Genomic DNA, 46,740 nt, shown 5'->3' with positions numbered 1-46,740 from the left:
GGGTCGGCGTCGGGGTGGGGGTCGGCTTCGGCGGGCACGGCGGGGGAGGCGGCGGGCAGTGGTGGCCACCGTGGCCACCGTGCCCGCCGTGGCCACCGTGGCCGTGGTGGCCTCCGGGGCCGTTCCCGCGCTCCGAGCCGTGGCCGCTTCCGTGGCCGTTGCCCCGGCCGTCGGGAGGGCCTTCGCCGTGATGTCCGCCACCCCGCGCGCTCGCGGCCGCGCCGGTTCCGGCGGTCGCGATCAGCCCGACGGCACTCGCGCCGTCCCCGGCGTCGATCGTCGCGTAGGCGCAGCTATCAGCCACGGCCGGCGTGGCGGACAGCGCCGCCCACAGCAGGACCGGGACCGCCAGCAGGCGTCTGGCAGAGGCTCTGTTCACCCGGGGAGCATGGGCTCACGTGCGCTCGCGCACGCGGAGCTCGGCCGTGGTTCGCCTGAACGGGTGGTGCGAAGACCGTAGAGGTTTGAGCCACGGAATGAAGAATTCCGATCATCTACCTGCGCATTCCCAAAAGCGACTTGTCGGTTTCGGTCATTCGCTGCGGGAGAGGCCGTGGAGGCCTTTGGTGTGTGATGAAGAACGGATCACCAATTTCCGCTTTTGCTCGCTCCGTTGGGCAATGATCAGTACATTCGGCTCGGACAGGCGTCCGATCCCGGACGACCGCGCAGGACTACGGCTTGGAGACCCCGATGGAGCGCCCCGCCTGGGCCCCGCCAGGTATCGACATATCGGTGCCGAGCGTGTCCCGCATCTACGACTACTACCTGGGCGGCTCCCACAACTTCGAGGTCGACCGCCAGGCCGCCCGCCGCGCCATGGAGTTCCTGCCGGGCCTGCCCAAGATCATGCAGGCCAACCGGGCGTTCATGCGCCGTGCCGTCCGCTACGCCGTGGCCCAGGGCGTCACCCAGTTCCTCGACATCGGATCCGGCATCCCCACTTTCGGCAACGTCCACGAGATCGCCCAGGCCGCCAGCCCCGACGCCCGCGTGGTCTACGTGGACCACGACCCGGTGGCCGTCGCGCACAGCCGGGCCGTCCTCGCCGGCGAGGAGAGCACCGGCATCGTCGCCGCCGACCTGCGCAAGCCGCAGGACATCCTCGCCGCCCCCGAGGTCTCGCAGCTGCTCGACCTCGAGCGCCCCGTCGCCCTGCTGCTCGTCGCCGTCCTGCATTTCCTGGAGGACTCGGACGACCCGTACGCCGCCGTCGCCGAGCTGCGCGACGCGCTGGCCCCCGGCAGCCTCCTGGTGCTCACGCACGCCTCTTACGAGGGGATCCCGCTCTCCCAGGAGGTCGCGGCCGGGACGGTCGGCGTCTACCGGGACATCCGCAACCCGCTCGTGATGCGCAGCGGCGAGCAGATCGGCCGCTTCTTCGACGGCTTCGAGCTCATCGAACCCGGCGTCGTGTCCATGCCGCTGTGGCAGCCCGAGGGCACCGAGGACCCGGAGGGCGGCGAGACGCCCGAGGACCCGTACGCGTTCTCGGGCTTCGGCGGAGTGGGACGCAAGGCGTGAGATCCACGGCCGCGGTGCCCTCCGGCACACCGACCCCGAAGAACGAGGGGCCCGCGCAGGCAGCGGAGCCCACCGCCCCGCCCACAGGCCCGCCGGCTCCGGCGGGCCTGTCGGCGGGCACGGGCCCGGCCGCGCTGCGGAGCGGGCTGGAGGACCGGATCGGGCGCTTCGCGACCATCTGGGGACGGGCGATCTTCCCCGTCACCGCGACCTCGCTGACCCGCGTCGAGTTCGAACAGCACCTCATACCGCTCGCCCGGACCCTCGCCGAAGCCCTGCACGCCCGGCCCTTCGACGCGGGCGTCGCCCAGCGGGTGGGGGCCGAACTCGTCGCCGTGCACTGCACCGACCCGGAGGCACTGGCCGGCACGCTCGGCGTGGTCGAGTCGTACCTCGTGCTCTACTGCGGCCCCGACGGCGTCGGCGTGGAGGGCACCGAGGAGTACCGCTCGCGCTGCGCCCGGCTCCAGCACGGGATCGCGGCCGGATTCGCCCGCGCCCTGCGCGAACGCACGCTCAAGGAGCAGGAGGCCATCGCCCGCTCCGCACTGACCGCCCGCATCGACGCCCAGCAGGCCCTGCACGCGAGCGAGGAGCGCTTCAAGGCGGTCTTCGAGGGCGCGGCCGTCGGCATCGGCATCGCCGACCTCGAAGGGAACATCCTCGAGGTCAACGACGCGCTGCTCCAGATGTTCGGCGGGATGGGCGGGCACATGCGGGGCCGCAACGTCAGCGAGTGGGGCCATCCCGACGACGCCCCGCACGTCTGGCGGATGTACGGCGAACTCGTACGCGGCGAACGCGAGAGCTACCGCGTGGAGAAGCCGTACTACCGGCACGACGGGACCGTGCTGTGGACCAACCTGACGGTGTCGCTGCTGCGCGACGCCGAGGGCGTTCCCCAGTACCAGCTGGCGCTGATGGAGGACACCACCGAGCGCCGGCTGCTGAACCTGCGCCTGCGCTACGAGGCCACCCACGACGCCCTGACCGGGCTGCCGAACCGGACGCTGTTCTTCGAACGCCTGGAGAAGGCGCTGAGCGGGGCCGGCGGCAGCCGCTTCGGCCTCTGCTACCTGGACCTCGACGGGTTCAAGGCGGTCAACGACAGCCTCGGCCACTCCGCGGGCGACCGGCTCCTGGTGGAGGTGGCCGACCGGCTGCAGAGCTGTGCGACGGGTCCCGGCGAGGTCGTCGCACGCCTCGGCGGCGACGAGTTCGTGGCGCTGACCACCGGCTCGGACACCGAGGAGAAGGTGACCGAACTCGCCGTCCGGATCCTGTCCGCCCTTTCGGTTCCCATCCGGATCGAGGGCCGCGAGCTGTCGGTCCGCGGCAGCATCGGCATCGTGGAGGGCCCGGCCCGCGAGCGCACCGCGGCCGAGGTGCTGCGCAGCGCCGACATCACCATGTACCGGGCCAAGGCGGCCGGCGGCAACCGCTTCGAGTTCGCCGACGCCGAGGCCGACGCCCGCGCCATCACCCGGCACGGACTGACCAACGCCCTCCCGGCGGCGCTGGAACGCGGCGAGTTCTTCATCGAGTACCAGCCGCTGGTCCACCTGCACGACGGCAGCGTCCACGGCGCCGAGGCCCTCGTCCGCTGGTCGCACCCGCAGTACGGGGTACTCGGCCCGGACCGCTTCATCCCGCTCGCCGAACGGACCGGGCTGATCGTGCCGCTCGGCCGCTGGGTCCTGGAGGAGGCCGTTCGCCAGGCCCGCAACTGGCAGCGCCAGCACGGCGGCTCGGCCCTGCGGATCAACGTCAACCTCTCGCCGACCCAGCTGCACCACCCCGGCCTGGTCGCCGACACCGTCGCGGTGCTGGAGAACTCCGGCCTCGCCCCGGGCGCCCTGTGCCTGGAGGTCACCGAATCGGCCCTGATCGGCGCCGACGACGAACTCCTGGAACCCCTGCGAAGGCTCGCGGCCCTCGGCGTGGACATCGCGCTCGACGACTTCGGCACGGGCTACTCGAACCTGGCGAACCTGCGCCGCCTCCCGGTCAGCGTCCTGAAGCTGGACCGCTCCTTCACCAAGGGGATGCAGCAGCAGCCCGCCAACCCGGTCGACGTCAAGATCGTGGAAGGCATCGTGGCCCTGGCCCACAGCCTCGAACTCGCCGTCACGGTCGAGGGCGTGGAGACCGGAGCCCAGGCCGCCCAGCTCCGCGACCTCGGCTGCGACACCGCCCAGGGCTGGTACTACGCCCGCCCCGGCGCCCCCGACCGCATCCACACCCTCTCGCTGTCGGACGCCGTGCCCACGCCCTCCTGACGCCCGCCCGGTCAGTCCAGGCCGGCCTCGATCCCCCGGCCGGGCGTCCGGACGGCCTCCACGACCCGCTCGTACCGCCGCGCCGTGTCGGCCACGACCTCGGTGGCCACCGGCAGCCGCTCGGCCTCGTACACGTCGAGCACCTCCTCCCCGCCCTCCCCGGTGAGGGCGGCGGCCAAGGTCCGGCCCAGGGCGGCCGCGTCGCCGATGCCGGTGTTCATGCCCAGCCCGCCGGCTATGGGGTGGACGTGCGCGGAGTCCCCGGCGAGGAAGACCCGGCCCTCGCGCATCCGGGTGGCCACGCGCACGTTGACCCGCCAGGTGGAGAACCAGGTGGGATCCGTGAGCCGGATCCCCGGTATCCGGGCATGCCGGTCGAACAGCCGCTGGAAGCTTTCCAGCGACGGCGGCACCAGTTCGCCGTGCTCGTCCTGCTCGGGTGAGGCCTGCAACTGGAATGAGTCCGTCCCGGGCATCGGGCAGAGCATGATCCCGCCGCCTTCCGAAGTGAACCACTGGTGCCAGAAGTCCCGGCTGAGCCCGGGGGCCCGGACGTCCCCGATGACCATCGCGGGCTCCTCCTCCGTGTTCCCCTCGAAGGGGATGCCGAGGAGCTTGCGGGTGGTGCTGCGCCCGCCGTCGCACCCGGCCAGGTAGCGGGCCTCGATCACGGTGCCGTCCGTCAGCTCCGCCCGGACCCCGGCCGCGTCCTGGGTGATTGCGGCGAGCCCGGCTCCGTACTCGATGGCCACGCCCAGGCCGGCGAGCCGCTCGCGCAGTGCCGCCTCGATCTGCCACTGCCCGATCAGCAGGCCGGTGCCGGCCACGGCGGTGTCGTTGACATGTGCTCCGTCGAAGTACTTGCGCAGGACCACCGCCTCGGTGCCGATGCCGGTCAGGGACTCGGCCACGCCGAGCTCCTCGAAGATCTCCAGACTGCTCGGATTGAGCCCCTTGCCCCGGGACTCGTGGTGCGGCGCGGTGCGCTGGTCGATGACGCGGACGGCGGCTCCGCGCAGGGCGAGGTCGCAGGCCAGGGTCAGTCCCGTGGGGCCGGAGCCCACGATCAGTACGTCAGTCATCGGACGTCCTCTCAGGTCGATGTCCGTCTCGTCGATGTCTCAAGGAAAGCGGCTCCCGCCAGAAAAAGCAACCCGGTTAAGAAATTAACTGAGTCATGGTTCTGTGCTACGCTCGCGGTATGGAGAAGACGACGGGTCTGCGCGAGAACAAGAAGCTCCGTACGCGTCGCCAGCTGGCGGACACGGCGCTGGAACTCTTCCTGGAGCGGGGCTTCGATGCCGTGTCGGTGGCCGATGTCGCCGCCGCGGCCGAGGTCTCCAAGCCCACCCTGTTCCGGTACTTCCCGAGCAAGGAGGATCTGGTGCTCGACCGGTTCGCCGACCACCAGGACGAGGCGGCGCGCATCGTGCGCGACCGGCCCGCCGGCCGGACGCCGGTGGCCGCGGTGCGCGCGCACTTCCTGGCGGCCCTCGCCGATCGGGACCCGATCACCGGGCTCTGCGACCACCCCGAGGTGGTCGCGTTCCAGCGGCTGCTCTACTCCACCGCCAGCCTGGAGAGCCGGATGTCCCACTACAGCGACCGCGAGGTGGAGCTGCTCGCCGCCGTACTCGAATCGGAGTCGGTCCGGCCGTTCGCCGCCCGCCTGGCCGCGATGCACCTGGTGGCGGTCCGCCATGAGCTCGGCCGGGAGAACCACCTCCGCATGGCCGCCGGCCAGAGCGCCGACGAGGCCTACCCTGCGGCCGTGGCCGAAGCCGACCAGGCCTTCGCGATGCTGGCCGACGGGCTCGACAAGGCCCTCCCCATAGCCGGGGCCTGACGGCCCCGCCGCCCCGGAGGAGGCGCGGCGCGGCGCTCAGCCCAGCAGGATGCGCTTCAGCTCGCGGGCCGCGCGCGGGGGAGCGACGTCGGTGCGGTGCGCCAGGGCGATGGTGCGGCGCAGCGGGGAGCCCGCCAGCGGGGTGGCGCGCAGCCCCGGGCCGCCGTGGTCGACGACCATCGCCGGGACCACCGCCACCCCGAGTCCCGCGCGCACGAAGCCCAGCACCGCGTCCATCTCCCCGCCCTCCACCGTGAACACCGGCTCGAAGCCCTCCGCCCGGCAGGCGGCCACCGTCAGGTCCCGCAGGTCGTAGCCGTGGCGGAACATCACCATCGGCTCGTCGCGCAGCGCGGACACCGTGAGCGGCCCGCCGCCCGCCGGCGCCGGCAGCTCTGCCGAGGAGACCACCACCAGGTCCTCCGTCAGCAGCTCCACCGTGGTCAGCGCCGGAGCCGAGGGCGGGAGCGGCAGCGCGATGAGCGCCAGGTCCAGGGCCCCGCGCGCGAGTTCCCGTACGAGGTCCAGCGAACCGCTCTCCTCGATCAGCAGCTCGATCCCCGGATGCGCGGTGTGGAAGGCGCGCAGCACACCGGGCAGCAGCCCCGTGCACACGCTCGGCGTCGCCCCCAGCCGGACCCGCCCCCGCCGCAGCTGCGCCAGCTCCTGCACCTCCAGCCGCGCCGTGTCCGCGTCCGCCAGGATCCGCCGGGCCAGCGGCAGCAGCGCCTCGCCCGCGTCGGTCAGCGCGATGTTCCCCCGCGCCCGGCTGAACAGCTCCGCCCCCAGCTCCCGTTCGAGCGCCTTGATCTGCTGCGAGAGCGACGGCTGGGCGACGTGCACCCGCTCCGCGGCCCGGGTGAAGTGACGGGTTTCGGCGACGGCCACGAAGTACAGGAGCTGCTGGAACTGCATCGCCCCAGCGTACGCCGTACATAGGCATTCCCTATGGAGATCAGCGCCATCATGTCTTGGACCTCTCGGGACTTTGGTCCTTACCGTCGGTGGCATGGCTCTGGCAACGCGGACGGGCCGACGGCCGTCCACCACGCGCACGCTCTGGGACTCCACCGTCGGCAAGAAGTCCGTGATGGCGGTGTCCGGGCTGATCATGCTCGGATACCTGGTCGTCCACATGCTCGGCAACCTCAAGATCTTCTTCGGGTCCGCCGAGTTCAACGGCTACGCCCACTGGCTGCGCACCCTCGGCTCGCCCTTCCTCCACCACGAGTGGGCCCTGTGGATCGTGCGCGTCGTGCTCCTCGCCGCGGTCGTCGGCCACGGCGTGTCCGCGTACCAGCTCAGCCGAAGGGACATCAAGGCCCGCCCGGTCAAGTACGCCCACAAGCGCCGCCGCGCGAGCTACGCCACCCGCACCATGCGCTGGGGCGGCGTCATCCTCGCCCTGTTCATCGTCTGGCACCTGCTCGACCTCACCACGCTCACCGTCAACGAGCGCGCGTGGGCCGGCCACCCCTACGAGAACGTCCTCGCCACCTTCTCCACCTGGTACGGCAACACGATCTACATCGTGGCGATGTCCGCCCTCGCCCTGCACGTCCGGCACGGCTTCTGGAGCGCCGCCCAGACCCTCGGCGCGGGCAACGCCCGCCGCGACCGGGCGCTGAAGTTCCTCGCCGACGCCCTCGCCCTCGTCCTCTTCGCGGGCTTCGTTTCCGTCCCCGTCGCCGTCATGACCGGAGTGGTGAGCTGACATGAGCAACGACTACGCCCACTACGCCACCGGCGAGCCGATCGCCGACACCAAGGCCCCCGAAGGCCCCATCGCCGAACGCTGGGACCGCCGCCGCTTCGAGGCCAAGCTCGTCAACCCGGCCAACCGCCGCAAGCACACCGTCATCGTCGTCGGCACCGGCCTGGCCGGCGGGGCGGCCGGCGCCACCCTGGCCGAACAGGGCTACCACGTCGTCCAGTTCTGCTTCTCCGACTCCCCGCGCCGGGCCCACTCCATCGCCGCGCAGGGCGGCATCAACGCCGCCAAGAACTACCGCAACGACGGCGACTCGGTGCACCGCCTCTTCTACGACACCGTCAAGGGCGGCGACTTCCGCGCCCGCGAGTCCAACGTCCACCGCCTCGCCCAGATCTCCGTCGAGATCATCGACCAGTGCGTGGCCCAGGGCGTCCCCTTCGCCCGCGAGTACGGCGGCCTCCTCGACACCCGCTCCTTCGGCGGCGTCCAGGTCTCCCGCACCTTCTACGCCCGCGGCCAGACGGGCCAGCAGCTCCTCCTCGGCGCCTACCAGGCGCTGTCCCGGCAGATCGCCGCCGGCAACGTGGAGATGCACGCCCGCACCGAGATGCTCGACCTGATCACCGTCGACGGCGTGGCCCGCGGCATCGTCGCCCGCGACCTGATCACCGGCAGGATCTCCACCCACTACGCCGACGCCGTCGTCCTCGCCTCCGGCGGCTACGGCAACGTCTTCTACCTCTCCACCAACGCCATGAACTCCAACGCGACCGCCGTCTGGCGGGCGCACCGGCGCGGCGCGTACTTCGCCAACCCCTGCTTCACCCAGATCCACCCCACCTGCATCCCGCGCACCGGCGACCACCAGTCCAAGCTCACCCTGATGAGCGAGTCCCTGCGCAACGACGGCCGCATCTGGGTCCCCAAGGCCCAGGGCGACACCCGCCCCGCAGCCCAGATCCCCGAGGCGGAGCGCGACTACTACCTGGAGCGGATCTACCCCTCCTTCGGCAACCTCGTGCCCCGCGACATCGCCTCGCGCGCCGCCAAGAACGTCTGCGACGAGGGCCGCGGCGTCGGCCCCGGCGGCCAGGGCGTCTACCTCGACTTCGCCGACGCCATCCGCCGCATGGGCCGGGACAAGGTCGCCGAGAAGTACGGCAACCTCTTCGACATGTACGAGCGGATCACCGCGGAGAACCCGTACGAGGTCCCCATGCGGATCTACCCCGCCGTGCACTACACGATGGGCGGCCTGTGGGTCGACTACGACCTCCAGACCACCGTCCCCGGCCTCTTCGCGATCGGCGAGGCCAACTTCTCCGACCACGGCGCCAACCGCCTCGGCGCCTCCGCCCTCATGCAGGGCCTCGGCGACGGCTACTTCGTGCTGCCCTCCACCATCAACGACTACCTGGCCCGCCATCCGCACCAGGACGCCGTCGACGACGGCCACCCCGAGGCCGCGGCCGCCGTACGGGAGGTCCGCGACTGCCTCGCCAAGCTGCTCGCCGTGGACGGCGACCGCACCCCGGACTCCTTCCACCGCGAGATCGGCGAGCTCATGTGGGAGTACTGCGGCATGTCCCGCACCGAGGAGGGGCTGCGCAAGGCCCTCGCCCGGATCCCGGAGATCCGCGAGGAGTTCTGGCAGCGCATCAAGGTCCCCGGCAGCGGCGACGAGTTCAACCAGTCGCTGGAGAAGGCCAACCGCATCGTCGACTACCTCGAGCTCGCCGAGCTGATGTGCCTCGACGCCCTCCACCGCGCCGAGTCCTGCGGCGGCCACTTCCGCGAGGAGTCCCAGACCCCGGACGGCGAGGCCGCCCGCCGCGACGAGGAGTTCGGCTACGCCGCCGCCTGGGAGTACCAGGGCACCGGCGCGGCCCCCGTCCTGCACAAGGAAGACCTCGTCTTCGAGTACGTCCACCCCACCCAGCGGAGCTACGCATGAGGCTCAACCTGCGCGTCTGGCGCCAGCAGAACCCCGACACCCCCGGCGCCATGGTCACGTACGAGGTCGACGGCATCTCCCGCGACATGTCGTTCCTGGAGATGCTCGACACCCTCAACGAGGACCTCATCCTGCGCGGCGAGGACCCGGTCGCCTTCGACCACGACTGCCGCGAGGGCATATGCGGCGCGTGCAGCCTCGTGATCAACGGCGACGCCCACGGCCCCGAGCGCACCACCACCTGCCAGCTGCACATGCGCTCCTTCGCCGACGGCGACACCATCGACGTCGAGCCCTGGCGCGCCGCCGCCTTCCCGGTGGTCAAGGACCTCGTCGTGGACCGCGGCGCCTTCGACCGGATCATCCAGGCCGGCGGCTACATCACCGCCCCCACCGGTTCCGCCCCCGAGGCGCACGCCACCGCCGTGCCCAAGGCCGACGCCGACTCCGCCTTCGAGCACGCCGAGTGCATCGGCTGCGGGGCCTGCGTGGCGGCCTGCCCCAACGGTTCCGCGATGCTCTTCACCTCCGCCAAGGTCAACCACCTGAACGTGCTGCCGCAGGGCTCGCCGGAGCGCGAGACCCGCGTCCTCGACATGGTGGCCCGGATGGACGACGAGGGCTTCGGCGGCTGCACCCTCACCGGCGAATGCGCCACGGCCTGCCCCAAGGGCATCCCGCTGCCGTCCATCGCCGCCATGAACCGCGAATGGCTGCGGGCGGTCCGCAAGCACGGAGCGTGAGAGGGGATTCTGAGAAGTCGCTGTGAGACGGGAACAAGGGACTCCTGGTACTTGCGTGAAAAATGAACGAAGGGAAAGGTGGAGGTGAACGAGGCATCCGCCCCTGCCTGCCGGACGGCGCCGCACCCCCTCACGCCGGGTGCCGTCCGCATCCTCGGGTGCCGCACACCGGCGCCGTCTCGCGAGGTCGTATATGCAGGGCCGTTCCCGTCTCCCCCTTCCCGTCGGCCTGCGCCGGATCGTACGGACGCTGCGCCGGCCCGGCGGCGTACCGAAGCAGCCCGACGCCGCCGTGCGGGAGAGCACCGGGAGCGGGAGCCCGGCGCCGCCCCCGCCCGGCCGGGCCCGTGAGGACGAGCTGCTGGGGAAGCTGCCGGGCCTGGTCCGCCACCGCGGCCGGCTCTCCCGGGTCCGCGACGACCTGCTGCCCGCCGACGCCCGGAACGCCAACCTGAACGCGGTCGCCGAGGCACTCGAAACGGCCGCCGTCCCGTACGGGCTGGTCCCCGACGGGGAGCTCCGGCACCGGGTGGCCATCGCCCCGGGCGACCGCGCGGCCGCCCTGAAGGCATGCGCGGCGGCCTTCGCCGGGCTCCCGGTGTACGCCCGGCTCCTCGGTGACGGCAGCGAAGCCGGAGAGGTCCTCGCCGAAGCACTCCCCGAAGCGGTCGTGGCCCACGAGGGCTCGCCCGCCGAAACCGACCCCCCGAAGATCAAGGGCATCCGGCTCTTCCAGCCGGTCGTCACCTCCGGCCGGACCGTGGCCTACGGCCCCGAAACCGGCTGTGACCTGGAGTTCTGGGAAGCCGCCGAGTCGGGCATCGGCGCGATCGCCGGGCTGCGCGAGACCCCGTACGGCTGGTGGGTGCCCACCCTCGAAGCCACGTCCACCACCCGCGTCGGCGACCGCGACCACCCCGTCGTCGACGCCTTCGCCGGCCGCTTCCCCGACGACATCGACTTCCCCGTCGACGCCGTGATCACCTGGGTCGACGCCGCCGACCCCGCCTGGCGCCGCCGCCGCGACCGCGCCGCCAGGGCCGCCACGGGATCCGGCGGCGCCGAGCGGGCCCCCGTCGACCACGCCGAGAACCGCTACCGCGACCGCGGGGAGCTGCGCTACTGCCTGCGCTCCATCGCCGCCCACGCCCCCTGGATCCGCCGCGTCTTCATCGTCACCGACGACCAGATCCCGTCCTGGCTGGCCACCGACCACCCGCAGGTCACCGTCGTCGACCACCGCGAGCTGTTCGCCGACCCCGCCGGCCTCCCCGTCTTCAACTCCCACGCCATCGAGAGCCAGCTCCACCGCATCCCGGGCCTCGCCGAGCACTTCCTCTACTTCAACGACGACATCTTCCTCGGCCGCCCGCAGCGCCCCCAGAACTATTTCCTCTCCTCCGGCCTGCCCAAGGTCTTCCACGACCAGCGGGCCGTGGCCCCCAGCGCCCCCGGCGTCGACGACGACGTCTTCACCGCCTCCCAGAAGGCCACCCGCCATGCGGTGGAACGGGCCGTCGGCCGCACCTACCCGCACATCCTGGCCCACACCCCGTACCCGCTCAGCCGCTCCCTCTTCGCCCACGTCGAGGCGCGGCTGCCCGGCCGGCTGACCACCACCAGCCGCTCGGTCTTCCGCAGCGCCGACGACCTCGCCCCGGTCACCCTCGCCTCCCACCTGGCCCTCGCCGACGGCCGTGCCGTGGAGGGCGAACTGCACCACGCGTACGTCAGCACCGGCCGGGCCGAGGAGATCGACCGGCTGCCCGGCCTGGCGGCCGACCGCTGGGCCGACGCGTTCTGCCTCGCCGACGACGACACCCGACCCGGGCTGTCGCCACAGGAGCAGCAGCGCGCGGTCACCGCCTTCCTGGAGGCGTACTTCCCGGTGCCGTCGCCGTACGAGAGGTGCGGGCCGTACGAGAGGTGCGGGCCTCACGAGACGTGCGGGCCGTACGAGACGTACGGGTCGTACGAGAGGCCTCGGCCGATCGGCTGATCCGATCGGCCGACCGGGCGCTCGTGCCGGCGGTACGCCGCGCCGCGCCACGGAGGCGTCCGGCCGGTGGGGGACAGTGGGCCCCATGCCAGAAGCCCCCGCCGGGTCCGGACCGCGCCGCCGCACCCTCCTGGCGGCCGCCGCCCTCGCCCCGCTCGCGATGGCCGGCTGCTCGGCGGAGGATCCGTCCACCGCCGCCCACGGCCCGAAAGCCGCGCCGAAGGACGCCCTGGTCATGCTGGTCCGGCACGCGGAGAAGCCGTACGCGGGGGACCTGGGCGAGGACGAGGACGGCAACGAGGACCCCGGATCCCTCGCCGGGCGCGGCCGCCGCCGGGCCGAGGAACTGCACAGCCTGTTCCCGCCGGCCGGCGGATCGACGCTGCCGCGCCCCGCCGTCGTCTTCGCGGCCGGCGGCCCGTCCGGACCCGGAGGGAAGCCCCCCGCCCGCTGCCGCCAGACGGTCGAGCCGCTGACCGCCGCCCTCCGCGCGCCCCTGCGCACAGAGTTCGCCGTCGGTGCCGAGGAGGCCCTGGCGCGCGCCGCGCTGGCCGCCCCGATGCCCGTACTCGTCTGCTGGGAGCACACCGGCATGCCCCGCCTGATCCACGCCCTCGGCGCCCACCAGGTCCTCGGCGTCCCCGCCGTCTGGCCCGACCGCTACGACCTGGTGTGGATGTTCACCCGCCGCCAGGGCCGGTGGAGCTTCCGCGAACTCGCGCAGCACCTGCTCCCGGGCGACGCGTAGGCCGCCTGCCGCCGGGCCGCTCTCACCTGCGCCAGGACTGGCCGGTGTGGTTTCCGCAGGGGTTGAGCACCAGGTAGAGGTTGAGGGCCGGGGGGCCGTTCGTGTCCAGGCACAGGCCGCTCGCCGGGTTGACGAACCGGCCGGCTCCGGCGTCGTAGTGCCATTGCTGGCCGCTGTAGTAGCCGCACGGATTGAGCACGGCCATGACGCCCGTGGCCGGGGGGCCGTTCGTGTCCAGGCACAGGCCGCTGGGCGGGTTCGTGAGGTGCAGGCTCGTCTCGTCATGGGCCCAGATCTGGCCGCTGTAGTTACCGCACGCGCGGAGCACGACTTCGAGGCCGGGCCGCTGCGGTCCGTTGGTGTCGATGCACAGCCCGCTGTGGGTGTTGGTGAGCGGGCCCGTGGATGCGGGGGGCGAGGACGGGGGTGGTGGCGAGGGGATCAAGGCCGGGGTGGCCGGCGCCGGCGCCGTCGTCCGGGGGCCGGTCGGCCGGGGAGCCGATCCGGTCGGACCGGGGGCCGTGCGCGGCGCCGAGACCGTCGGGGACGAGGAGGGCGCCGCGCTCGCCGGCCGGCCCGCGGGCGCGGTCGTGCCGGAGGCCGTCGAGTCTGCGCCACCGGGCAGTACCCCCCAGACGATCCCGGCGGTCGAGAGCAGGAGCACCGCCGCCGCCGCGGCGACCAGCGCGGTGCGCCGCCTCGGCACGGAGGCCGGCGGCGCCCCGGTTGCCGGCATCCGCCACGCGGTGGCGAGCAGCGTGCTGACGGCCTCGGCGTCGGCGACCGTCCCGGGATCCGTGGCACCGGTCAGTCCGGCGAGCAGGTGCCGGGGGGTGGGACGCCGCTCGGGCGCCCTGTCCAGGGCCGGCGCCAGCAGTGTCCTGAGGTGCGCGGGAACACCGTCGAGGTCGGGTTCCTCGTGCAGGACCCGGTACAGCACCGCCTCGGACGGTCCGGTGCCGAACGGGTGGCGTCCGGTGGCGGCGTAGGCGACGGTCAGCGCCCACGCGAACACGTCGGCCGGAGGCCCCGCCTGCCCGCGCGCCTGTTCCGGCGCCATGTAGCCCACGGTCCCGACCACCACACCGGGGCGGGTCAGCGCCGTGGCGTCGGCGGCCTGCGCGATGCCGAAATCGATGACCTTCGGTCCCTGGTTCGACAGCAGCACGTTGCCGGGCTTGAGATCGCGATGGACGAGGCCGGCCCCGTGGATCGCCACGAGCGCCTCGGCGAGCCCGACGGCGAAGCCGTGCGCCATGTCACCGCGCAACGGCCCGTGTTCGCCGACGTGTTCCGCCAGCGTCGGGCCCTGTACGTACTCCATGACGACGAACGGACTGCTCGCCTCGGTCTCGACCGCCAGCACCCGGGCCGTGCAGGCGCCCTGGACGCGCAGCAGCGCCGCGGCCTCACGCCGGAACCGTGCCCGGAACTCGGAGTCCGAAGCGAACTCCTCGCGCAGCCGCTTGAGGGCGACGAGCCGGCCGTCGGCACCCTGTGCCAGGTAGACGACACCCATGCCGCCCGCACCCAGCCGGCCGACGAGCGTGAAGCCGCCGATCCGCTCCGGGTCCCCCGCCCGCAGCCCACCCAAACCCACTGGCTCCTCCTGAGACGCAGGTCTTCGCGGACCGCGGGGCCCGCAGAACCCCCTGGCCCCGGCAGGACCGCCCCCTCGATCCGGCTCAGGCTCAGCATGCCAGTACGCCAACTCGCTTGGCAGCGGACTTCGTTGAAACCTACGTCCGGCCCAGCGCCCGCGCGAGGTAGCCCGCCGTACGGCCCGCGCCCGCGGCGGCGACCTCCGCCGGCGTGCCCGCCGCGACGATCCTGCCGCCGTCCGTGCCGCCGCCCGGACCCAGGTCGATCACCCAGTCCGCGCCCGCCACCACCTCCATGTCGTGCTCCACGACCACCACCGAGTGCCCGGCGTCCACCAGCCCGTGCAACTGCCGCAGCAGCACCCGTACGTCCGCCGGATGCAGCCCGGTCGTCGGCTCGTCCAGCACGTACAGGGTGTGGTCGCGGCGCAGGCGCTGGAGCTCCGTCGCCAGCTTGATCCGCTGCGCCTCGCCGCCCGACAGCTCCGTGGCCGGCTGGCCCAGCCGCAGATAGCCGAGCCCGATGTCCTCCAGTGCCCGCAGGCTGCGCGCCGCCGCCGGGACCCGCGCGAAGAAGGACGCCGCGGACTCCACCGTCAGGCCCAGCACTTCCGCGATGTTCAGCCCCTCGTACCGCACGTCCAGGGTCTCGGTGTTGTACCGGGCCCCGGCGCACTCCGGGCACGGGGCGTACGTACTCGGCAGGAACAGCAGCTCCACCGAGACGAACCCCTCGCCCTGGCAGGTCTCGCACCGGCCGCCCGGCACGTTGAAGGAGAACCGGCCCGCCTTCCAGCCGCGCGCCCGCGCCTGCGGAGCCTGCGTGAACAGCTTGCGCACCACGTCGAACAGTCCCGTGTACGTGGCCAGGTTGGACCGCGGGGTCCGGCCGATCGGCTTCTGGTCCACCTCCACCAGCCGCCGCACCGGGAACCCCGGGTCCGCGATCCGCTCCCCGACCTCCCGGGCGAGCACCTGGCCCACCAGCGTGGACTTGCCCGACCCCGACACGCCGGTGACCGCGGTGAACACCCCGAGCGGGAACTCGGCGTCCACGCCCCGCAGGTTGTGCCGCTCGACGGCGCTGAGCCGGACCGAACCGCGCGCCGCCCGCGCCGGCCGCAGTCCCGGCTCCGCTTCCGCCTCCGCCTCCGCCTCCGTCTTCGTCACCGCCTCCGCCTCGTCCGACCCGAACAGGTGCCGCGCCGTCGCCGACTCCGCCACACCCGCGAGCCCCTGCGGCGGCCCGCTGTACAGCACCCGCCCGCCGTGCTCCCCGGCCAGCGGACCCACGTCCACCAGCCAGTCCGCGTGCCGCACCACGTCGAGGTGGTGCTCGACCACGAACACCGTGTTCCCCGCGGCCTTGAGCCGGTCCAGTACGCCGAGCAGCGCCTCGGTGTCGGCCGGATGCAGCCCGGCCGACGGCTCGTCCAGCACGTACACCACCCCGAACAGCCCCGACCGCAGCTGCGTCGCCAGCCTCAGCCGCTGCAACTCGCCCGCCGACAGGGTCGGCGCCGTGCGGTCCAGGCTCAGATAGCCGAGCCCGAGCTCCACGACCGGCCCGATCCGGGACCGCAGATCCTCGGCGAGCACCCGCGCCGCCTCCCCGCCCGCGGGCGCGCCCTCCCGTACGGAGTCCGGTACGGAGGCCAGTACGGCGTCCAGGGCGGTCAGCGGCAGCGCCGCCAGCTCCGCGATCGTCCGGCCCGCGAACGTCACGGCCAGCGCCGCGGGTCCCAGCCGCCGGCCCTCGCACACCGGGCACGGGGAATCGGTCAGGAAGCGCTCCGCGCGGGCCCGCAGCGTGGCGCTCTTGCTGTCGGAGAAGGTCCGCATCACATAGCGGTGGGCGCTCATATAGGTGCCCTGGTAGGGCCGTTGGATCCGGTCCGCGTCCCGCACCGGATGCACCGTGACCACCGGCTGCTCCTCGGTGAACAGGATCCACTCGCGGTCCTCGGCCGCCAACTCCCGCCAGGGCGCGTCCACGTCGTACCCGAGCACCTCCAGGACGTCCCGGAGGTTCTTGCCCTGCCAGGCCCCGGGCCAGGCGGCGATGGCGCCCTGACGGATCGACAGCTCCGGATCCGGCACCAGGAGTTCCTCGCTGGTGCGGTGGATGCTGCCGAGTCCGTGGCAGGAAGGGCAGGCCCCGGCGGCGGTGTTGGGGGAGAAGGCGTCCGAGTCGAGCCGCTCGGCGCCCGGCGGATAGGTCCCGGCGCGCGAGTACAGCATCCGCAGGGAGTTGGACAGCAGGGTCACCGTCCCGACCGAGGACCGCGAGCCGGGGGAGGAGCGCCGCTGCTCCAGCGAGACCGCGGGCGGCAGTCCGGTGACGGAGTCCACCTTCGGGGCGCCGATCTGGTGGATGAGGCGGCGGGCGTACGGGGCCACCGACTCGAAGTACCGGCGCTGGGCCTCGGCGTAGAGCGTGCCGAAGGCCAGGGAGCTCTTCCCGGAGCCGGAGACCCCGGTGAACACGGTCAGGGCGTCGCGCGGGATGTCCACGTCGACGCCGCGCAGATTGTGCTCCCGGGCACCCCTTACCCGTACGAAGGGGTCGTGGTGGGTCTCGGGCGAGGGGGAGTGGTGCATTCGCCCCAGTTTACGGGCCGCTTCCGGGGGCTGCGCGCGGTCAGAGCCCGGGTGGCCCGGCGGGCCCGGTCGGTCCGGCCGCCTCCGCCGACCCCGCCAGCCCGGCCACCCGGGCCAGCCGCTCGAAGGACTCCAGCAGCGCCGTGCGGTCGTACGTGGAGGTGGTGACCAGCAGCTCGTCCGCGCCCGTCAGGTCGGCCACCTCGGCCAGCTGCGCCGCCACCTGCTCCTCGGTGCCGTGGACGTGCCCGGCGAGCCCGCCCTCGTACAACTCCCGCTCCTTCGGGGGCATGGCCAACGCCTCGACCTCCTCCGCCGGGCGCAGCGGAGGGAAGCTGCCGCGGGTCCGGGAGTACGCGAGGGACCAGGCCTCCGGGACCAGGATGCGCCGGGCGGCCTCCGGGGTCCGCGCCACGGCCACCGTCCCGGAGACCACGACGTACGGCTCCGAGCCGGCGGCCGAGGGGCGGAACTGCGCGCGGTAGCGGTCGATGACCTCCGTGACCCGGCCCCGGGCCCGCAGGTCGCCCACCACCAGCGGCAGCCCGGCCCGGGCCGCGATCCCGGCGCCCTCGCCGGTGGCCAGCACGTAGGCCGGTATCGACAGCCCCTCCGCCGGGCGGGCGTGCACCTCGGGGTGCGCCCGCTGGCTGCCGTCCAGCCAGCCCAGCAGCTCCGCCAGCTGCTCCTCGAAGCGGTCGGCGTCCCCGGTGTCGCGGCCCAGCGCCCGCCGGATCCCGCCGGTGAAGCCGACCGAGCGGCCGAGCCCCATGTCGATCCGGCCGGGGAACAGCGACTCCAGGACCCCGAACTGCTCCGCGACCACCAGCGGTTGGTGGTTGGGCAGCATCACCCCGCCCGTGCCGACCCGGATCCGCCGGGTGACCGCGGCGACGGCCGCGGCCAGCACGGCGGGCGCGGAGCCCGCGACTCCGGGGACGCTGTGGTGCTCGGACACCCAGAAGCGGTGGTATCCGAGCCGCTCCGCCGCGCGGGCGAGCTCCACGGTGTCGCGAAGGGCCTGCGGGGCCGGGTGCCCCTCGCGGGTGCGGGACCGGTCGAGGATGGAGAGTTTGCGGATCACACAAGGCTGTAACGCACACGCGCCGAAAGGATTCCCTGCCTAGTCTGACCCGTATGAGTGACAGCAACGACCGCCGGCCGCTGGCCGTCTTCGACATCGACAACACCCTGGCCGACACCGACCACCGCCAGCACTTCCTGGAGGGCCGGCCCCGGGACTGGGACGGCTTCTTCGGCGCGGCCCCGGCCGACCCGCCGCTGGCGCGCGGGGTGGCGCTGGCGGTGGAGCAGGCGGCCGACTGCGAGGTCGTGTACCTGACCGGGCGCCCGGAGCGGTGCCGCGCCGACACGGAGGAGTGGCTGACCCGGCACGGACTGCCCGAGGGGCGGCTGTGGATGCGCGGGAACCAGGACCGCAGGCCGGCGCGGACCACCAAGCTGGAGGTGCTGCGGCGGATCGCCCGGGGCCGGGAGGTGCGGATGCTCGTGGACGACGACGAGCTCGTCTGCCAGGCGGCGCGCGCCGCGGGCTTCAAGGTGGTCCTGGCGGACTGGGCGGCGGACGCGCCGGAGCTCAAGTCGGCACAGGAGGGCGAGGGCCGCACCTGAGCCGTACCTGACCCGGAACCGGTCCGTGGCCGCCCCGGATCAGTCCTCGCCGTCGAGACGGAACCCGACCTTGAGCCCCACCTGGTAATGCGCCACCGCGCCGTTCTCGATGTGCCCCCGCACCTGCGTGACCTCGAACCAGTCCAGGTTGCGCAGCGTCTGGCCGGCCCGGGTGATGCCGTTGCGGATGGCCTGATCGATGCTCTCGGGGGAGGTGCCGACGATCTCGGTCACGCGGTAGGTGTGGTTCGACATGGGTTCTCCCGACGGTGGGGGCTTTTGCCTCGTTCCACGGTGCCCCAGTAAGTCCGTCTCCGCGAACTTTGCGTGAACAGTCCCGAGCGGCAGGGCCTTGACCCACCCATTGGTCTATGCCAATTTCAAGCCATCTCCGAGACCGGACTCCAGAAGGTGACCTTCGTGAAGATGCGCTTCCTCGCCGTGTGCACGGCCCTCGCGGCCGCGACCGCCCTCACCGGCTGCAGCCAGCTGGCGGGATCGGCCGGAGGGGCGCAGAAGGTGACCCTCTGGCTGATGAAGGGCAGCGCCTCGGAGGACTTCATCGCGAAGTTCACCACCTCGTTCGAGAAGGAGCACCCCGGCGTCGACCTGGACGTCAAGATCCAGGAGTGGACGGGCATCGGCGAGAAGGTCAACGCCGTCCTCGCGGGCAAGAGCGGCGAGAGCGCCGACGTCATCGAGGTCGGCAACACCCAGGTCGCCCAGTACATCGAGACCGGCGGCCTGTCCGAACTCACCCTCGAGGGCCTGCGCGAGTGGGGCAGCAAGGACTGGCTCAAGGGCCTCTCCGACCCGGCGAGCATCGACGGGGCCCAGTACGGCGTCCCGTGGTACGCCGCCAACCGCGTGGTGATCTACAACAAGGACCTCTTCGCGAACGCCGGCATCAAGACCCCGCCCAGGAACCGGCAGGAGTGGATCCAGGCCACCCAGAAGCTCGACAAGGGCGACCGGCAGGGCATCTACCTGCCCGGCCAGAACTGGTACGTCCTCTCCGGGTTCATCTGGGACGAGGGCGGCGAGCTCGCCGTCGAGACCGGCGGCGAGTGGGTCGGCACCCTCGACGACGACAAGGCCCTGGCCGGCATGGAGTTCTACAAGCAGCTCCAGGCCCTCGGCGACGGCCCCAAGGACGCCGACGAGGAGACGCCCCCGCAGTCCGAGGTCTTCGCCCGCGGCGAGGTCGCCCAGATCATCGCCCCGCCCGGCCAGGCCGCCGCCATCGAGGCCGCCAACCCGGCCCTCAAGGGCAAGCTCGGCTTCTTCCCGGTCCCCGGCAAGACCTCCGACAAGCCCGGCGCCGTCTTCACCGGCGGATCGGACCTGATCATCCCCGAGCGGACGAAGCACCGGCGCCAGGCCGTCGACGTGATCACCGCCCTGGTCAGCGAGACCTGGCAGACCGAACTCGCCCGCACGATGAGCTACGTACCGAACAAGGCCACCCTCGCGCACGTGGTCGACGGCAACGAGGGCGCCGCGAGCATGGCGCCCGGAGCCGCCCAGGGGCGCGCCACGCCGAAGTCCGCCCGCTGGGCCGAGGTCGAGGGCAAGAACCCGATCAAGCCCTACATGACGGCGGTACTCACCGGACAGGACACGAAGCAGGCCGCCAAAGCGGCCTCCGACACGATCAGCAAGGTCCTCAGCTCCGACCGCTGACCGAGCGCCGGGTCCCGGCGCGTCCGCCGAGTTCAGCGTTCGCACATCCAAGTGCCGCTGAGCGGTCATGTCGAATCCAGCCGGTCACGGAAGAAGTAAAGGAGCCAGGCCGCACCACCTGCCGGCCTGGCTCCCGTGCCCGGATCAGGAGCCGCCATGACCATCGCCCCCCTGTCCCCGTCCACCCTTCCCCCCACCGTGACCCCGGCCGTCCCCCCCCTCCTCACCCCCGCGGCCGTCCCCGCGGCCGCACCCGTCGCGGCACCCGCGGCCCTCCCCGCCACCCCCCACTACACCGTCCGCCTCGCCCGCGACGAGGACGAGGTACGCGCTGCCCAGCGCCTGCGCCACCTGGTCTTCGCCGGCGAGCTCGGCGCCCGCCTCGACGGACCCGAGCCGGGCCTCGACTCCGACGCCTTCGACGCGTACTGCGACCACCTCCTCGTCGTCGAGGAGGAGACCGAGCAGGTCGTCGGCACCTACCGGCTGCTGCCCCCGGAGCGCGCCGCCGTCGCCGGCCGCCTCTACTCCGAGGGCGAGTTCGACCTCTCGGCCCTCGCCCCGATCCGCCCGGACCTCGTCGAGGTCGGCCGCTCCTGCGTCCACCCCGACCACCGCAACGGCGCCGTCATCGCGCTGATCTGGGCCGGCCTCGCCCGCTACATGGACCGCTCCGGCCACAACTGGCTCGCCGGCTGCTGCTCGATACCGCTCGCCGACGGCGGGGTCCTGGCCGCCGCCACCCGCGAGAGCGTCCTCACCCGCAACCTCGCCCCCGAGGAGTACCGGGTCACCCCGCACCTGCCCTGGAACCCCGAGGGCATCACCTTCCCGGCCCGTGTGGAGCTGCCCCCGCTGCTCCGCGGCTACCTGCGCCTGGGCGCCTGGGTCTGCGGCGAGCCCGCCCTCGACGCCGAGTTCGGCTGCGCCGACCTGTACGTCCTGCTCTCCCTGCGGCGCACCAACCCGCGCTACCTCAAGCACTTCCTCTCGCTCGTCCCGGGCGCATGAGCGTCTGGCTGCCCACCTCGCCCTGCACCCCCGAGGCCTGCGCCGGCCACGAGGGGGAGCGGGCGAGCGTCGCCCGTGCGGTGCTCCGGCTCACCGCCGCCGTCGCCCTGATCCTCCTCGGGATCCTGGGCTTCCAGCCCGTCCGGCTGCTCCCCACCCGCCCCCGCCAAGCGCTGGTGCGGGCCTGGGCGACCGCCCTGGTCCGGGCCTTCGGCATACGGATCACCGTGCACGGAAGCCCCGGGCCGGGGGGCGGCCGCCTGATCGTCGCCAACCACATTTCCTGGCTCGACATCCCGCTCGTCGCCGCCGCCATGCCCTGCCGGATGCTGGCCAAGAGCGACATCGGCCACTGGCCGGTGCTCGGCCCGCTCTCCCGGCAGAACGGAACCCTGTTCATCGAGCGGGACCGGATCCGCGCCCTCCCCGGCACCGTCGAGACCATCGGCCGCGCCCTGCTGGCCGGCGACCGCGTCACCGTCTTCCCCGAGGGCAGCACCTGGTGCGGGCGCGCCCAGGGGCCCTTCCGGCGGGCCGCCTTCCAGGCCGCCCTGGACGCCCGGGTGCCCGTACAGCCCGTGCGGCTCGCGTACCGGCTGCCGGACGGGAGCCTCGCCGGGGCCCCCGCCTTCGTCGGGGACGATCCGCTGACCGCATCCCTGTGGCGGATCGCGCGGGCCCGCGGGGTGCGGGCCGAGGTCCGGCTGCTGCCGCGGATCCCGCCGGGCCGGTACGCGGACCGGCGGGAGCTCGCGGCCGCGGCTCAGGCGGCCGTCACCGTCGCGTCCACGCCCGTCGCACCCCTCACCTCACTCCCCGCTTCCTCCCTGCTCGCGGGCGTACCGGCCCAGCCGGGCTCGCCGTCGGCCACCGACAGGGACAGGGCGAAGCGGCCCTCCACGTCCGTCCACCACTGAGTCAACTCCAGTCCGGCCGCGGCGAGTTCCTTCCGTACGCCCTCCTGGCGGAACTTCGCGGAGACCTCCGTCAGGATCTCCTCGCCCGCCGCGAACGGCACCACCAGATCCAGCGCCCGGACCTTCACCACCAGCTCCGACCGGGCCCGCAGCCGCATCTCGATCCATTCCTGCTCCCGGTTCCACACCGCGACGTGCGCGAAGTCCCCGGTGTGGAAATCCGCGCCCAACTCCCGGTTGACGACGGCCAGTACGTTCTTGTTGAACTCGGCCGTCACCCCCTGCGCGTCGTCGTACGCGGCCACCAGCACGGCCTCGTCCTTCACCAGGTCCGTCCCCATCAGCAGGGCGTCCCCGGGCGACAGCATCGCCCGTACGGAGGCCAGGAACACGGCGCGCTCCGGCGGCAGCAGGTTGCCGACCGTGCCGCCGAGGAACACCACCAGCCGGGGCCCGGGCGCGTCCGGCAGCCGCAGCGGCTTCGTGAAGTCGGCCACCAGCGCGTGCACCCGCAGCCCCGGGTGCTCCGCCAGCAGCGTCCGCGCCGCCCCCTCCAGGGCGCTCCCGCTCACGTCCACCGGGATGTACGTGTCCAGCGCGGGCATCGCCTCGATCAGGTGCCGGGTCTTCTCCGAGGAACCGGAGCCCAGCTCCACCAGCGTGCGCGCCCCGCTCGCCGAGGCGATCTCCCCGGCCCGCGCCAGCAGGATCTCCCGCTCCGCGCGCGTCGGGTAGTACTCGGGCAACCGGGTGATCTCCTCGAAGAGTTCGCTGCCCCGTGCGTCGTAGAACCACTTGGGCGGCAGCACCTTGGGGGACACCGTCAGTCCGTGCAGGACGTCCGCGCGCAGCGCGGTGTCCGCGGAGTGCTCGTCGAGGGTGCGGGTCAACTGGAAGTCGCTCACGGGGAGGTCTCCTTCAGCGGGGTCAGGTCGACCCGTGTGCCACGGGCGGTCAGCAGGGTCCGGTCGGGTACTTCGCACCAGCGGGAATCGTCGTCGTACGGCTCGGACGCCACCACCGTGCGCTCGGCCGCCGCGTCGGCCAGGTACCAGAGCGAATCGCCCCAGGCCGTAGCGGCGATGCCGGTGCCGTCGGTCAGCAGCAGGTTGAGCCGGGAGCCGGGCGCTGCCGCCGCGAGCTCCCGCACGGGCTCGGCGAGCGCCGAGCCGAGGTCGTCCCCCCGCTGCAGCCGGTGCAGCACCAGCGCCCAGACCAGCGCCGAGTCGGTGCTCGCGGCCAGGGACAGCAGCTCCGCGGGCGGCAGGGTGGCCGCGAGCGGCGCCGCCGCGTCCGGCCAGTCCCGCAGCGCGCCGTTGTGGCTGAACAGCCACGGCCCGGCGGCGAAGGGCGCCGCCGCGGCCTCCCCGTCCGCCCCGAACACGGTGGCGTCCCGTACGGCGGCCAGCGCGGCCCGCGTACGGACGACCCGGGCCAGATCGGCGAAGTTGGCGTCCCCCCAGATCGGCCCGGCCCGCCGGTAGCGCGCGGGGGCCGGGTCGCCCTCGGCGTACCAGCCGACCCCGAAGCCGTCGGCATTGACCGTGCCGTGGCTCTGCCGGCGCGGCTCCCAGGACTGCCGTACGAGGCAGTGCTCGGGCTCGGTCAGCAGCCGTGCCAGGGGTATCTCGGGGCCGATGAAGGCGATGTGACGACACATCAGGCATCCCTCGCGGTCCGGAACCCGGAGAAGATCTGCCGGCGCACCGGCAGGTCCCAGTTGCGGAAGGTGCCCCGGCAGGCCACCGGGTCCACGGCGAACGAGCCGCCGCGCAGCACCTTGTGCTCCGGTCCGAAGAACACCTCCGAGTACTCGCGGTACGGGAAGGCCCGGAACCCCGGGTACGGCAGGAAATCGGAGGCCGTCCACTCCCACACGTCGCCGATCAGCTGGCGCACCCCGAGCGGGGACGCCCCGGCCGGGTAGCTGCCCGCCGGGGCCGGCCGCAGATGGCGCTGGCCGAGGTTGGCGTGCGCCGGGGTCGGGTCCTCATCGCCCCACGGGTAGCGGGTGGAGCGGCCGGTGGCCGGGTCGTGCCGGGCGGCCTTCTCCCATTCCGCCTCCGTGGGCAGCCGGCGCCCCGCCCAGCGGGCGTACGCGTCGGCCTCGTACCAGCTGACGTGCAGTACGGGCTCGTCGGCGGGCACCGGCTCGGTGACGCCGAAGCGGCGGCGCAGCCACTGGCCGGCCTCCCGGTGCCAGAACAGCGGCGCCTCGATCCCGTTCCGGTGTATCTGGTCCCAGCCCTCTGGGGCCCACCAGAGGTCGTCCCGGTAGCCGCCGTCGGCGATGAACGCCTGGTACGCGGAGTTGGTCACCGGCGCCGTGTCGATCCAGAACGCCCCGGTGTCCCGGGTGTGCGCGGGCCGCTCGTTGTCCAGCGACCACGGCTCGGCCGAGGTGCCCATCGTGAACGGACCGCCGGGGACCAGGACTTCGGCGGCCGCGGGCGGCGGGCCCTGTGGGGGATCCGGATCGGGGGCGGTGAGCACCGGCTCGCCCCGGCGCAGCTGATGGGTGATCAGCATGGTCTCGTCGTGCTGCTGTTCGTGCTGGGCGATCATCCCGAACGCGAAACCGTCGTCCAGCAGCGCGGATCCCTCCAGCGCGGTGCGCTCCAGCAGGTCGAAGACCCGGCCGCGCACCTCGGCCGTGTAGCTCCGGGCCTCCGCCGGCCCCAGCAGGGGCAGTTTGCGCCGCTCGGAGCGGGGGTGGCGGAACGCGTCGTAGAGCGGGTCGATCTCGGGGTGCAGGGAGTCGTGTCCGGCCACGTTGCGCAGCAGCCAGAGCTCCTCCTGGTTCCCGATGTGGGCCAGGTCCCAGACGAGCGGGGACATCAGCGGGGAGTGCTGGGCGGTCAGGTCGCGGTCGCTGACGGCGTCGGTGAGCAGGGCCGTACGGGTGCGGGCCGCGGTCAGGGCGGCGAAGGCCCGCTCGCGCAGGTCTGCGGGTGTCCAGCGGGTGGGCGCAAGGTCCGTCGGAGTGTGGTCGGCTGAAGGCGATGCGGTCATGAGCGGGCCCCCGTCCCGGTGAGCTGCAGGTATCCGTCGTCGGCCGGGCAGCGGCCGCGCAGTGTGAAGCGTTCGGTGAAGGCGCCGACCACGTCCTGGACGTGCCGGCTCGCGCCGAGCCGCGGCAGCGCCTCGGCGGCGGCCCGGAAGCAGGTGGCGGCGGCCGAGCGCAGCTCCGGATCGGCCAGGCCGTGCCGGGCGGCGGACTGCCACAGCGGGTTGCGCGGCGCGGGCCGGGGCCCGTGGGTGTCGGCCAGCGCCTTCGCCACCCGGTACGCGCTCTCGGCGGCCTCCGGATCGTCGAACAGCGCGTGGACGACGGCCACCGGCACCAGCCAGCCGTCGTCGCCGGGCTGGGCGTCGATCATCCGGAACTCCAGGTGGCCGCGCGGGCGCACCGGCGGGAACAGCGTGGTCAGGTGGTACTCCAGGTCCTCGGCGGTGGGCGGCCGCAGGCCGTCCCGGCCCGGGGCGCCGTTGCTGCCGGCCCCGGCCCCGGCCCCGTCGGCGCGCAGCCAGTCGCGGAAGGTCATGCCGCGCGGGACCGGCCACGGGCCGTCGCCGGCCGACCGTACGCACATCACCTCGGTGTCCAGCGCGTGCCGGGTCCAGCCGCTGCGGGGTTCGGCGTCCAGCGGCGGGGCGAGCGAGCGCCGGGCGTCGAGATCGTGCCAGATCCCCTGGCGGGAGCACCGCCAGCCGGCGTACGGGCCCTCGTGCGCGGGGGAGTTGGCGAAGGCCGCCACGAACACGGCGCCCAGCAGGTGCGCCAGCCGCCAGCGCCGGCCGTACCCGAGCGGGCCGGGTTCCTCGTACCCGGCGTCCACGCAGACCTGTACGGAGGCGGAGGAACACATCATGGCGCGCCCGGCCGGGCCGGTGCGGTCGAAGTAGGTCTCCATCGCGTCGTAGCGCGGGCTGTACAGCAGGCGGCGCAGGGGCCGGCGCGGATCGCGGCCGGTGCCGCGCAGGGCCAGGCCCCGGGACCGCAGGGCGGCCCGTACGGCGGTGAGGTCGGCCTGAAGGCCGTCCACGCAGCCGGAGAGGGAGGGGGCGGGCGCGGAGCTGAGCTCCAGCTGGCCGCCGGGCTCGACGGTGAGCCGGGAGTGCAGGGGCAGGGCGCGGGCCGCGTCGTGCGCGGCGGTCAGCCGGTCGGGCGGCAGTATCTCGCCGGGCCGCTCGGCGTCCAGTACGAGCCATTCGAGCTCGGCACCGAGGGTGCGGGGCGGGCCCGTCTTGAAACAGATGCCGTGGACCAGGTCCTCGGCGGCGGTTTCGCCGAGAGCGTGTGGGTCGCCCTGGGCCTGCGGGTCTGGTGGTGCGTACGAGTCCTGTGGTGTGTACGAGTCCTGTGGCATGGCAGGGTCTCCTGTCCACGGGTGCGACTTGACCATGCCTACCTACCCGTCCTTGTCGGCCTGAAAAGGGGGGAGCGGGCCACCGCGCGGAAAATCTCTGGCCGCGGGTGGTTCCTGCTGCCGATGATTGCGGTGTGAGCAGCAGATTGCGTGAGATCGCGCGGGAGAACGCGACCATCGTGGCGGCCGGTCGGTACCGGACGCGGTCGGGGCGGCAGGTCTCCCTCGCCGCCGCCCTGGCGGAGTCCAGGGCCGGAACCAGAATATATGGGCCAAACCAGGTCATTCCAGACGAGACACTTCCCGCCGGACGGTACGAGACGGCCGTCGAGGTCACGGGGGAGAGCAGCACGGTCGCAGCCCGTAGGCTCGCCGAGGACGGTCCGGGGCCGGTCTCCGGGGCCTCGGTGGCCGTCCTGAACTTCGCCTCGGCCCGGAATCCCGGGGGCGGATACGTCCGCGGGGCCAAGGCCCAGGAGGAGGCGCTGTGCCGCGCCTCGGCCCTGTACGAGACCCTGCTGGAGGCCCCGGAGTACTACGAGGTCCACCGCGCGGGGCGCAGCACCTTCTACACCGACCGGGTGATTCACTCGCCCGGGGTGCCCGTCTTCCGCGACGACCGGGGCGAGCTGCTGGACACCCCCTTCCGGGCCGGTTTCCTGACCTCCCCGGCACCGAACGCGGGCACCATCCGCCGCCAGGAGCCGGAGCGCGTCGCCGAGATCCCGGCGGTCCTGGCGCGGCGCGCGGAGCGCGTCCTGGAGACGGCGGCACTGCACGGGTACCCGCGGCTGGTGCTGGGGGCGTGGGGGTGCGGGGTCTTCCGCAACGACCCGGCGCAGGTCGCGGAGGCCTTCCGGGCCCTTCTGGCCGGGCGTTTCGCGGGGGTCTTCGAGCGGGTGGTGTTCGGGGTGCTGGACCGCGATCCGGGACCGCGGGAGGCGTTCGAACGGGCTTTCGCCGAATTCGGGGCGTAGGGCGGCCCGGGCCGGCCGGGCAGGGCTTTGCGGATACTCCCTAGCGCCAGCCGTAGCGCTCGCGGAGCCGGTTCACGACCAGCTGGAACCTGCCCCGGTCCAGGGCGCACGCCTCGCGCCGCATGCCGTCCTCGTGCACCCGCAGCACCCGGTCCACGTCCACCCAGGACTCCCGCCCGGCGCCGTCCCACGGCCCGGTCCCGATCGGCACCCACTCCCGGTCGTTGTCGTGCCGCTTGCTGGACAGCTGTACGGCGAGCAGCGTCCGCCCGCCCGCCTCCCGGGCGACGACCAGCACCGGACGGTCCTTGCCTCGGCCGTCGTTCTCCTCGTACGGGACCCAGGTCCACACGATCTCGCCGGGGTCCGGATCGCCGTCCTTGTCGGGCGCGTACTCGGTGCGCACGGGCCCGATGGCGTGCGGATCGGCCTCGGTGGTGGCGGTGGCCCCGCCGCGCCCGGGCTGCTCGATGGGGTCGGAGCTGTGGTGGGAAAGTGCCGTCATGCGGCTGAGGTTAGTGGTTCGGGCGGCCGTCGCGGTGCGGTTCAGCCGGTGACTTTCAGCAGGCTGTGGCGGACACGGCCGAGGCTGCGCGCAGGGATTCCCGGTGCGCCCGGGCCGTGCTCATCCGCGTACTGCTGACCAGCCCCTGCTCCTCGTAGTGGCGCGCCTGCATCGCCAACCCCGACCTGGTCGAGCGGCTGCGCCTCGGGCTGCCCGTAGCCCCGGTGGACGAGGCCACGTTCTACCAGGGCGGCGACGCGGGTTACCTGACCTACCCGGCGTACCGGCACACGGACTGATCCCGCTCCGAAGGCAGACGGGCGAAACGGGCGCGGCGGGGGTTTCCGTCTGGTCGGCCGGTCGTTACGGGGAGCGGAGGAAGGAGGTCCGCCATGCCCGCACACGGACCCGCGAAGCAGCCCACGACCGAGCTCGACCCCCGCTACAGCTCCGCCCTCAACCCCCGCCCGGGCGCCGAGGACGTGACCGCCACCGACTGGGCCGACGCCCAGCGGCAGTTGGAGACCGCCGAGATCTTCTGGCTGTCCACGGCGCGAGCCGACGGACGACAGCACGTCACTCCCGTGATCGCCGCCTGGCACGACGGGGTGCTGTACTTCTCGACTGGCCCGAGCGAGCAGAAGACGAAGAACCTCGCCCACGACGGTCACTGCGCGCTGACCACCGGGGGCAACTCCCTCACCGAAGGGCTCGACCTCGTGGTCGAGGGCACGGCGGAGCAGATCGCCGATCCGGCGCGGCTGGAGGAGGTGATCACGGCGTACGAGACGAAGTACGGCCCCCACATCACCTCCCCCGAGGGCACCTTCCACGGCATCGGGGACGCGTTCCGCAAGGGCGACGTGGTGGTGTTCGCGGTCCCCCCGTCCACGGCCTACGGCTACGGCCGCAACGACGGGGTCTACACCCACACCCGCTGGACGTTCTGAGCCACGGGAATCACGAAGGCGCCGCGTCGTCAGCGCGTCGGCAGCGGGTCCGGTCCCGTTGTGGGGGCGAGGTGGTGCCGGATGTACCACTCGGTGCCCGTGACTCGCCTCTGGACCGCGGGCGCAAGGGCGGCGATGCGGCCGGGGGCGGCTCCCCGGTCCGCCTCGCTGCGGTGGGCGGCAATGGCGGCCAGCTTCTGCTCGGCCCATGGGCTCACGTCGACGGCTGTGACCAACCCGTCCGGGACGGAGTACGCGCCGTCCACGGTTCTGCCGGGTCGCAGGAGATGCCCGCCGAGGGCGTGGGCGGCGGAGTGCGGGTGGGTGGCGAGCCAGAGCGCGGTCGGCTGCCAGGGATCTCCGGCCTCGGGGTGGAGCCGGCCGAAGCCGGCCGCGTGGACGGCCAGGACCGCGAGCCTGTGCGCGTGCATGTGGTCCGGATGCCCCGTCAGACCCCCGTACGCGTCGTTGGTGATGACGACCTCCGGTCGGAACTCCCTGATCCGGGCGACCACGGCCCCCACGGCCTCGTCGAGAGGTGCGTCGCAGAACCGTGGCCGGCCGGGCGCCGAGGACGGGACGCGGGCGTCGGCGTAGCCCAGCAGCCGGGGCGCACCGGCGCCGAGGATCTCCAGCGCATCGGCGAGTTCGGCAGCGCGCCGAGTACCTGCCGTCCATGTCGCGGTCACCACCGCGGTCCGGGCGCCCGCCGCAGCGTGCCGGGCGAGGACACCGCCCGCGAAGAGGGCTTCGTCGTCGGGATGGGCGAAGAAGGCCAGAACGCTCGGCATCGGCATGAGGCACCACCTTCCTGAGTGCTTTCACCGATACCCGCGGTGTCAGCGGCGCACCCTCCTGCCGTCACCCGGGGGGTGTCCGGGGGCGTGTCACGTGGGGGAGAGCCGTCTTCGGCGTGTGGGGCGACGACGGCTCTCCGGGGAGGGGGTCAGGGGCAGCTGGTGCGGGTGTCGCCCGGGTCCGTGGTGCAGGTGTCGGTGCCGGGGCCGCCGTTGGCGGTGTCGTTGGCGGAGACGCCGTCGGTGGTGGTCAGGCGGTCGTTGCCGTAGTCGCCCGTCAGGATGTCGTTGCCCGGGCCGCCGTTCAGGGTGTCGTCGCCGAAGCCGCCGTCGAGGTTGTCGTTGCCGTAGCCGCCGTGGACGGTGTCGTTCCCGTAGCTCGCGCGGACGGTGTCGTTGCCGCCGAGGCCGCAGATCACGTCGGCGAAGTAGCCGCCCGTCAGCGTGTCCGCGCCAGTGGTGCCGATGATCGTGCAGCCGCGGGCGTTGTTCGCCGCGGTGGTGGTCGTGGCCGTGTTGTTGGAGGTCGACGGGTCCTGCTGGGTCGCGCTCGCGACGGCCGTGTTCGTGACCGTACCGGTGCTCCGCGGCTCGCCCGTCACCGTGACCGTCGCGCTCGCGCCCGGGGCCAGGGAGCCGAGGGCGCAGGTGGCCCCCGTCGCCGTGGTCGTACACGTACCCTGCGAGGCGGCGGCCGAGGTGAGGCCCACGCCGGCTCCGGAGAGCGTGTCCGACAGCGTGACGCCGGTCGCGGTCGCGGTGGAGGCCGCGGAGTTGGAGACCGTCACCGTGTACGAGGCGCGGTCGCCGATGCTCACGGTGGCCGTACCGGTCTGCGTCACCGACAGGTCCGCGCTCGGCGGCGGGGGCGGCGGCGTCGTGCCGTCGCCGCCCTGGTAGCGGGCGAGGGCGAAGGCGAAGCCCGCACCGAAGCCCGCCGCGACGATCTTGCCGTCCGGCTGTACGAGCACCCCGCGGGCGCCGTCCCAGTCCTGGAAGCCCGTGACCACGAAGCCGTCGCCGCCGAAGCCGGTGTCCACCGTGCCGTTGGTGGTGAAGCGGGCCAGGCCGAAGTCGTTGGCCTCCTGGCTGTTCGGGTCGTCGGCCTGCCCCGCGATGACGATCTTGCCGTTGGGCTGGAGCGCCAGCGCGTTCGCGCCGCCGCCGTCCCCGGGGAAGTGGACCGACGTGCGCCCGCCGGTGCCGAAGCCGGCGTCGGGGCTGCCGTCGGCGTTGTAGCGCAGCAGGGCGACGCCGACACCGCCGGTTCCGGCGGCGACGATCCTGCCGTCCGGCTGCACCGCCACGGCGTTGCCGAACTCGGTGCCGCCGAAGTCGGCGGTCACCATGCCGTCACCGCTGAAGGAGGGGTCGAGGGTGCCGTTGGGCAGGTAGCGGGCCACGCCGATGTCGAAGGCGGTGTTGCCCACGTACCCGACCGAGACGATCTTGCCGTCCGGCTGGAGGGCCATACCGCGGGCGATGCCGCCGGCGTCCTGGGGCGATGCGGGTGTGAAACCGGCGACGACCGCGCCGTCGCCGCCGAGGCTCGGGTCCAGGTGGCCGGCGGTGTCGAGGCGGACCAGCGCGAAGCCTCCGCCGCCGCCCTTGCCCGCAGCGATGATCTTGCCGTCGGGCTGCACCGCCACGTCGGCGCCGTCCGCGGATCCGCCGAACTCCTCGACCCGTACCAGGCCGCCCTCGCCGAAGCCCGCGTCCGGACTGCCGTCCGTGTTGTAGCGGGCCACGGAGAAGAAGCAGCAGCCGCCGCCCTCCTCCGCGACGACCTCGGTGGTGCCCGCCACGACGATCTTCCCGTCCGAGGGCTGGATCGCCACCGCGTTGGCCGTATGGGCACCGCCGCCGAAGTCGCTGGTCACCGTGCCGTCTCCGGCGAAGCCGGAGTCGAGGCTGCCGTTGGCGTTGTACCGGGCGAGCGCGAAGCCGCCCTCGCTCAGCCCCGCCACGACCAGTTTGCCGTCGGCCTGCCGCGCGATGTCGTGGCCTTCCGCGTACCCGGGGAACGGGGTGACCACCCGGCCGTCGGGACCGAACGACGGATCCAGGTCGCCGGGCGCGGCCAGCGCGGAGCCGGGCAGCGCGAGGACGAGCGCCAGGCCGAGCGCGGCGGCCAGTACCCCGGTCGTCCCGCCGGGCCCGCGGCGCCGCCGCCGCGCGGGTCTCAGGTGTGCGTGGGTCATGGGCGTACGAACCTCCGGCCTCGCGGGGTGCAGGGAGCAGCGCACAGCTTCGTACGGGAGCCCGCCCGCGCCCCGCGAGCCGTGCCGCACCGCGCCCACTGGGCCCCGGGAACCACCCCGGCGGGGGAGCGCGCGGAGGTGATCACGGCGGTGGTCGCGGTTGTGATCGCGGCGGTGATCGCGGCGGTGATCGCGGGGATGGGCCGCGTGCTCAGCCGGCGGCGGCGCCGAACCACTTGGGCAGGTGACCGAGCAGATCGTGCTGCTCCTCACCGACCCACGCCACATGGCCGTCCGGCCGCAGCAGCACCGCCGGCACGTCCAGTTCGTCACTGACGTCGACGACGTGGTCGACCCGGTCCGACCAGCCCGCCACCGAGAGCCGGCCGGTCTGGTCGAGCAGCAGGCCGCGGCCGCCGTGCGTCAGGTCGTACAGGCGGCCCCGCTTCAGCTGTACGTCCCGCATCCGCCGGCCGAGCAGTTCGTGGCGCTGGTTGCTCTGGTCGCCCTGGTCACCCTGGTCACCTTGGCCGCTCCGGTCGCCCTGGTCGCCCTGGTCGTTCTGGTCGCCCTCGCCGAAGTCGTAGCGGACCGAGATCGCGGTGATCTTCTCGATGAGGTACCGGTTCACCTCCTCGAAGTCCATCAGTTCCGCCAGCAGCCGGCGCACCGACTGGGCGCCCGGCTCGGTGGACATCAGCTGGATCTGCGCGCGGGTGTTGTCCAGCACGGCGGCCGCCACCGGGTGCCGTTCCGCGTGGTAGGTGTCCAACAGGCCCTCCGGTGCCCAGCCGGCGACCTCGGCGGCCAGTTTCCAGCCGAGGTTGAACGCGTCCTGGACGCCGAGGTTGAGACCCTGGCCGCCGGTCGGCGGGTGGATGTGCGCCGCGTCGCCGGCCAGCAGCACGCGGTCGACCCGGTAGCGCTCGGCCAGCCGGGTGGCGTCGCCGAAGCGGGAGAGCCAACGCGGCGAGTGCGCGCCGAAGTCGGTGCCGGCGAAGGCGTGCAGCTGCTGCTTGAACTCGTCGAGGGTCGGCGCGGTGGCACGGTCCTCGGCCACTCCCTCGGCGGGCACGACGACGCGGTAGACCCCGTCCCCCATGGGCATGGCGCCGAACCGCAGCTGGGTCTTGCGGACTTCGGCGATCACGGCGGCCACCGTCTCCGCCGGCTCGGCCAGCTCCATCACGCCCAGCAGCGTCTCGACCCGGGACGGCTCGCCGGGGAAGCCGACGCCGAGCAGCTTGCGCACCGTACTGCGACCGCCGTCGCAGCCGACGACGTAGCGGGCGCGCAGCCGCGTGGCGTCGGCCAGCTCGACGGTCACCCCTTCGTCGTCCTGGCTCAGCCCGACCAGCTCACAGCCGCGCCGGATCTCGACGCCGGCCTCGATGGCGTGCTCGGCCAGCAGCCGTTCGGTGATCTCCTGCGGGATGTGGAGGACGTACGAATGCGCCGTGTCCAGCTGCTCCGGCCAGGAGGTACCGAGGCCGGCGAAGAAGCCGCCGACCGTGAACTGCCGGCCGAGCGGGAGGAACCGCTCCAGCAGGCCGCGCTGGTCCATCACCTCGATGCTGCGTACGTGCAGACCTTGGGCGCGGGACTGACGGGTCGGCTCCGCTTCCTTCTCCAGCACGAGCACCCGCACCCCGTGCAGCCGCAGCTCGCCGGCCAGCATCAGGCCGGTCGGTCCGCCGCCGACCACGATCACGTCAATCATCAAAACCCCCAGGTACGTTGACAGAGGCAGGTGTACTGCTCGAATCCCTGATTTCGGCAGGTCCTGGCCTCGGCCGATGATTGTGCGGCATGACGGGGGCCTTGCGGCAAGCCCCCCAGTGCGCTATATGTTGAGAGTGGCAAGGAGTGGGTAACCTCCTTGCCTTTCTTTTTTGTCCGCCGCTCGGTGGCTTCGCGCACAGCGGGAACGTTCCGCCGGGCCGCCTCGTTGGTCCGGGGTCCGCTGCTCTGAACCGCGAACGCCAGGAGTACCGTGCCCGTACCCGAGACCTCGTCCGGCCCCGCCATGCCCTCCCTCCCGCCGCTCGCCGCCCAGGCCGAGCGCCTGATCGAGCTCGGGGTGCACGAGCGCGCGGGGATTCCCGCCGATGAGCTGCGCGCCTTCGCTTCCGCGGAGGACGCCGGCGGCGGGCACGGCGACGACGCCCTGCTCGCCGTCCATCCGGACCGCGCCCCCGCCTCCGCCCTCGCGCCGCTGCTCCGCCGCGACGGCAAGCCCGGCTTCGTCGTCACCGACATGCCCGACGTCGACGGCTTCGCCCCGCTCAACGCCGTCGAGCTGCCCGACGCCCCGCTCTACGTCGTCACCGGCCTCGATCGCGGCGACCACATGGCCAATTGGAGCCCGGAGGAGGCACTGCCGGCCCTCACGAAGGAGGAGCGCACACCGCTGCTGCTCACCGAGGGCATCCACTGGGTGCTCCAGCAGCCGGCCGCCCTGGAACGCAACCGCTGCTTCATGACCATCGGCTCCCGGCTGCGCAAGGCGAACGGCGCCCTGGACGCCCGTACCCCGGCGATCTGGATCAGCAACGGCACGGGGCGGGACGGCCGCGAGCGGCGCAACGCCCCGAAGGTCGGCTGGTGCTGGTGGGGCAACCGCCACACCTGGCTCGGCTTCGCCTCGGCGGCGGGTCGCACAGCCTGACCTCCTATACGGCGAGCCCGGTCCGCTGCTGCCGGGGCAGCTCGGCGCGGCGGACCGGGTCGGAAGCCAGGACGACGATCCCGCCCAGGCCGGCGAAGGCGCCGCAGCCGGCGAACACCGGCGCCGCGCCCCAGGCCCCCATGGCCGCGCCGATCAACGGGTAGCGCAGCCAGCCGGCCATCGCGAGCAGCGCGGCGCTCGTCGCGGCCCCCGCACCGAAGCCGCTGACGATCCAGCCGTAGCCGGAAGGCCCCCAGCCGCGCTCGGCGTTGAGGAGCACCATGCCGACGCCGAGGATGCCGGTGAGGCCGAGTTCGCAGATGGCGCCGGCGGCGACGAGCGGGCCGATGAGGCGGTGGCGGCGGATGTAGCGCAGGCCGTCGATCAGGTCCTTCCGTGCGGTGCCGGGCGCCGACTGCTCCTCGGTACGCCCTCCGACGGCCCCCATCCGTATCCGCAGCGTCAGCAGGAGCGGCAGCGATAGCGCGAAGAACAGGCCGGCGACGGTGAAGGCGGCCGCCACGCCTCCGAGCCCCATGGCCAGGCCGCCGATCGGTGGGCCCGCGATCTGGCTGAGGCGCATCGACAGGGACCGCATTCCGGTGACGCGGGCGAGCTGGTCGGGGCTCGTGATGGGTGGGGTTTTCGGGGTTCGGGTGACCCCGTGGAGGGGGGCGGCCGGGTGGCGGATACGGTCGGGGCGACTACCAGGGTGGGGGAGACGGGTACATGGACGAGCGGCTCGAAGCCGAGGGGGAGGTCGCGGTCGCGCGGCTCGCCATCGGCAGCGGCGACCTGCGGCACGCGGCGGTGCATCTCGGGAACGCCCTGACCGTCGCCCCCCAACTTCCCGACGCGTACGAGGCCCTCGCCGAGCTCGCCGTGGCCGCCGGCGGCAACGCCGCCGCGCTGGAGCTGTTCTCCACGGACGAGCCCTACCTCGGCACGGTCGCCTGCATCGCCCAGCTCCACGCCGCCGCAGGCCAATGGGACTCCGCCCTCCCGGCGCTCGCCTCCGTGATCGGCGCCGATCCCGAGCGCCCCTGGGCCGACGTCGCCTGGCTGGCCGATCCCGCCCTGCCCGGCCGGGTTCCGCCGGACGCCGTCACGCAGGCCGTCGCCGTACTCGTCCGTACCCTGCCCGAGCCGCTGCCGCCGCAGCTCCGCGATGGTGTCGGGCCGTTCTACGCCCTGGTCCGGGCCTGTGTGACCGCCCATCCCGGGCACTCGCTGCTGCACACCATGGCCTCCACCCTGGCCCGCCGCTTCGGCGACACGGCCGAGGCCGTCGCATGGGCAGAGCACGCCCGCAGCCTCGAACCCGGCCACTGGCAGGCGGTCGTCCTCGGCGGCGCCCTGCGCGCCGCCGGACGCCCGGACGAGGCCCTGGCCGTCTGGGAGGCGGAGATCGCCCGCGACCCCTCGGACGTGGACCTGTACGTGGACGTGGCCGAGCTCCACCGGCACGGCGGCCGCCCCGCCGAGGGCCTCGCCTGGCTCGACCGAGCCCTCGCCGTCGAACCGGAGCACCCCAAGGCCCTGCCCGCGGCATTCGCCCTGCGCCACGCCGTCGACGGAGGTACGGCGCACCTGCTGGCCCTCTCCGACCATCTGCGCTCCCACCCCGAACACGGCTACGCCGCCGCCCTCCTGGCGGAGCTGTGCGAGGACGAGCCGTGGCTCGGGCACGTGCACTCCGCGTCGGAAGCGAGCGTCAACGTGCTGCACCAGATGCTCGCCAACCCCGAGAGCGCCCGCGACCACGAGATCGAGCTGCTCAGCTCCGCTCTCGAAGCCCCCAGCACACGGCTCGCCGTACGCATGGGCTTCCCGAACTCGAAGATCGACTACCAGTCGGTGGCCGCGCCCGACCCCCGGGTTCCGCAGTACGAGGTCGGCACACCGCTGTGGCGGTTCGACGGCCCCGAGGGGCTCGACGCCCGTCCCGCCCTCGATCCGCCCTCCGCCGCGTCCGCGGAACTCGTACGCGAAATCACCGCCCTGGCCTGGCCGGCGCCGGTCGCCGCGTACGACCACGCCGTCCGGCTCTCGGGTCTGGACCCCGCGGACCTGCTCGCCGTCTGCGTACACCCGCCGCTTCCCCGGGAGGACGGGCAAGGGGCGTACCTGCTGGGCCGGCAGCCCGAGATGTGGGTCCGTGCCGTACAGGTCTTCGCCTGCCTGGGGCTGGCCCACCACCGGGCGGACGAGCCCTGGGAGGACTCCCGCCGCAGGGCCCTCCTCCTCGACCTGCTCTTCGGCCCCGAGGACTGGACCAACGAGGCGGCCGGCTTCGCGCTCCTCGCCACGGCCTGGTCGGACCCGTCAGCCCGTGAGGACGTCGGGGTACGCCTCGTCGACCGCATGATGGCGGTCGGCAAGGCCTGGCGGGAGCGCGACGCCACGAGTCTGGCCTCGCTGTGCCGACTCGTACTCGCCTGCCCGTGGCTGGACAAGACCTTCCTCGACCTGGCCGGGAAGATGCTGTCGGCGGCGGTGGAGTTCGACGCCCGGTCCCCGGAGGACGAGGCGGAACGCGGCGCCGCCATCACGGCCGAACTGGAAGCACGGCAGTCCCGTGCCGCAGCGCCGCAGGACGCCTCGAAGCCCCGGTCCCTCCTGAGCCGGCTCTTCGGCCGCACCCGCTGAGCCGCAGCGCGTAGGTGCGGCGCCGACCGGGCGGGGCTGCCCGTCCGGCCGGCTCACCAGCCGCCGACGGGCCCGGTCGGCCAGTGGTTCGGCAAGGCTTCGGCTGCTTCCGCCTGGGCCGCCAGGGAGAGGAGGAGGGGTTCCGAATCGGCCGGGCCCAGGAGCTGGGCCCCCAGGGGGAGGCCCTCGGTGGTGAAGCCCGCCGGGATGTTCACGCCCGGCCAGCCCAGGACGTTCCACGTCCATGCGTACGGGCACGCCGCGATCATCGCCCGGTCCGTGGCCATCGCCCCGAGCCCCGCCAGGGCTCCGATCCGCAGCGGGGGAGTGGCCGTCGTCGGGGTCAGGACCACGTCGAACCGGCCGAAGATCTCCCCGACCCGCCGCCGCAGCAGGGTCTCCGCCCGGCGGGACGCCCGCAGCGGCAGCCCGCCCAGGATCCGGCCCGTGCGCATCGCCTCGTGCGTGCGCGGGTCCAGCAGCCCGGGATCCGGCACCCGGGACGCCCAGTCCCGTACGCCCCCGGTCGCGCGGGGGACGAAGGTCAGGCCGATCTGTCCGTAGCGCGGATCCTCCGGGACCACCTCGTGGCCCAGGGCCTCCAGCCGGCCCGCCAGCCGCTCCACCGCCGAACGGACCTCCGGATCAAGGGACTTCGGCGTCGCCGTGAAGGCCATCCCGAACGACAGGGCGATGCGCAGCCGGCGTGGCGTGCGAAGGGTCGCCTCGACCGCGGAGACGGGGGCCGGGTGGTGCCGGTCCCCGGCGTGCGGGCCGCTCGCGGCGTCGAGCAGGAGCGCCGCGTCGCCGACGCTGCGGGCCAGCACTCCGTTGACGGTCAGCCCGTGGAACGACTCCGGCTCCGGCCAGGTGGAGATGCGTCCGCGCTGCGGCTTGACGCCGACCAGGTGGGTCCAGGCCGCGGGGATCCGTACGGACCCGGCCCCGTCGGACCCCAGCGCCGCCGGGACCAGCCCCGCGGCCACGGCGGCCGCCGAGCCGCCGGAGGAACCGCCGGGCGTGTAGGCCGGGTTCCACGGATTGCGGGTCTCGCCGAAGGCAGGGCCCTCGGTGAACGGCCACTGCCCCAGCTCCGGAGTCTGGGTCTTGCCGATGACGACCGCGCCGGCCGCGCGCAGCCTGCGTACGGCCTCGCTGTCGGCGGTCTTCGGCGGGAACTCCCCGGCGCACCCGAACGCGGTCGGCTCCCCGGCCACGTCCATGTCGTCCTTGACGGCTACCGGTACGCCGAGCAGCGGGAGCCGCTCACCGGCGGCCAGGCGCCGGTCCGCCGCGTCCGCCTCGGCGAGGGCGGCCTCGGCGCGCACGATCCGGAAGGCGTTGAGGACGGGCTGCGCGGCGGCGATCCGCTCCAGCGCCTCCTCGGCCAACCGGCGGGCGGAGACGGCCCCTTCGGCGAGCGCCCGCGCCGTGTCCACCAGACCGGCGGAGACGGAAGGGGCGCAAGGGGTAGAAGAGCCGGAAGAGCCGGAAGAGCCGGAAGGGACAGTTGAAGACTTCGTAGCTGACGACGGCACCGACATCGGACCTCCCCGTTACCGCTCGGTAGGACCGAAGGTAACGGGGAGGGCCCTAGGGTGGCTAGAGCGGCTGGATCCAGCCCTCCAGCGAGGCCATGAACCCGTCGAAGTCGTCCCGGTGGATGGTGTGTCCGGCGCCGGCGACGGTCCGTACCTCGAAACCGCGCTCCTCCAGCAGCGCGGCCCGCTCCGGGGAGATGAGGAAGCTCGGGTCGGCGAGCTGGACGAGCGAGGGGACCACCGGCGCCGCCGGCAGCAGGTCGTCCTTACCGAACAGCGCGGAGAGGCCGAGCGCCGTCGCCTCGTCCCAGACGGCCAGGGTCTCGAGCTCCACGTCGATGTCCGCCTCCTCCCAGCGCGGGTTCATCGCCCGGATCTGCTCCTTGGGCGCGGACTTGAACTGAGCGAACAGCTCCGGACCCATCCCCTCGGCCGGGCCGGCCAGGTACCAGGCCGGGTCGGAGAACACCGCCCGCTTCGGCTTCAGCCGGTCCACGGCCAGCGAGAGGGTCAGCCCGCCCAGCGAGTGGCCGATGGCGAGGTCGGCGCCGGCGGGTAGGGTCTCGACCACGTCCTGCGCGAAGAGCTCCGGGCGGTACTCGCCCCGCCCGCTGGCGCCGTGGCCCCGCAGGTCCACGGCGATGACGCGGTAGCCGCGCTCGGCGAGTGCGGGACCCACCCGGCGCCAGGTCCGGTGGTCGGCCATCATGCCGTGGATCAGGAGCGCGACGCGGTCGCCCTCGCCCCAGGTGTGGGTGTGCAGCTGCACGGTGATGCCTTTCTCGGCGGTGGTGGCAGAGGAATCAGCAGTGGTGACAGGGGAATCAGCAGTGGTGACAGAGGAACAGGAGTCGGCGGGAACGCGGGTACCGAACGCGGCGCCGGTGCGCCGCCCTCACCGCACACCGCGGATCGGCTTCACCGCCAGCGCGCCCGCCACCGCCAGGACCGCCGCGGCGACGAACAGCGCGGTGTAGCCGCCGCTCAGCGAGACGATCACCGAGGCGACGAACGGTGCGATGATCTGCGGCCCCGCGTTCGCGATGTTGAGCACGCCCATGTCGCGGGCCGCGTCCTCCGCCTTCGGGAGCACCATCGTCACGAGCGCCGTGTCCACGGCCATGTACGAGCCGAACGCGAGCCCGTTGACGGCCGCGAAGGCCAGCATGGCGGCCCAGCTGTCCGACACGGCCGGGATCACGAGCGCGACGGCCGACAGCAGGGCGGAGGCGCCGACGAACAGCTTGCGGCGGTCGAGCCGGTCGGAGAGGTACCCGCCGAGGACCGTGGAGAGCACCATCGCGACGCTCGTCAGCGGCATCAGCACCGCCACCGCCGCCTCCGGCTTCATGCCGTCGGGCAGCACGGTGTGGTCCTGGAGGATGTACAGCTGGTACCCGCTGACCGCGAAGTACCCCAGCACGAGCAGCGCCCGCCCGATGAAGGCCCAGCGGAAGTCGTGGTCGCGCAGGGCGCCGGTGAACGCGGCGAGCTGCTCCCTGACCGGCAGCGGGGCGCGCGCCGGGAGCCGTTCCTCGCGGGTGCAGGCCGTGAACAGGACCGCGGCGCCCGCCACGATCGCGCCGAAGACGAGGTACCCGGTGCGGTAGTCCTCCGAGAACGCGGCGCCGATCAGCGCGCCGAGGGTGGAGCCGAAGGGCAGGCCGAGTCCGACGGCCGCGGAGGCCTTGCCGCGGGCGGACTTCGGGACCCGGTCGGGGACCACGGAGGTGATGGCGGCCTGGTAGACGTTCATGACGGCCTGGCCGAGGCACCAGGCGATCGTGATCAGCAGGATCGTGTCGGCGGCGCCGAGCAGGAGCATCGCCGGTACGGCGGCGAGTCCGCCGCCCAGGATCCAGGGATTGCGCCGTCCGCTGCGGTCGGAGAGGGCGCCGGCGACGGGGTTGAAGATCGTGGCGAAGATCGCCGAGACCCCCGCGATCAGGCCGAAGTTGGAGACCTTGTTCGCCGGGTCGACGTCCTCGACCTGGAGGGCGAGCAGGACGCCGGCGACGCCGATGTAGAGCGCGTACATCGCGCTGTTCCCGACGAGCAGCAACGGGAACAGGCCGCGTCCCGGAGTGCGCGGGGCGCTGGTGGCGGCGGGTGTGGCGGGTGCGGCGGACGCGTCGTCGGGGGTGGCTCCGGTGGTACCGGTGCCGGAGGAGGAAAGGGCCACGGTGCCCTCCTGGGCGGGTTCTTCGTGCGGATGAGGGTGGGGTGAAGCTGAGGTGGGGGGTACGGGAGGGGGCGTCGGGAGGTGTGGGGAAGCAGTGCAGGGAGGGGCACGGGGAGGGTGCGCGCCGCCCTGTCGCGGCGGCGGGGGTGCGTCGGAACACGACAGGGCGGCGGCACGGCGGGACACGGTCGGACACGTGCTGCGGCGCCCCCGGGGAACGGGATGTGACACCCCGGGTTACACGTGTCAATGAATCGTGTAACCACTGTGTAGCATTCGTTTCCGGCCATCCGCTAGCCCCCGGGCGCAATCGGTCTGGAAAGATGCCACGGCAATGTCACAGTCATCGAAACCGCCGCAGCCGGCCCCCGTGCCGACCAGCGCCGACGTGGCCCGTCTCGCCGGCGTGTCGCGCGCGACCGTCAGCTACGTCCTCAACAACGCCGAAGCCGTACGCATCAGCGAGCCGACCCGCCGCAAGGTCCGCCGGGCCGCCGAGGAGCTCGGGTACGTGCCGCACGCCGCGGCCCGCAGCCTGCGCGCCGGCCATACCCGCATCGTGCTGCTGCCCACCTCGCACGTGCCGATCGGACCGCTCTACAGCGCCTTCCTCAACGAGCTCCAGTGGTCGCTGCGCCGCCTCGACTACACGGTGGTCCAGTACGGCAGCCTCGGCCTCAGCGGCGACGAGGCCGCCCGTGCCTGGGCCGAGCTGCGCCCGGTCGCGGTGATCTCGCTCGGCGAGATCACCCTCTCCGCCCACAACGTGGCCACGCTCAAACGGGCCGGCGCCCGCGCGGTGATAACGATGGGCCCGGTCGGGGTCCCCGGGGCGCACGCCCTGGTCATGGACCAGAGCGAGGTCGGCGCCCGGGCCGTCGCCCACCTCGTGGAGCGGGGCCACCGGCGGATCGGCGTGGTCGTACCGGAGGAGGAGGGGATGGAGCTCTTCTCCACCCCCCGGCTGGAGGGCGCCCGCTCGGTGGCGGGCGCCGAGGTCGAGCCGCTGGCGATGGCCTACTCGGAGGAGTCGGCCGCCGCGCTCGCCGCCCGCTGGCGCTCGCTCGGCCTGGACGCGGTGTTCGCGTACAACGACGAGTACGCGATGCTGCTGATGCGCGCCCTGCTGGACGAGGGGCTGCGGGTCCCCGAGGACGTCGCGGTCATCGGCGCCGACGACCTGCTCATCGGCAGGCTGCTGCGGCCCCGGCTGAGCACGGTGCAGATCGAGCTGCCGACCGGGGACCACCTGGCCGAGCTGGTGGACCGGGCGGTGCGCGAGCCCGGCGAGATCACGCAGCGGCACGACCTGATCTCCGCCGTGGCCATCCGGCGCGAGTCGACCTGACGACCGGCCCGGGCTGACGGCCGGCCCCCGCTGACGACCGGCCCCGGCCCGCGACGGCCGGCCCGCCTGACGACCGGCCCGCCCGGCGACGGTCGGTCGTTGGCCGGCAGAGGGCCGTTGACAGCCGGTGACCTGCGGACGGAGACTGCGGGCGCGCCCCACCGGGCGCGCCCGGCACCGCACCGGGTGCCGACCCCGGCACCGCCCCGGCGCCGCCCGTACGGATCCGCGCAGGAGAGCCCCCATGAGCATCCGCACCGCCCGCGACGGACTCAGCGTCCGCGACGTCTACGTCGTCGACGCCGTCCGCACCCCGATCGGCAAGTTCGGCGGAGCCTACGCCGGGGTCCGCCCCGACGACCTCGCCGCGCACGTCGTACGCGCGCTGGTGGACCGTACGCCCGACCTCGACCCCGCCCGCATCGACGACGTGGTCTTCGGCGATGCCAACGGCGCGGGCGAGGACAACCGGGACGTGGCCCGGATGGCCGTCCTGCTCGCAGGGCTCCCGGTGTCCGTCCCCGGGGTCACCGTCAACCGGCTCTGCGGTTCGGGCCTCGAAGCGGTGATCCAGGCCGCCCGGGCCATCGCCCTGGGCGACGCCTCCGTCGCCATCGCGGGCGGCGTCGAATCGATGAGCCGCGCCCCCTGGGTGGTGCAGAAGCCCGAGCGCGCCTTCCCGGCCGGCCACCAGCAGATGTGGTCCACCACCCTGGGCTGGCGGATGACCAACCCCCGCATGCCCGCGGAGTGGACGGGCTCGCTCGGCGAGGGCGCCGAACTCATCGCGGAGAAGCACGGCATCACCCGCGAGGCCCAGGACCTCTTCGCCCTGGAGAGCCACCGCAAGGCGGCGGCGGCCTGGGCCGCCGGGCAGTACGGGGGCGAGGTCGTCGCGTACCCCGGAGTGGACCTCGTACGCGACGAGTGCATCCGGGAGGGCTCCACCCTCGAGTCGCTGGCCCGCCTGAAGCCCGCCTTCCGGACGGACGGCACGGGTACGGTCACGGCCGCGAACGCCTCCCCGCTCAACGACGGCGCCGCGGCGCTGCTGCTGACCGACGAGGAGGGGCTGGCCGCCACCGGCCGGGAGCCGCTGGCCCGGATCAGCGCCTCCGCGGTGACGGGCATCGAGCCGCAGCTCTTCGGCCTGGGCCCGGTCGACGCCGTGCAGCGCGCGCTCGCCAAGGCGGGCCGGAGCCTGACCGACCTGAGCGTGCTCGAACTCAACGAGGCCTTCGCGGCGCAGGCGTTGGGCTGCCTCGCGGCCTGGCCGGAGCTGGACCCGGCGGTGCTGAACCCGCGCGGCGGCGCCATCGCCATCGGGCACCCGCTCGGCGCCTCCGGGGCCCGGCTGGCCGGTTCGGTGGCGCACCAGCTGGCCGCGGCCGGCTCGGGTACGGGCATGGCGACGCTGTGCATCGGGGTCGGGCAGGGCATCGCGCTCGTCCTGGAGCGCTGAACCCAACCCACCCACTCCGCGGGGCCGTCGATCGTTTCCGGTCACGGTGGCCCGTCAACTGCCCAATAACTGAACAGATGTGGTGCCTCCGGTCTGGCACGATGGCGCGTGCTGCCGCCCCCCGCCCCGCCCCATTCCCACCGGAGGCCCCGCGCCATGCCGCTCCTCGAACCGACGCTCTGGCAGGACGGACCGACCCTCACCGGGGGCGCCGCCCCGGTCGTCGAACCCGCCACCGGCCGCACCCTGGCCACCCTCGCCCTGGCCGCGCCCGCCGATGTCGCCGAGTCCGCCCTGCGGGCCCGGGCCGCCCAGGAGGACTGGGCGCGGGCCTCCCACATGGAGCGGGCCGCCGTCCTGCGCCGCGCCGGGGACCTGTTCGCCGCCCACGCCGACGAGCTGCGGGACTGGCTGGTGCGCGAGTCCGGCTCCATACCCGGCAAGGCCGACTTCGAGCTGCACGTCGCCGCCCAGGAGTGCTACGAGGCGGCCGCGCTGGCCTCCCGCCCGGCCGGGCAGGTGCTGCCGAGCGAGGCGCCGCGGCTCTCCTTCACCCGCCGGGTCCCGGCCGGGGTGGTGGGCGTGGTGGCCCCGTTCAACGCGCCGCTGATCCTGGCGATCCGCTCGGTGGCCCCGGCCCTCGCCCTCGGCAACGCCGTGCTGCTCAAGCCGGACCGGCGGACCGCCGTGTGCGGCGGCCTCGCGCTCGCCGCCGTCTTCGCGGCGGCCGGGCTGCCGGACGGGCTGCTGCACGTACTGCCCGGGGGCGCGGAGACCGGGGCGGCGGTGGTCGCCGATCCGCTGGTCCGGGTGGTGTCGTTCACCGGGTCCACGGCCGCCGGGCGGCTCGTCGGGGAGCTGGCGGGCCGTCATCTCAAGCGGGCCCACCTGGAGTTGGGCGGGAACTCGGCCCTGGTCGTACTCAAGGACGCCGATGTCGAGGCCGCCGTCGCGCAGGCCTCCTGGGGCTCGTTCTTCCACCAGGGCCAGATCTGCATGACGGCCGGCCGGCACCTCGTCCACGCCTCGCTGTACGACGAGTACGTCGAGCGGCTCGCCGCGCGGGCCGAGGCGCTGGCGGTGGGGGACCCGTACCGCGAGCGGGTGCACCTGGGGCCGCTGATCGACCGCGGCCAGCTGGAGCGGGTCCACGCCCTGGTCGCGGCGAGCACGGAGCAGGGGGCGAAGCTCGTCGTCGGAGGCACGCACGAGGGACTCTTCTACCGGCCGACCGTGCTGGCGGGCGTCGCCGAGGACACCCCCGCCTACGCGGAGGAGGTCTTCGGCCCGGTGGCGCCCGTACGGTCCTTCGTGACGGAGGAGGAGGCGGTGGCCTTGGCTTCGGCCGGCCCCTACGGCCTTTCCCTCGGGATCGTGACGCGCGACGCGGCGCGCGGGATGGAGCTGGCCGGGCGGATCCCGACCGGGATCGCGCACGTCAACGACCAGACGGTGAACGACGAGGCGGTGGCCCCGTTCGGCGGGGTCGGCGCCTCCGGCACCGGGGCCCGGTTCGGCGGCGAGGCGAACCTGGACGCCTTCACGGAGCTGCGCTGGACGACGGTCCGCTCGGCTCCGGCGGGGCACCCTTTCTGAGACGGCAGGTACGTGCGGGCCGCCGACGCCGTGCGGCGGCCCGTACGTGCGCCGCGCATCGCGCCGTACGTACGCCGTGGCGGAATGCACGGGGCGAGCCGATCGTTCAAGGTGCATACAAGGCAATCAGGAGGTCTGGAACCGTGGCTACTGTCGAGCTCACCAAGGAGAACTTCGACCAGACGGTCAGCGAGAACCCGTTCGTGCTGATCGATTTCTGGGCGGGCTGGTGCCGGCCCTGCCTCCAGTTCGCCCCGGTCTACGAGAAGGCCTCGGAGGCCCACTCCGACCTGGTCTTCGCCAAGGTGGACACGGAGGCGCAGCAGGAGCTGGCCGCCGCCTTCCAGATCACCTCGATCCCGACGCTGATGATCGTCCGGGACCAGGTGGCGATCTTCGCGCAGCCCGGCGCGCTGCCGGAGGCCGCGCTGACGGACCTGATCGGGCAGGCGCGGGCGCTGGACATGGACGAGGTCCGCGCGAAGATCGCCGCGTCGCAGCAGGACGGGCAGCCCGGCACGTCGGAGGCCTGAGCTCCGACCCGCCGACCGTCCGCGGGACCGCGTACGGCGTGTCTGCCGGGCGGTCGGGGTGCGTCTGCGCGCGGCCGCCGCGCGTCTCCCGCCCGCCCCACGCTCCGCACGTAAGGTGACAGGGAACAAGCGCCCCTGGAACCACGGATGGTGACTGTGTCGGAAGCGGTGGAGTACGACGTCGTGGTGCTCGGCGGGGGACCGGCCGGCGAGAACATCGTGGACCGGACCCGCGCCGCCGGGCTGACCACCGCCCTGGTGGAGGCCGAACTCGTCGGCGGTGAATGCTCGTACTGGGCCTGCGTCCCGAGCAAGGCGCTGCTGCGTCCCGCGCTGGCCAGGGCCGACGCCCGCCGGGTGCCCGGGCTCGCGGGCGCCGTGGAGGGGCCGCTGGACACGGAGGCCGTGTTCGCGCACCGCGACTACTGGACCTCCAGCTGGAAGGACGACGGCCAGGTCGACTGGATCGATTCGATCGGCGCCCACCTCTACCGGGGCCACGGCCGCCTGTACGGGGTCCGCAAGGTCGCCGTCACCAGCCCCGAGGGCGAGCACCACGTGCTCGCGGCCCGGCACGCCGTCGTCGTCGCCACCGGCACCCGCGCCGTGATCCCGGACGTGCCCGGGCTCGCCGGGGCGCGGCCGTGGACCAGCCGGGAGGCCACTTCCGCCCGGCAGGCGCCGGGCCGGCTGCTGATCGTGGGCGGCT

General features: G+C 73.5%; 37 protein-coding genes and 3 pseudogenes (1 of these 40 cut by a window edge). 22 read left to right on the top strand and 18 right to left on the bottom strand.

What is annotated here, in order from left to right:
- Positions 1-693 precede the first annotated feature (693 nt).
- Together IF02_RS0123430 and IF02_RS0123425 are read left to right on the top strand one after the other, a co-directional pair.
- Positions 694-1,524, top strand: coding sequence for an SAM-dependent methyltransferase (locus IF02_RS0123430; protein ID WP_030160014.1), 831 nt, complete (start codon positions 694-696; stop codon positions 1,522-1,524).
- A gap of 107 nt (positions 1,525-1,631) precedes the next feature.
- Positions 1,632-3,803, top strand: coding sequence for a putative bifunctional diguanylate cyclase/phosphodiesterase (locus IF02_RS0123425; RefSeq protein WP_030160012.1), 2,172 nt, complete (start codon positions 1,632-1,634; stop codon positions 3,801-3,803).
- An 11-nt stretch (positions 3,804-3,814) separates the two neighbouring features.
- On the opposite strand, the gene IF02_RS0123420 is transcribed toward IF02_RS0123425, so the two are convergent.
- On the bottom strand, positions 3,815-4,885 hold the full coding sequence (locus IF02_RS0123420) for an FAD-dependent monooxygenase (protein ID WP_030160010.1): 1,071 nt from the start codon (positions 4,883-4,885) through the stop codon (positions 3,815-3,817).
- 119 nt (positions 4,886-5,004) lie between these two features.
- Between IF02_RS0123420 and IF02_RS0123415 the strand changes: the two genes are divergently transcribed.
- The gene (locus IF02_RS0123415; RefSeq protein WP_030160008.1) at positions 5,005-5,649 is read left to right on the top strand and encodes a TetR/AcrR family transcriptional regulator; all 645 of its coding nucleotides are present in this window, start codon (positions 5,005-5,007) and stop codon (positions 5,647-5,649) included.
- A gap of 36 nt (positions 5,650-5,685) precedes the next feature.
- Here IF02_RS0123415 and IF02_RS0123410 read toward each other — a convergent pair whose 3' ends face one another.
- Entirely contained in the window at positions 5,686-6,564 is an 879-nt protein-coding gene (locus IF02_RS0123410) for a LysR family transcriptional regulator (protein ID WP_030160006.1), read from the bottom strand.
- A gap of 94 nt (positions 6,565-6,658) precedes the next feature.
- On the opposite strand from IF02_RS0123410, the gene IF02_RS0123405 reads away from it, so the two are divergent.
- The 5 genes from IF02_RS0123405 to IF02_RS0123385 all read left to right on the top strand — a co-directional run bounded on the left by IF02_RS0123405 (position 6,659) and on the right by IF02_RS0123385 (position 12,807).
- Positions 6,659-7,363: a succinate dehydrogenase gene (locus tag IF02_RS0123405; RefSeq protein ID WP_030160004.1), complete on the top strand. Its 705-nt coding sequence runs from the start codon at positions 6,659-6,661 to the stop codon at positions 7,361-7,363.
- A gap of 1 nt (position 7,364) precedes the next feature.
- A complete protein-coding gene (locus IF02_RS0123400) occupies positions 7,365-9,317 on the top strand; it encodes a fumarate reductase/succinate dehydrogenase flavoprotein subunit (protein ID WP_030160002.1) in 1,953 nt (650 codons plus the stop codon).
- On the top strand, positions 9,314-10,060 hold the full coding sequence (locus IF02_RS0123395) for a succinate dehydrogenase/fumarate reductase iron-sulfur subunit (RefSeq protein ID WP_030159999.1): 747 nt from the start codon (positions 9,314-9,316) through the stop codon (positions 10,058-10,060). Before IF02_RS0123400 ends, IF02_RS0123395 begins: the two co-directional genes overlap by 4 nt.
- 193 nt (positions 10,061-10,253) lie before the next feature.
- Positions 10,254-12,059, top strand: coding sequence for a Stealth CR1 domain-containing protein (locus IF02_RS35965; RefSeq protein WP_051696479.1), 1,806 nt, complete (start codon positions 10,254-10,256; stop codon positions 12,057-12,059).
- An 85-nt stretch (positions 12,060-12,144) separates the two neighbouring features.
- Positions 12,145-12,807 carry a hypothetical protein gene (locus tag IF02_RS0123385; protein WP_234318307.1) on the top strand — a complete coding sequence of 221 codons (663 nt, stop codon included), beginning with the start codon at positions 12,145-12,147 and terminating at the stop codon, positions 12,805-12,807.
- 22 nt (positions 12,808-12,829) lie between these two features.
- Here IF02_RS0123385 and IF02_RS33245 read toward each other — a convergent pair whose 3' ends face one another.
- From IF02_RS33245 to IF02_RS0123370, 3 genes are all read right to left on the bottom strand, one after another.
- Positions 12,830-14,407 (bottom strand): serine/threonine protein kinase, encoded by a 1,578-nt coding sequence (locus IF02_RS33245; RefSeq protein ID WP_158708545.1) that lies wholly within the window; start codon positions 14,405-14,407, stop codon positions 12,830-12,832.
- A 139-nt stretch (positions 14,408-14,546) separates the two neighbouring features.
- A complete protein-coding gene (locus IF02_RS0123375; protein ID WP_030159991.1) occupies positions 14,547-17,009 on the bottom strand; it encodes an excinuclease ABC subunit UvrA in 2,463 nt (820 codons plus the stop codon).
- Between the two features lie 40 nt (positions 17,010-17,049).
- Positions 17,050-18,093 (bottom strand): LLM class flavin-dependent oxidoreductase, encoded by a 1,044-nt coding sequence (locus tag IF02_RS0123370; RefSeq protein WP_030159989.1) that lies wholly within the window; start codon positions 18,091-18,093, stop codon positions 17,050-17,052.
- 53 nt (positions 18,094-18,146) lie between these two features.
- On the opposite strand from IF02_RS0123370, the gene IF02_RS0123365 reads away from it, so the two are divergent.
- A complete protein-coding gene (locus IF02_RS0123365) occupies positions 18,147-18,641 on the top strand; it encodes an HAD family acid phosphatase (RefSeq protein WP_030159987.1) in 495 nt (164 codons plus the stop codon).
- Between the two features lie 39 nt (positions 18,642-18,680).
- Here the strand turns inward: IF02_RS0123365 and IF02_RS0123360 are convergent, their stop codons facing one another.
- Positions 18,681-18,896: a dodecin gene (locus tag IF02_RS0123360; protein ID WP_030159985.1), complete on the bottom strand. Its 216-nt coding sequence runs from the start codon at positions 18,894-18,896 to the stop codon at positions 18,681-18,683.
- A gap of 165 nt (positions 18,897-19,061) precedes the next feature.
- On the opposite strand from IF02_RS0123360, the gene IF02_RS0123355 reads away from it, so the two are divergent.
- From IF02_RS0123355 to IF02_RS0123345, 3 genes and pseudogenes are all read left to right on the top strand, one after another.
- Positions 19,062-20,324: an extracellular solute-binding protein gene (locus IF02_RS0123355; protein WP_030159983.1), complete on the top strand. Its 1,263-nt coding sequence runs from the start codon at positions 19,062-19,064 to the stop codon at positions 20,322-20,324.
- A 156-nt stretch (positions 20,325-20,480) separates the two neighbouring features.
- On the top strand, positions 20,481-21,335 hold the full coding sequence (locus IF02_RS0123350) for a GNAT family N-acetyltransferase (protein ID WP_030159981.1): 855 nt from the start codon (positions 20,481-20,483) through the stop codon (positions 21,333-21,335).
- Positions 21,332-21,907 (top strand): annotated as a pseudogene (locus tag IF02_RS0123345) (lysophospholipid acyltransferase family protein); the annotation flags it as partial. The gene IF02_RS0123350 and the pseudogene IF02_RS0123345, both read left to right, overlap by 4 nt.
- Positions 21,908-22,098: 191 nt before the next feature.
- On the opposite strand, the gene egtD reads toward IF02_RS0123345, so the two are convergent.
- Genes egtD through egtA form a run of 4 tightly spaced genes read right to left on the bottom strand, consistent with a single transcriptional unit; the run spans position 22,099 to position 26,622 of the window.
- Entirely contained in the window at positions 22,099-23,157 is a 1,059-nt protein-coding gene (egtD, locus tag IF02_RS0123340; RefSeq protein WP_078622271.1) for an L-histidine N(alpha)-methyltransferase, read from the bottom strand.
- A complete protein-coding gene (egtC, locus tag IF02_RS0123335) occupies positions 23,154-23,912 on the bottom strand; it encodes an ergothioneine biosynthesis protein EgtC (protein WP_030159975.1) in 759 nt (252 codons plus the stop codon). The genes egtD and egtC overlap by 4 nt, the downstream gene beginning before the upstream one ends.
- Positions 23,912-25,264, bottom strand: coding sequence for an ergothioneine biosynthesis protein EgtB (egtB, locus tag IF02_RS0123330; protein ID WP_030159973.1), 1,353 nt, complete (start codon positions 25,262-25,264; stop codon positions 23,912-23,914). The genes egtC and egtB overlap by 1 nt, the downstream gene beginning before the upstream one ends.
- Complete coding sequence (egtA, locus tag IF02_RS0123325; RefSeq protein ID WP_030159970.1) at positions 25,261-26,622, bottom strand: ergothioneine biosynthesis glutamate--cysteine ligase EgtA; 1,362 nt, start codon at positions 26,620-26,622, stop codon at positions 25,261-25,263. Before egtA ends, egtB begins: the two co-directional genes overlap by 4 nt.
- Positions 26,623-26,756: 134 nt before the next feature.
- Here egtA and IF02_RS0123320 point away from each other — a divergent pair, with 134 nt between their 5' ends.
- Positions 26,757-27,599, top strand: coding sequence for a TIGR02452 family protein (locus IF02_RS0123320; RefSeq protein WP_030159968.1), 843 nt, complete (start codon positions 26,757-26,759; stop codon positions 27,597-27,599).
- 40 nt (positions 27,600-27,639) lie between these two features.
- Here the strand turns inward: IF02_RS0123320 and IF02_RS0123315 are convergent, their stop codons facing one another.
- Complete coding sequence (locus tag IF02_RS0123315; protein WP_030159966.1) at positions 27,640-28,104, bottom strand: type II toxin-antitoxin system PemK/MazF family toxin; 465 nt, start codon at positions 28,102-28,104, stop codon at positions 27,640-27,642.
- A gap of 161 nt (positions 28,105-28,265) precedes the next feature.
- Here IF02_RS0123315 and IF02_RS35660 point away from each other — a divergent pair.
- Positions 28,266-28,403, top strand: a pseudogene (locus IF02_RS35660) (alkene reductase); the annotation flags it as partial.
- A 93-nt stretch (positions 28,404-28,496) separates the two neighbouring features.
- Positions 28,497-29,054: a pyridoxamine 5'-phosphate oxidase family protein gene (locus IF02_RS0123310; protein ID WP_030159964.1), complete on the top strand. Its 558-nt coding sequence runs from the start codon at positions 28,497-28,499 to the stop codon at positions 29,052-29,054.
- Positions 29,055-29,083: 29 nt separating this feature from the next.
- On the opposite strand, the gene IF02_RS0123305 is transcribed toward IF02_RS0123310, so the two are convergent.
- The 3 genes from IF02_RS0123305 to IF02_RS0123295 form a co-directional block, all read right to left on the bottom strand.
- Positions 29,084-29,851, bottom strand: a complete 768-nt coding sequence (locus IF02_RS0123305; protein ID WP_037836962.1) for a PIG-L deacetylase family protein — start codon at positions 29,849-29,851, stop codon at positions 29,084-29,086.
- Between the two features lie 149 nt (positions 29,852-30,000).
- Complete coding sequence (locus IF02_RS0123300; RefSeq protein WP_030159960.1) at positions 30,001-32,052, bottom strand: DUF11 domain-containing protein; 2,052 nt, start codon at positions 32,050-32,052, stop codon at positions 30,001-30,003.
- Between the two features lie 211 nt (positions 32,053-32,263).
- Entirely contained in the window at positions 32,264-33,772 is a 1,509-nt protein-coding gene (locus IF02_RS0123295; protein ID WP_030159958.1) for an FAD-dependent monooxygenase, read from the bottom strand.
- Between the two features lie 306 nt (positions 33,773-34,078).
- Between IF02_RS0123295 and IF02_RS0123290 the strand changes: the two genes are divergently transcribed.
- Positions 34,079-34,720 (top strand): DUF5701 family protein, encoded by a 642-nt coding sequence (locus IF02_RS0123290; RefSeq protein ID WP_030159956.1) that lies wholly within the window; start codon positions 34,079-34,081, stop codon positions 34,718-34,720.
- A 4-nt stretch (positions 34,721-34,724) separates the two neighbouring features.
- Here IF02_RS0123290 and IF02_RS0123285 read toward each other — a convergent pair.
- Positions 34,725-35,360, bottom strand: a pseudogene (locus IF02_RS0123285) (MFS transporter); the annotation flags it as partial.
- A gap of 89 nt (positions 35,361-35,449) precedes the next feature.
- On the opposite strand from IF02_RS0123285, the gene IF02_RS0123280 reads away from it, so the two are divergent.
- The gene (locus tag IF02_RS0123280) at positions 35,450-37,369 is read left to right on the top strand and encodes a tetratricopeptide repeat protein (RefSeq protein WP_051696476.1); all 1,920 of its coding nucleotides are present in this window, start codon (positions 35,450-35,452) and stop codon (positions 37,367-37,369) included.
- A 53-nt stretch (positions 37,370-37,422) separates the two neighbouring features.
- On the opposite strand, the gene IF02_RS0123275 is transcribed toward IF02_RS0123280, so the two are convergent.
- The 3 genes from IF02_RS0123275 to IF02_RS0123265 form a co-directional block, all read right to left on the bottom strand.
- Complete coding sequence (locus tag IF02_RS0123275) at positions 37,423-38,913, bottom strand: amidase (RefSeq protein WP_078622270.1); 1,491 nt, start codon at positions 38,911-38,913, stop codon at positions 37,423-37,425.
- A 58-nt stretch (positions 38,914-38,971) separates the two neighbouring features.
- Positions 38,972-39,679, bottom strand: coding sequence for an alpha/beta fold hydrolase (locus IF02_RS0123270; RefSeq protein ID WP_030159949.1), 708 nt, complete (start codon positions 39,677-39,679; stop codon positions 38,972-38,974).
- Between the two features lie 126 nt (positions 39,680-39,805).
- A complete protein-coding gene (locus tag IF02_RS0123265) occupies positions 39,806-41,092 on the bottom strand; it encodes an MFS transporter (RefSeq protein ID WP_030159947.1) in 1,287 nt (428 codons plus the stop codon).
- 334 nt (positions 41,093-41,426) lie between these two features.
- Here IF02_RS0123265 and IF02_RS0123260 point away from each other — a divergent pair, with 334 nt between their 5' ends.
- From IF02_RS0123260 to IF02_RS0123240, 5 genes are all read left to right on the top strand, one after another.
- Positions 41,427-42,440, top strand: a complete 1,014-nt coding sequence (locus IF02_RS0123260; RefSeq protein ID WP_030159945.1) for a LacI family DNA-binding transcriptional regulator — start codon at positions 41,427-41,429, stop codon at positions 42,438-42,440.
- A 244-nt stretch (positions 42,441-42,684) separates the two neighbouring features.
- On the top strand, positions 42,685-43,902 hold the full coding sequence (locus IF02_RS0123255; protein ID WP_030159943.1) for a thiolase family protein: 1,218 nt from the start codon (positions 42,685-42,687) through the stop codon (positions 43,900-43,902).
- A gap of 156 nt (positions 43,903-44,058) precedes the next feature.
- Positions 44,059-45,498: an aldehyde dehydrogenase family protein gene (locus IF02_RS0123250; protein ID WP_030159941.1), complete on the top strand. Its 1,440-nt coding sequence runs from the start codon at positions 44,059-44,061 to the stop codon at positions 45,496-45,498.
- Positions 45,499-45,641: 143 nt separating this feature from the next.
- On the top strand, positions 45,642-46,031 hold the full coding sequence (locus tag IF02_RS0123245) for a thioredoxin family protein (protein WP_030159939.1): 390 nt from the start codon (positions 45,642-45,644) through the stop codon (positions 46,029-46,031).
- A gap of 147 nt (positions 46,032-46,178) precedes the next feature.
- A protein-coding gene (locus IF02_RS0123240) for a dihydrolipoyl dehydrogenase family protein (RefSeq protein ID WP_030159938.1) crosses the window boundary here: on the top strand, positions 46,179-46,740 show its beginning. It continues 878 nt past the right edge of the window; 562 of the gene's 1,440 nt are visible here — the first part of the coding sequence; it begins with the start codon at positions 46,179-46,181; its stop codon lies beyond the right edge, outside the window.

It is taken from the genome of Streptomyces sp. NRRL S-244 (assembly GCF_000717915.1).
GTDB lineage: Bacteria > Actinomycetota > Actinomycetes > Streptomycetales > Streptomycetaceae > Streptomyces.
The sequence above is the reverse complement of the archived record's forward strand: the minus strand, read 5'-3'. Positions and strand labels throughout refer to the sequence as shown.

Coding starts and splice junctions, on each gene's coding strand:
- IF02_RS0123430 (WP_030160014.1), top strand. CDS start 694: ATGGAGCGCCCCGCCTGGGCCCCGCCAGGTATCGACATATCGGTGCCG.
- IF02_RS0123420 (WP_030160010.1), bottom strand. CDS start 4,885: ATGACTGACGTACTGATCGTGGGCTCCGGCCCCACGGGACTGACCCTG.
- IF02_RS0123415 (WP_030160008.1), top strand. CDS start 5,005: ATGGAGAAGACGACGGGTCTGCGCGAGAACAAGAAGCTCCGTACGCGT.
- IF02_RS0123410 (WP_030160006.1), bottom strand. CDS start 6,564: ATGCAGTTCCAGCAGCTCCTGTACTTCGTGGCCGTCGCCGAAACCCGT.
- IF02_RS0123405 (WP_030160004.1), top strand. CDS start 6,659: ATGGCTCTGGCAACGCGGACGGGCCGACGGCCGTCCACCACGCGCACG.
- IF02_RS0123400 (WP_030160002.1), top strand. CDS start 7,365: ATGAGCAACGACTACGCCCACTACGCCACCGGCGAGCCGATCGCCGAC.
- IF02_RS0123395 (WP_030159999.1), top strand. CDS start 9,314: ATGAGGCTCAACCTGCGCGTCTGGCGCCAGCAGAACCCCGACACCCCC.
- IF02_RS35965 (WP_051696479.1), top strand. CDS start 10,254: ATGCAGGGCCGTTCCCGTCTCCCCCTTCCCGTCGGCCTGCGCCGGATC.
- IF02_RS0123385 (WP_234318307.1), top strand. CDS start 12,145: ATGCCAGAAGCCCCCGCCGGGTCCGGACCGCGCCGCCGCACCCTCCTG.
- IF02_RS0123375 (WP_030159991.1), bottom strand. CDS start 17,009: ATGCACCACTCCCCCTCGCCCGAGACCCACCACGACCCCTTCGTACGG.
- IF02_RS0123365 (WP_030159987.1), top strand. CDS start 18,147: ATGAGTGACAGCAACGACCGCCGGCCGCTGGCCGTCTTCGACATCGAC.
- IF02_RS0123360 (WP_030159985.1), bottom strand. CDS start 18,896: ATGTCGAACCACACCTACCGCGTGACCGAGATCGTCGGCACCTCCCCC.
- IF02_RS0123350 (WP_030159981.1), top strand. CDS start 20,481: ATGACCATCGCCCCCCTGTCCCCGTCCACCCTTCCCCCCACCGTGACC.
- egtC (WP_030159975.1), bottom strand. CDS start 23,912: ATGTGTCGTCACATCGCCTTCATCGGCCCCGAGATACCCCTGGCACGG.
- egtB (WP_030159973.1), bottom strand. CDS start 25,264: ATGACCGCATCGCCTTCAGCCGACCACACTCCGACGGACCTTGCGCCC.
- egtA (WP_030159970.1), bottom strand. CDS start 26,622: ATGCCACAGGACTCGTACACACCACAGGACTCGTACGCACCACCAGAC.
- IF02_RS0123315 (WP_030159966.1), bottom strand. CDS start 28,104: ATGACGGCACTTTCCCACCACAGCTCCGACCCCATCGAGCAGCCCGGG.
- IF02_RS0123310 (WP_030159964.1), top strand. CDS start 28,497: ATGCCCGCACACGGACCCGCGAAGCAGCCCACGACCGAGCTCGACCCC.
- IF02_RS0123305 (WP_037836962.1), bottom strand. CDS start 29,851: ATGCCGATGCCGAGCGTTCTGGCCTTCTTCGCCCATCCCGACGACGAA.
- IF02_RS0123300 (WP_030159960.1), bottom strand. CDS start 32,052: ATGACCCACGCACACCTGAGACCCGCGCGGCGGCGGCGCCGCGGGCCC.
- IF02_RS0123295 (WP_030159958.1), bottom strand. CDS start 33,772: ATGATTGACGTGATCGTGGTCGGCGGCGGACCGACCGGCCTGATGCTG.
- IF02_RS0123290 (WP_030159956.1), top strand. CDS start 34,079: ATGCCCTCCCTCCCGCCGCTCGCCGCCCAGGCCGAGCGCCTGATCGAG.
- IF02_RS0123280 (WP_051696476.1), top strand. CDS start 35,450: ATGGACGAGCGGCTCGAAGCCGAGGGGGAGGTCGCGGTCGCGCGGCTC.
- IF02_RS0123275 (WP_078622270.1), bottom strand. CDS start 38,913: ATGTCGGTGCCGTCGTCAGCTACGAAGTCTTCAACTGTCCCTTCCGGC.
- IF02_RS0123260 (WP_030159945.1), top strand. CDS start 41,427: ATGTCACAGTCATCGAAACCGCCGCAGCCGGCCCCCGTGCCGACCAGC.
- IF02_RS0123255 (WP_030159943.1), top strand. CDS start 42,685: ATGAGCATCCGCACCGCCCGCGACGGACTCAGCGTCCGCGACGTCTAC.
- IF02_RS0123250 (WP_030159941.1), top strand. CDS start 44,059: ATGCCGCTCCTCGAACCGACGCTCTGGCAGGACGGACCGACCCTCACC.